This window comes from Corynebacterium callunae DSM 20147 (assembly GCF_000344785.1).
GTDB classification, from domain to species: Bacteria; Actinomycetota; Actinomycetes; order Mycobacteriales; family Mycobacteriaceae; genus Corynebacterium; species Corynebacterium callunae.
Genome location: NC_020506.1, coordinates 1,901,812 through 1,959,482 on the forward strand (window position 1 = coordinate 1,901,812; position 57,671 = coordinate 1,959,482).

General features: G+C 52.6%; 52 protein-coding genes (2 of these 52 only partly in view). 17 read left to right on the forward strand and 35 right to left on the reverse strand.

Annotated elements, in window-relative coordinates; all coding sequences use genetic code 11:
• On the reverse strand, positions 1–217 hold the 5' portion of the coding sequence (locus H924_RS08965; protein ID WP_015651641.1) for a hypothetical protein. It extends 455 nt beyond the left edge of the window; the window shows 217 of its 672 coding nt (coding positions 1–217); its start codon is at positions 215–217; its stop codon lies off the left edge, out of view.
• A 113-nt stretch (positions 218–330) separates the two neighbouring features.
• Here H924_RS08965 and H924_RS08970 point away from each other — a divergent pair, with 113 nt between their 5' ends.
• Together H924_RS08970 and glgX are read left to right on the forward strand one after the other, a co-directional pair.
• The gene (locus H924_RS08970) at positions 331–888 is read left to right on the forward strand and encodes a TetR family transcriptional regulator (protein WP_015651642.1); all 558 of its coding nucleotides are present in this window, start codon (positions 331–333) and stop codon (positions 886–888) included.
• A gap of 6 nt (positions 889–894) precedes the next feature.
• Complete coding sequence (glgX, locus tag H924_RS08975) at positions 895–3,474, forward strand: glycogen debranching protein GlgX (RefSeq protein ID WP_029703272.1); 2,580 nt, start codon at positions 895–897, stop codon at positions 3,472–3,474.
• A 132-nt stretch (positions 3,475–3,606) separates the two neighbouring features.
• Here the strand turns inward: glgX and H924_RS08980 are convergent, their stop codons facing one another.
• Positions 3,607–4,068, reverse strand: coding sequence for a winged helix-turn-helix transcriptional regulator (locus H924_RS08980; RefSeq protein ID WP_015651644.1), 462 nt, complete (start codon positions 4,066–4,068; stop codon positions 3,607–3,609).
• Between the two features lie 246 nt (positions 4,069–4,314).
• On the opposite strand from H924_RS08980, the gene H924_RS08985 reads away from it, so the two are divergent.
• Positions 4,315–5,706 carry an exonuclease domain-containing protein gene (locus H924_RS08985; RefSeq protein ID WP_015651645.1) on the forward strand — a complete coding sequence of 464 codons (1,392 nt, stop codon included), beginning with the start codon at positions 4,315–4,317 and terminating at the stop codon, positions 5,704–5,706.
• 45 nt (positions 5,707–5,751) lie between these two features.
• On the opposite strand, the gene H924_RS08990 is transcribed toward H924_RS08985, so the two are convergent.
• Positions 5,752–7,089: an oxygenase MpaB family protein gene (locus H924_RS08990; protein ID WP_015651646.1), complete on the reverse strand. Its 1,338-nt coding sequence runs from the start codon at positions 7,087–7,089 to the stop codon at positions 5,752–5,754.
• Positions 7,090–7,396: 307 nt separating this feature from the next.
• Here H924_RS08990 and H924_RS08995 point away from each other — a divergent pair, with 307 nt between their 5' ends.
• From H924_RS08995 to H924_RS09010, 5 genes are all read left to right on the forward strand, one after another.
• Positions 7,397–8,014 carry a hypothetical protein gene (locus H924_RS08995; protein WP_042392651.1) on the forward strand — a complete coding sequence of 206 codons (618 nt, stop codon included), beginning with the start codon at positions 7,397–7,399 and terminating at the stop codon, positions 8,012–8,014.
• An 81-nt stretch (positions 8,015–8,095) separates the two neighbouring features.
• Positions 8,096–10,537 (forward strand): malto-oligosyltrehalose synthase, encoded by a 2,442-nt coding sequence (treY, locus tag H924_RS09000; protein ID WP_015651648.1) that lies wholly within the window; start codon positions 8,096–8,098, stop codon positions 10,535–10,537.
• Between the two features lie 43 nt (positions 10,538–10,580).
• Positions 10,581–11,627, forward strand: coding sequence for a GTP pyrophosphokinase (locus tag H924_RS09005; RefSeq protein ID WP_015651649.1), 1,047 nt, complete (start codon positions 10,581–10,583; stop codon positions 11,625–11,627).
• A 68-nt stretch (positions 11,628–11,695) separates the two neighbouring features.
• Positions 11,696–11,827 (forward strand): hypothetical protein, encoded by a 132-nt coding sequence (locus H924_RS14685; RefSeq protein WP_015651650.1) that lies wholly within the window; start codon positions 11,696–11,698, stop codon positions 11,825–11,827.
• A gap of 205 nt (positions 11,828–12,032) precedes the next feature.
• Positions 12,033–13,082, forward strand: coding sequence for an LLM class flavin-dependent oxidoreductase (locus tag H924_RS09010; protein ID WP_081602501.1), 1,050 nt, complete (start codon positions 12,033–12,035; stop codon positions 13,080–13,082).
• 54 nt (positions 13,083–13,136) lie between these two features.
• Here the strand turns inward: H924_RS09010 and H924_RS09015 are convergent, their stop codons facing one another.
• Genes H924_RS09015 through H924_RS09025 form a run of 3 tightly spaced genes read right to left on the reverse strand, consistent with a single transcriptional unit; the run spans position 13,137 to position 14,474 of the window.
• On the reverse strand, positions 13,137–13,517 hold the full coding sequence (locus H924_RS09015; protein ID WP_015651652.1) for an RNA-binding S4 domain-containing protein: 381 nt from the start codon (positions 13,515–13,517) through the stop codon (positions 13,137–13,139).
• Between the two features lie 21 nt (positions 13,518–13,538).
• On the reverse strand, positions 13,539–13,772 hold the full coding sequence (locus H924_RS09020; RefSeq protein ID WP_015651653.1) for a hypothetical protein: 234 nt from the start codon (positions 13,770–13,772) through the stop codon (positions 13,539–13,541).
• Positions 13,773–13,796: 24 nt separating this feature from the next.
• Positions 13,797–14,474, reverse strand: a complete 678-nt coding sequence (locus H924_RS09025; protein WP_015651654.1) for a YigZ family protein — start codon at positions 14,472–14,474, stop codon at positions 13,797–13,799.
• Between the two features lie 53 nt (positions 14,475–14,527).
• On the opposite strand from H924_RS09025, the gene treZ reads away from it, so the two are divergent.
• A complete protein-coding gene (gene treZ, locus H924_RS09030) occupies positions 14,528–16,249 on the forward strand; it encodes a malto-oligosyltrehalose trehalohydrolase (RefSeq protein ID WP_015651655.1) in 1,722 nt (573 codons plus the stop codon).
• On the opposite strand, the gene H924_RS09035 is transcribed toward treZ, so the two are convergent.
• Positions 16,246–16,857, reverse strand: coding sequence for a TetR/AcrR family transcriptional regulator (locus H924_RS09035; RefSeq protein ID WP_245533861.1), 612 nt, complete (start codon positions 16,855–16,857; stop codon positions 16,246–16,248). The genes treZ and H924_RS09035 overlap by 4 nt on opposite strands.
• Positions 16,858–16,916: 59 nt before the next feature.
• Here H924_RS09035 and H924_RS09040 point away from each other — a divergent pair, with 59 nt between their 5' ends.
• Positions 16,917–17,303 carry a DUF1304 domain-containing protein gene (locus H924_RS09040; protein WP_015651657.1) on the forward strand — a complete coding sequence of 129 codons (387 nt, stop codon included), beginning with the start codon at positions 16,917–16,919 and terminating at the stop codon, positions 17,301–17,303.
• Positions 17,304–17,325: 22 nt separating this feature from the next.
• Positions 17,326–18,336 (forward strand): NADP-dependent oxidoreductase, encoded by a 1,011-nt coding sequence (locus H924_RS09045; RefSeq protein ID WP_015651658.1) that lies wholly within the window; start codon positions 17,326–17,328, stop codon positions 18,334–18,336.
• An 83-nt stretch (positions 18,337–18,419) separates the two neighbouring features.
• Here the strand turns inward: H924_RS09045 and ilvA are convergent, their stop codons facing one another.
• Positions 18,420–19,730: a threonine ammonia-lyase IlvA gene (gene ilvA / locus H924_RS09050; RefSeq protein ID WP_029703277.1), complete on the reverse strand. Its 1,311-nt coding sequence runs from the start codon at positions 19,728–19,730 to the stop codon at positions 18,420–18,422.
• Between the two features lie 191 nt (positions 19,731–19,921).
• Between ilvA and H924_RS09055 the strand changes: the two genes are divergently transcribed.
• Positions 19,922–20,425 carry a hypothetical protein gene (locus tag H924_RS09055; RefSeq protein WP_015651660.1) on the forward strand — a complete coding sequence of 168 codons (504 nt, stop codon included), beginning with the start codon at positions 19,922–19,924 and terminating at the stop codon, positions 20,423–20,425.
• 107 nt (positions 20,426–20,532) lie between these two features.
• On the opposite strand, the gene H924_RS09060 is transcribed toward H924_RS09055, so the two are convergent.
• A complete protein-coding gene (locus H924_RS09060; RefSeq protein WP_015651661.1) occupies positions 20,533–21,738 on the reverse strand; it encodes a cobalamin-independent methionine synthase II family protein in 1,206 nt (401 codons plus the stop codon).
• Between the two features lie 110 nt (positions 21,739–21,848).
• Complete coding sequence (gene dnaE, locus H924_RS09065) at positions 21,849–25,415, reverse strand: DNA polymerase III subunit alpha (protein WP_015651662.1); 3,567 nt, start codon at positions 25,413–25,415, stop codon at positions 21,849–21,851.
• Positions 25,416–25,522: 107 nt separating this feature from the next.
• Between dnaE and rarD the strand changes: the two genes are divergently transcribed.
• The gene (gene rarD / locus H924_RS09070; protein ID WP_015651663.1) at positions 25,523–26,383 is read left to right on the forward strand and encodes an EamA family transporter RarD; all 861 of its coding nucleotides are present in this window, start codon (positions 25,523–25,525) and stop codon (positions 26,381–26,383) included.
• Here the strand turns inward: rarD and H924_RS09075 are convergent.
• Genes H924_RS09075 through lspA form a run of 3 tightly spaced genes read right to left on the reverse strand, consistent with a single transcriptional unit; the run spans position 26,380 to position 28,493 of the window.
• Positions 26,380–26,970: a hypothetical protein gene (locus H924_RS09075; protein WP_015651664.1), complete on the reverse strand. Its 591-nt coding sequence runs from the start codon at positions 26,968–26,970 to the stop codon at positions 26,380–26,382. The two genes, rarD and H924_RS09075, sit on opposite strands and share 4 nt — an antisense overlap.
• Positions 26,971–27,900, reverse strand: a complete 930-nt coding sequence (locus H924_RS09080) for an RluA family pseudouridine synthase (RefSeq protein WP_015651665.1) — start codon at positions 27,898–27,900, stop codon at positions 26,971–26,973.
• On the reverse strand, positions 27,900–28,493 hold the full coding sequence (gene lspA / locus H924_RS09085; protein ID WP_042392657.1) for a signal peptidase II: 594 nt from the start codon (positions 28,491–28,493) through the stop codon (positions 27,900–27,902). Before lspA ends, H924_RS09080 begins: the two co-directional genes overlap by 1 nt.
• A gap of 211 nt (positions 28,494–28,704) precedes the next feature.
• Here lspA and H924_RS09090 point away from each other — a divergent pair, with 211 nt between their 5' ends.
• Positions 28,705–29,796, forward strand: coding sequence for a hypothetical protein (locus H924_RS09090; protein ID WP_015651667.1), 1,092 nt, complete (start codon positions 28,705–28,707; stop codon positions 29,794–29,796).
• Between the two features lie 161 nt (positions 29,797–29,957).
• Positions 29,958–31,610, forward strand: a complete 1,653-nt coding sequence (locus tag H924_RS09095) for an ABC-F family ATP-binding cassette domain-containing protein (RefSeq protein ID WP_015651668.1) — start codon at positions 29,958–29,960, stop codon at positions 31,608–31,610.
• Here the strand turns inward: H924_RS09095 and H924_RS09100 are convergent, their stop codons facing one another.
• On the reverse strand, positions 31,611–32,168 hold the full coding sequence (locus H924_RS09100; RefSeq protein ID WP_015651669.1) for a hypothetical protein: 558 nt from the start codon (positions 32,166–32,168) through the stop codon (positions 31,611–31,613).
• A gap of 257 nt (positions 32,169–32,425) precedes the next feature.
• On the opposite strand from H924_RS09100, the gene H924_RS09105 reads away from it, so the two are divergent.
• A complete protein-coding gene (locus H924_RS09105; RefSeq protein WP_029703279.1) occupies positions 32,426–33,403 on the forward strand; it encodes an asparaginase in 978 nt (325 codons plus the stop codon).
• Here the strand turns inward: H924_RS09105 and H924_RS09110 are convergent.
• The 8 genes from H924_RS09110 to H924_RS09140 all read right to left on the reverse strand — a co-directional run bounded on the left by H924_RS09110 (position 33,400) and on the right by H924_RS09140 (position 43,140).
• Positions 33,400–34,815 (reverse strand): DNA polymerase IV, encoded by a 1,416-nt coding sequence (locus H924_RS09110; RefSeq protein WP_029703281.1) that lies wholly within the window; start codon positions 34,813–34,815, stop codon positions 33,400–33,402. The two genes, H924_RS09105 and H924_RS09110, sit on opposite strands and share 4 nt — an antisense overlap.
• 92 nt (positions 34,816–34,907) lie before the next feature.
• Positions 34,908–35,738: an EamA family transporter gene (locus H924_RS09115; RefSeq protein WP_015651672.1), complete on the reverse strand. Its 831-nt coding sequence runs from the start codon at positions 35,736–35,738 to the stop codon at positions 34,908–34,910.
• A 70-nt stretch (positions 35,739–35,808) separates the two neighbouring features.
• Complete coding sequence (locus H924_RS09120; RefSeq protein ID WP_015651673.1) at positions 35,809–36,819, reverse strand: MerR family transcriptional regulator; 1,011 nt, start codon at positions 36,817–36,819, stop codon at positions 35,809–35,811.
• Entirely contained in the window at positions 36,813–37,418 is a 606-nt protein-coding gene (locus tag H924_RS09125) for a HEAT repeat domain-containing protein (protein ID WP_015651674.1), read from the reverse strand. The genes H924_RS09120 and H924_RS09125 overlap by 7 nt, the downstream gene beginning before the upstream one ends.
• A gap of 96 nt (positions 37,419–37,514) precedes the next feature.
• On the reverse strand, positions 37,515–40,679 hold the full coding sequence (gene ileS / locus H924_RS09130; RefSeq protein WP_015651675.1) for an isoleucine--tRNA ligase: 3,165 nt from the start codon (positions 40,677–40,679) through the stop codon (positions 37,515–37,517).
• Between the two features lie 320 nt (positions 40,680–40,999).
• Positions 41,000–41,161, reverse strand: a complete 162-nt coding sequence (locus H924_RS14380; RefSeq protein ID WP_015651676.1) for a hypothetical protein — start codon at positions 41,159–41,161, stop codon at positions 41,000–41,002.
• Positions 41,162–41,288: 127 nt separating this feature from the next.
• A complete protein-coding gene (locus H924_RS09135) occupies positions 41,289–42,380 on the reverse strand; it encodes a DivIVA domain-containing protein (RefSeq protein ID WP_015651677.1) in 1,092 nt (363 codons plus the stop codon).
• Positions 42,381–42,852: 472 nt separating this feature from the next.
• Positions 42,853–43,140, reverse strand: coding sequence for a YggT family protein (locus tag H924_RS09140; protein WP_029703283.1), 288 nt, complete (start codon positions 43,138–43,140; stop codon positions 42,853–42,855).
• A gap of 21 nt (positions 43,141–43,161) precedes the next feature.
• Here H924_RS09140 and H924_RS14185 point away from each other — a divergent pair, with 21 nt between their 5' ends.
• Positions 43,162–43,311: a hypothetical protein gene (locus tag H924_RS14185; protein WP_155861948.1), complete on the forward strand. Its 150-nt coding sequence runs from the start codon at positions 43,162–43,164 to the stop codon at positions 43,309–43,311.
• Positions 43,312–43,368: 57 nt separating this feature from the next.
• Here H924_RS14185 and H924_RS09145 read toward each other — a convergent pair whose 3' ends face one another.
• The 13 genes from H924_RS09145 to H924_RS09205 all read right to left on the reverse strand — a co-directional run.
• On the reverse strand, positions 43,369–43,821 hold the full coding sequence (locus tag H924_RS09145; protein WP_015651679.1) for a cell division protein SepF: 453 nt from the start codon (positions 43,819–43,821) through the stop codon (positions 43,369–43,371).
• A 77-nt stretch (positions 43,822–43,898) separates the two neighbouring features.
• Positions 43,899–44,603 (reverse strand): YggS family pyridoxal phosphate-dependent enzyme, encoded by a 705-nt coding sequence (locus H924_RS09150; RefSeq protein ID WP_015651680.1) that lies wholly within the window; start codon positions 44,601–44,603, stop codon positions 43,899–43,901.
• A complete protein-coding gene (gene pgeF, locus H924_RS09155) occupies positions 44,603–45,343 on the reverse strand; it encodes a peptidoglycan editing factor PgeF (protein ID WP_015651681.1) in 741 nt (246 codons plus the stop codon). Before pgeF ends, H924_RS09150 begins: the two co-directional genes overlap by 1 nt.
• Before the next feature lie 26 nt (positions 45,344–45,369).
• Positions 45,370–46,719: a cell division protein FtsZ gene (gene ftsZ, locus H924_RS09160; RefSeq protein WP_015651682.1), complete on the reverse strand. Its 1,350-nt coding sequence runs from the start codon at positions 46,717–46,719 to the stop codon at positions 45,370–45,372.
• 279 nt (positions 46,720–46,998) lie between these two features.
• Complete coding sequence (locus H924_RS09165) at positions 46,999–47,667, reverse strand: cell division protein FtsQ/DivIB (protein ID WP_015651683.1); 669 nt, start codon at positions 47,665–47,667, stop codon at positions 46,999–47,001.
• Between the two features lie 27 nt (positions 47,668–47,694).
• Positions 47,695–49,152, reverse strand: coding sequence for a UDP-N-acetylmuramate--L-alanine ligase (murC, locus tag H924_RS09170; protein WP_015651684.1), 1,458 nt, complete (start codon positions 49,150–49,152; stop codon positions 47,695–47,697).
• Between the two features lie 30 nt (positions 49,153–49,182).
• Positions 49,183–50,265 carry an undecaprenyldiphospho-muramoylpentapeptide beta-N-acetylglucosaminyltransferase gene (gene murG / locus H924_RS09175; RefSeq protein ID WP_015651685.1) on the reverse strand — a complete coding sequence of 361 codons (1,083 nt, stop codon included), beginning with the start codon at positions 50,263–50,265 and terminating at the stop codon, positions 49,183–49,185.
• Between the two features lie 29 nt (positions 50,266–50,294).
• On the reverse strand, positions 50,295–51,917 hold the full coding sequence (locus tag H924_RS09180) for a peptidoglycan glycosyltransferase FtsW (protein WP_042392663.1): 1,623 nt from the start codon (positions 51,915–51,917) through the stop codon (positions 50,295–50,297).
• A 2-nt stretch (positions 51,918–51,919) separates the two neighbouring features.
• Positions 51,920–53,338, reverse strand: coding sequence for a UDP-N-acetylmuramoyl-L-alanine--D-glutamate ligase (gene murD / locus H924_RS09185; protein WP_015651687.1), 1,419 nt, complete (start codon positions 53,336–53,338; stop codon positions 51,920–51,922).
• Positions 53,339–53,341: 3 nt separating this feature from the next.
• Complete coding sequence (gene mraY, locus H924_RS09190; RefSeq protein ID WP_015651688.1) at positions 53,342–54,442, reverse strand: phospho-N-acetylmuramoyl-pentapeptide-transferase; 1,101 nt, start codon at positions 54,440–54,442, stop codon at positions 53,342–53,344.
• Between the two features lie 5 nt (positions 54,443–54,447).
• Positions 54,448–55,989: a UDP-N-acetylmuramoyl-tripeptide--D-alanyl-D-alanine ligase gene (locus H924_RS09195; RefSeq protein ID WP_015651689.1), complete on the reverse strand. Its 1,542-nt coding sequence runs from the start codon at positions 55,987–55,989 to the stop codon at positions 54,448–54,450.
• Between the two features lie 9 nt (positions 55,990–55,998).
• A complete protein-coding gene (locus tag H924_RS09200; protein WP_015651690.1) occupies positions 55,999–57,555 on the reverse strand; it encodes a UDP-N-acetylmuramoyl-L-alanyl-D-glutamate--2,6-diaminopimelate ligase in 1,557 nt (518 codons plus the stop codon).
• A 107-nt stretch (positions 57,556–57,662) separates the two neighbouring features.
• Positions 57,663–57,671, reverse strand: partial view of a peptidoglycan D,D-transpeptidase FtsI family protein gene (locus H924_RS09205; protein ID WP_015651691.1) — the 3' portion only. 2,094 nt of this gene lie beyond the right edge of the window; 9 of the gene's 2,103 nt are visible here — the last part of the coding sequence; its start codon lies off the right edge, out of view; the stop codon is at positions 57,663–57,665.

A 57,671-nucleotide genomic window follows, 5' to 3' on the forward strand; every position in this document is an offset into this window, starting at 1 on the left:
CGGTGCTGGCTGGGGTGCTGGCTGCTGCGGAAGAGCTTGCAGAAGCACTTGCTGATGCTGATGCGGATGCGGATGCTGAAGCAGTGGTCGACTTGGTGGTGGCCGATGAGGATGCTGCCTCGGTGCTTGCATCGTCACTGCCGCAGGCCGCTAGGAATAGCGGTGCAGCCATGAAAGCAGCGAATGCGACCTTCTTGGAGGAAGTACGAATGGACAAATTTCTTCTCCTGATTTTCATCGACGGACCCAAAACCTTGAGGATTCCGGGGCTTTCACGCAAATTACCCTAGCAAATCCATCTGCTTAAGTACTGAAGACAGGGCTGTCATTATGCTGGGAATCGTGCAGTTAAATAAAGAATCCATCATTGACGCCGCAGTGTTACTTCTCAACTCATATGGCCTGTCAGATATGACCATGCGCCGAGTGGCGAAACAGCTCGAAGTTGCCCCCGGTGCGCTCTATTGGCATTTTAAAAACAAACAGGAGCTTATCGACGCCACCGCGCGCCGGGTACTCGCCCCCCTCCTGGAGCCCGACGTGCAGGGGCGCGTCGAAAAGCAAAGTGCGCAGGATACCTGCGCACAGTTAAGAGCCTTGATGGTTAGTTATCGGGACGGCGCGGAGGTGGTTAGTGCTGCGTTAAGTAGCCCGACATTGCGCAGTGATTTAGAGAGCATTATTGCGCGCTCTTTGGACACCCCCGACGAAGTGGGAGCCTTTACCCTTTTACACTTTGTGGTGGGTGCAGTTTTGGCCGAACAAACCCAGCTTCAGCTGCAAGAACTTACCGGCGAAGAAGGCACTCCGGTGGATTTTGAACAACGCTTTTCCACTGGGGTACAAATCATCATTGTGGGTCTCGAGTCCATTCGCCATATAAGATAGCGTTCCATGACAACAACGAGCGATCACAAGTATTCCGTGTGGCCTGGCGACGCCTATCCTTTGGGCTCTACCTATGACGGCGCCGGTACAAATTTTGCGATCTTCTCCGATATCGCTGACCGTGTTGAGCTGTGTCTTCTTGATGAAAACAATAATGAAATTCGCATCAATCTAGAAGAACGCGACGCCCATATTTGGCACTGCTATTTGCCTGGTGTGCAACCAGGCCAGCGCTATGGCTACCGAGTCCATGGACCCTGGAATCCAGATCAGGGCCAGCGCTGCGATCCTAATAAGCTGCTGGTGGATCCCTACGCTCGCGCTTTTGATGGCGCATTTGATGGACACCCATCACTGTTTTCCTATGACATCACCAATCCTGAAGACCCCAATGGTCGCAATACTGAGGACAGTATTGACCACACCATGAAGTCTGTGGTGGTTAATCCTTTCTTCGACTGGGGCAATGACCGCTCCCCTCGCAAGCCTTATCATGAGACCGTCATTTATGAGGCTCATGTCAAGGGCATGACCATGACACACCCCGATGTTCCGGAAGAACTCCGCGGTACCTACGCAGGCCTTTCCCACCCTGCCATCATTGATTATTTAGTGGATTTGGGTGTCACTGCCATTGAACTCATGCCAGTGCACCAGTTCCTCCAGGATGATCGCCTGCGTGAACTTGGGTTGCGCAACTACTGGGGTTATAACTCCTTTGGATTTTTTGCACCTTATAACGATTACGCCGCCAATAAAGCTCCCGGTGGCGCAGTAGCAGAGTTCAAGGGCTTAGTGCGATCCTTCCACGAAGCGGGCATCGAAGTTATTTTGGACGTGGTTTATAACCACACCGCTGAAGGCAACCATATGGGCCCCACCATCGCATTTCGCGGTATTGACAATGAGGCCTACTACCGCCTGGTTGAGGGCGATAAGCGCCACTACATGGACTACACCGGCACCGGTAACTCCCTCAATGTGCGCGATCCTCACTCCCTGCAATTGATTATGGATTCCCTGCGTTATTGGGTTACCGAAATGCACGTGGACGGCTTCCGTTTCGACTTGGCATCTACCCTCGCCCGTGAGCTCCATGACGTTGACCGCCTTGCTACCTTCTTCGACCTCGTCCAGCAGGACCCAGTAGTTTCCCAGGTCAAGCTCATTGCCGAGCCATGGGATGTGGGTGAAGGCGGCTACCAGGTTGGCAACTTCCCACCACTGTGGACCGAATGGAATGGTAAATACCGCGATACAGTGCGTGATTTCTGGCGCGGTGAGCCCGCTACCTTGGGCGAATTTGCTTCCAGATTGACCGGTTCTTCTGACCTTTATGCCAATAATGGTCGCCGTCCAACTGCCTCTATTAACTTTGTCACGGCCCATGATGGTTTTACCCTCAATGACCTGGTCAGTTATAACGAGAAGCACAATGATGCCAATGGTGAAGATGGTCGCGATGGCGAATCCCACAACCGTTCTTGGAACTGTGGTGTGGAGGGCCCAACCGACGATCCTGAGATCAGGCAGCTGCGCGCCCAACAGCGTCGCAACTTCCTCACCACTCTCCTGCTTTCCCAGGGCACGCCAATGTTGGCGCATGGTGACGAGATGGCACGTACCCAGCAAGGCAACAACAACGTCTACTGCCAGGACAATGAACTGGCGTGGATGAACTGGGAACAGGTGGAAGAAAACGCTGACCTTATCAGCTTCACTCGCCGTTTGCTGCGCATCCGCTCCAACCACCCTGTATTCCGCCGTCGTCGCTTCTTGGCTGGTGGCCCTTTGGGTAGCGATGTACGCGATCGTGACATTGCATGGTTGGTCCCCAACGGCACTTTGATGACCCAAGATGACTGGGACTTTGCTTTTGGTAAGTCCCTACAGGTCTTCTTCAATGGCGATGCCATTGAAGAGCCCGATGAGCGTGGCCAGAAGATTCGTGATGAATCCTTCATCCTCATGTTCAATGCGCACTTTGAACCCATCGAGTTCACCCTGCCTCCTGAGCACTTTGGTATGAAGTGGAAGCTGCTGGTTGATACCACCGAAGCAATTGGCTACCCGCTGGAAGAACTCACCATCGAAGCCGGTGGCACCTTGACCGTGCCAGCACGTTCGACCATGTTGCTGCGTCAGGTTGAAGCTCCTGATTACACCAAGCTTGATGCCAAAATTGCTTTGGAAAAGGAAGAAGCAGCTTTGGCAGCTGAGCGCGAAGCAGCCGATGCTGCTGCAGCTTTGCGTCAAGCCGCACAAGATGCGGAAACTGTGGAAGAGGAAGCGGCTCAGCAGCATTCTCAACCTCCAGCGGAGGAAGACGCTGCTGAAGGTACTGAGGCTCCTGATTCTGAGGATGAGAATGCAGTAGCAGAAATACCTGCGGAGACTGCAGAAGCTCCAGCTGAAGCGACGGAGACAGAGGCAGAGGCAGACGCTGAAACCGAAGTTCCTGCAGAAGAAGAAGCAGCAAGCGCCGAAAAGGAAGCTGCTGAACGCGCCGAGGCGCAAGAATTTAAGCGCCTGCGCAATGATGCTGCAGTAGCCGATGATTACGATTCTCCGCGTAAAGAGAAGTAAGCATTGGCCAGTTTAGGTATGTTCTAAAACCGCGAAGGGACGCTCAGGAAGAAATCCTGAACGTCCCTTTTGGTTTTCTAAAGCTAGAGTTTTTCGTCGAAAAGCACGCTTTTTCTGCCCCTGCAAAGGGGCTTAAGCCGTGCGGTAAGCCTCAACTTCTGAAACGTTGTTAACCGCCCAGGAATACATCGCACGGCAGGGCTCGATAACTGATTCTCCAAGCTCAGTGAGCTGATAATCCACCCGAGGTGGCACCACTGGATGGGAGGTTCGAGTTACCAAACCGTCTTCCATCAGCACACCAAGGCGCTGGGTGAGCATCTTGGCAGTGATGCCCTCGACCTGCTCTTTGATCTCGCCATTGCGTAGCGGGCCGTCTGCGATGCTCAGCAAAATCAACACGGCCCATTTATCACTAATGGTGTCCAGCAGATCGCGGCTCGGACAGTTTTTCATAAAGGGATTGCCGGAGGTAGCTATGTGATTTTTCCTTTTGGCGCTCCGAATATCGGTAACAGTTGCGCCCTGGATGTGCTCCTCTTGTACAAAACCGAGGGCGGTCTCGCGAGAATTCTGTCCAGCTTGGGGGTTCATCTAAGCTCACTATCCTTTGATTCATTGGCCACAGGTGTGGCGCGGAATTTTAGGTTCCTGATACTTAAAGCTTCGTTCAAACGGCACCCAGCGTTACATGCAGTTAAATTTCAGGTAACTAAAAGACGCTTTTCGACGCGCCCCTCCCGCACGTCTAGAGCCCTTATTCAAACACGGCGACCGTCACTGTGTCCGGGTCACCTAGTAGGGTGGTTTTCATTAACGCAGACCGAAAGGACCTCACCTGTGATCGTGGCACATGGCGCATCTGTCACTTTGGATGATTCCACTCTTTTACTTTCTTATTCCCCACTTCTGACCGCTTTGTCTTCGAATGGCAACCAAGAAGAAATTATCTCCTTGGATGCCATCACTGGTGTAACCCTGCACAACCCCACTGCTTTGACCTGTGGTTTTCTCACCCTGGAAGGGGCGGACACCTCCATTACCTTTGCACCCAATCAGCAGTCTGAAATGGCAGAGCTGGCTGCCGAGATCAAGCGAGTCCTTGCTGGTGAAGCTCCCTCGCTTGATGGTGAATCCACTACCAAAACTCCCATCCCGGGCCTTGATTTTGTGGGCTTTGATGTGGAAACAGCCAATGATGACTGGGGTTCAATCTGCCAAATTGGTTTAGTGCGTTACAAAGACGGCATCGAAGAAGAAGCTGTGTCTTGGTTGTGCACTCCGCCAGAACCCTTGAACTTCTTTAACCCCATTAACATCAGCATCCACGGCATCACCCCGGCGAAGGTGGAAGATCAGCCTAGCTTTGACGAGCTGCTACCCAAGATGGTGGAGTTTGTCGGAGATCTCAGCTTGGTGGCGCACAATGCACAATTTGATTTCACAGCGCTTTCTCGTGCCTGTGCTGCTGCCGGCATCCCTGCACCGAGCATGATTTATGGTTGCTCACTAACTTTGGCCCGTAATGAGAAGCTGCAGGTGGAAAACCATAAGCTGCCAACTGTTGCCAGTTACTTGGGCTTTGAGCTCCAGCACCATCATGATGCCACCGAAGATGCCCGTGCTTGTGCAGAAATCACCACTGCTTTGGCCAGGCGCCATGACTTTGAGGGTTCATTTATCGACTTCATCCACAGTCGTGGTTTTACGCTGGGATCTATCGATAATGAGAAGGTCTTTCCGGTGCTTCGCGATCGCTCCGGCGCCAATGTAGCAGTTCAAAGGCGACGCTTCGGTCTACAAGCCTCGAAGGAAGCAGCCGTTGCAGCTGTAGTTCCAGCGGCTCCAGTGGCCGAAGAACCCAAGGCTGCAGCACCCAAGAAATCTCGTGGCAAAGCACCCTGGGATAAGGTTGCCACTCCTGAAGTTATTCCTGATCCCAATCCAGATGCAGATCCCAATTCCCTGCTTTATGGACATAACATCACCCTCACCGGTGATTTTGAACCTTATGAAAAGGGAGCACTCTGGCAGCGCATTGCTGATCAAGGTGCACAAATTGGCAAGAATGTCACCAAGAAAACCACCATCTTGGTAGCTGGCCAGTGGGCAACAATTACCTCCAAGCAAAAACGCGCGGAGGAGCTCAAAGAAAAAGGCCAAGATATTCAGATCTGGGACGAAGAACAGCTCTTTAGCGCCCTTGGCCTAGATGAGCAGCCACCCTTCTAAGAAATAAAGCTCGTGCACCTTCCCAGGTGCACGAGCTTTATCCTTTTAGTTGTGAGCTACCACTGAATCATCGTGTAGCTGATAATTCTTCGGGATGTCGATGCCATTGTCTTTAGCCCACTGAATCTTCGAGCGCAGGGCTCCCATCCACGGTGGGTTTCCTTCCTTCGCACGTTGTGCCAGACGCTGCGGAGCATCAGGTGATTCATCAAGCTTCTTTAGCTCTGCAGCCTCTGCTCTACCTTGGGCTTCCATTTCCTTAGCCACTTCGCTCCAATCCCAGGACTCCCACTTGGTGTCCTTGACCATAAAGCGGGTGTCTTCATCACCAACAATGAGTGAGACCCCAGCTAGCGCCTCCAAAGCTGCGCGCTCGCCCATCATCTCGTAGATGTTCATCAAAGAGGTGGCTACCTGAACGCGGTATTTGCTGGATTGTCCGCCATTGGCAAAAAGGAAACTAGTCATCTTGCGCATCTCATCGCCGGTTTTGGGGATGATGCGTTCTTCACCACCCATGACATAGAGAACATATGCCCAGTACATGGCCACGTCATCCCATTCTTTACCGGAATGCTGACGTCCAAAGAATTCATCAATAGCGAGTGGAACTAGGGCAAACCAACCTTCGCCTGAGATCATGTGGCTGGAGTTAATCGGCCAAGAATACTCGTTATAACGTTCTGGTCCCCACAATTTGTCTAGGCCGCGATTGGCTTGGGCGTGAATGAGACGCACTCGCGCAGCGGACTTAAAGCCCTCGCTAAAACGATCAAAAACGCCATGCAGGCCCAAATTTACAAAGAAGTTTGCAGTTTCAATGCCACGCTGGAGAGGATTGATTTCAAACATTTGGGTTTCGCCAGTGGCAGAAGAGGTGCGATCTTCCAAGGTGGTGGCCCAATATCCAAAGGCGAAGGTGATTTTCTCCGCCATGCGGGTGACATTGTAATAAGCCACGCGGCCACGCTCAGCGGCTTCCAAATCAATCCACTCTGGAATATTGTCCAACTGTTCAAAGAGAGCCACGAGCTCTGGCTCGGGGTTTTCTACCTTGTCTATGCCTTCATTAAGTGCAAGTTCAAAATCAGCGCGCGCCTTTTTGGCTCCTACTCGGCGAAACATCTCTGCAACCTGGTTGCCATATTCATCGGTTTGCCACATGTGATCATCAAGAAGACGAGTTTGTGGGGTGTCATAGGACCAGTCATCACGCACGCGATGCCACTTATCAAAAAGCGTGTGGCGTGCCGTTGACCAAGAAGGCTTTTCAGTGCGACGCTTGGGGGCTGGTCGCAGTGGCATGCCATCGCAGTAGAAATAGCGGAAGTCTTTATAAGGATTGTCTGAAGGTGGCAAGGTTTCAAGATGGGGTGTTGTCACTGTTGACTCCTGGCTGGGTGGCTGGTTCTTTCCCCAGAATTCTAATGTGATCTAGAACATAGGTCAGCTATTTTTGTGTGACAACTTATATACATGGCAAAGATTCACCCCCATCAAAAGAGCAGCTAGAAGCCTATTTTTATATTATTTTCCTTTTATATAGCCTTAATATGGCGTAGTTATACCCTCTTCTAATAAGCGTCTGTCCACCACCAGCGGGGGTATATAAAACCACGGTCGCAGGGAACCTCCATGACTTTTTCCAAGTCCAATCTTTATAGAAACACTTTTAAAGGGGAGGAAATTAATGGACGTATCTACTCGCAAAAAATTCTTAAGGGACTTACAACCCCGGCTTTATAACGAGCGCTGGACTACCCGCTGCAGGCTTAGTGATGATGGTTTCTGCGATAGTCCTGCACACCTAAACCTCTCTACAGAGCTTTATATGGGTTTAAGCTCACGCAGCAAAACTTTAAGTTTTAGAGCAGTTGGCGAATTGGGATTAAGCATTCGCCAAGCATGGGATGTAGCCGCCGATAACCTGGTGGCTTTAGCCCAAGACGGTCAAGGTGTTCGCTTTGACTTAAGAAATGCCAGCTTGAGCACTGATATCGATACCTATGCTTTAGAAGTTAAGGTGCCTGGTTCCCCCATCACCGCGTGGTTGGCGCATCCCCGCACCTTCAGTATTTTGCACCACCACCTGGAATCACGATTAGGTAAAAACCTGCATTATTTGGCCCCTGCCTCAGCCACACTTATCGCAATTCCTGCTGGTGCAGCAGAAATTCCTCAACTTCTGTCCTGGGCTCGCTCCCAGTCAGATGTGAATGCGCAACAAGGACTCGTCGACAAGCTTATTAACTATCACCTGGGGTTCCCTGCCCCGTACCGACCAAATATCTGGGCGCGGGCGGCTTAGGCGCCGACGCTGGCGCGGTGTTCTCACTAGGATCAAAAGGCGTACTGCTTATTGCTCGGAAGATCGCTGGAGGAAAACAATATGGCACGTCCGATTACCGCAACCTATAGGCTGCAAATGCGAGGCCCCCAAGCCGATGAAGCCGGTCGCGCTTTTGGATTTGCCGAGGCAAAGGCGCAACTGCCCTACCTTAAAAAGCTAGGCATTAGCCACCTCTACCTCTCCCCTATTTTGAGCTCCATGCCTGATTCCAATCACGGCTATGACGTTATTGATCCCACCACCATCAACCCAGAACTTGGGGGAATGGAGGGTTTTCGGGAACTAGCTGCTGCCACCCATGAACACGGTATGGGCATCATTATCGATATTGTTCCGAACCACTTAGGCGTTGCCGTTCCGCACCTTAATAAATGGTGGTGGGATGTGCTGAAAAATGGCCAAAACTCTGACTTTGAGTTCTATTTTGATATTGATTGGCACAACGACAATGGCTCCGGCGGAAAACTCGGTATGCCAATTTTGGGCGCCGAAGGTGATGAAGACAAACTAGAATTTGATGAACTCAATGGTGAAAAAGTGCTGCGTTATTATGAGCACGTTTTCCCCATTGCCCCTGGCACCGATGAAGGCAGCCCCCAAGACGCTTATGAGCGCCAGTCCTATCGCCTGCAATTTTGGCGTGATGGCGTAATCAACTACCGCCGTTTCTTCTCGGTAAATACCCTCGCCGGCATCCGCCAAGAAGACGCCCTAGTTTTTGAACACACACACCGCGTGCTGCGCGAATTAGTAGCCGAGGATCTTATCGACGGCGTCCGCGTGGATCACCCAGACGGACTTTCTGATCCTTTTGGCTATTTGCACCGCCTACGCGAACTTATTGGACCTGATCGCTGGCTGATTATTGAGAAAATTCTCGGTGTAGAGGAGCCTTTGGATCCTCGTCTTTCCGTGGATGGCACCACCGGTTATGACGCATTGCGTGAACTTGATGGAGTTTTTGTATCCCGCGAAGCCGAGGATCATTTCTCCATGGTGGCACTTAATCAAACTGGCTCCACCTGGGATGAACGTGCCCTGCAGTCCACCGAGGAAAACCTCAAGCGATCGGTTGCGCAAAGTGAATTAGCTGCAGAGATCCGCAGGCTGGCTCGTGCCATGCGCCGCGATAACTTCTCTACTGCAGGCCACAATGTCAGTGAAGAAAACCTCAGTGAAACCATTGTTGAGCTGGTTGCAGCCATGCCGGTTTATCGCGCGGACTATATCTCCCTGTCCCGCACCACTGCTTCAGTAATCGCGGATATGTCCAAGCGTTTCCCTTCTCGCCGCGATGCTCTTGACCTTATTTCTGCAGCACTTTTGGGCAATGGTGAAGCCAAAATCCGCTTCGCCCAAGTTTGTGGTGCGGTCATGGCAAAAGGCGTGGAAGATACCACCTTCTACCGCGCAGCACGCTTGGTTTCCCTCCAAGAAGTTGGCGGCGCGCCGGGGCGATTTGGCGTTTCCGCAGCCGAGTTCCACCTGCTACAAGAAGAACGCAGCGTGTTGTGGCCTCGCACCATGACCACTCTTTCAACCCACGACACCAAGCGCGGCGAAGACACTCGCGCGCGCATCATTGAGCTCACCGAAGTGCCCAATAATTTCTCCGAATTAGTCAACCGGGTGATGGCTATTTTGCCTGCGCCTGATGGCGCGACCGGGCACTTCCTCTTCCAAAACCTGCTGGGTATTTGGCCTGCCGACGGCGTGATCACCGACGCCATCCGCAGCCGTTTCCAGGACTACGCCGAAAAAGCCATCCGCGAAGCGTCTGTCAAAACCACGTGGGTGGACCCCAACGAGTCCTTTGAGGTTGCGGTTTCCGACTGGATTAAAGCGCTTTTCGACGGACCCGCCACCAGCATGATCACCGAATTTATTAATCGTCTAGACCTGGGTGCCATCCAAATCTCCTTAGGCCGCAAAATGCTCCAGCTAATTGGCGCTGGCATTCCGGATACCTACCAGGGCACTGAATTTATGGAAGATTCCCTGGTAGACCCAGATAATCGTCGCTTTGTGGATTACACCGCCCGTTCCCAGGTGCTAGAACAATTAGCCACCTGGAAGTGGGAAGATGTAACCACTACCGATCAAACCCACCTCCAAGAACATGCCAATGTAGCCAAAATGCATGTGGTTAAAGAGGCATTGGCGGTGCGTGCCGAATTCCCCGGTTGCTTTATCGGTGGTGATCACCAGGCCGTATTTGCTGAGGGCCGCGCAGAATCCCACGTCATTGGTATGGCCCGTGGCACTGACCGCAATCATTTGAGCATTATTGCCCTTGCTACCCGTCGCCCACTTATTCTTAAGCACCGCGGTGGCTGGCATGACACCACCATCACCCTGCCAGCTGGTACCTGGGTGGATCGCTTGAGTGGCTGTCGTTATAGCGGTGTGGTGCCTGCTGGTGATCTTTTCCAGAATTTGCCTACTGCCCTTTTAGTTTTGTTACCTGAAACGGAGTTTTAGTTTGTTGTTTATAGCTGCGTGCCCGCTACCATAAATAACCGTTATGTCTGACAACACACTTGCCCAATTTGGCAACTACTACCACGAATTTCGCCGTGCTCACCCCACGGCGGATGTGGATTTTCAAGTGGCTATTGAGGAACTCCTCACCGATGGTGGTGTCACTTTTGACCGGGTAAGCACAAGGGTGAAGGAATGGTCGAGCCTCAAAGCCAAGGCTCGTAAAAAGCGCGCCGATGGCACGTTGATTTACCCAGTTCCCCGGCGCGATATTCACGATATGATCGGCGTGCGCATCACCACCTATCACTCCACGGAGATTCCAGTTGCACTAAAAGTGCTGCAGGATTCTTTTACCATCCGAAAATCAGTGGATAAAGCTGCCGAAACTCGTATTTCCGGCGGCTTTGGCTATGGCTCCCATCACCTTATTTTGGAAGTTGATGATTCCAGCGAAGATCTGCAGGAATACCGTGGTTTGGTCTTTGAGGTTCAGGTACGCACTGTGTTGCAACATGCGTGGGCTGAGTTTGAACATGACCTTCGTTATAAACGTTCCGATGCTAGCAAAGCCGGTGGCATCGACCCCGAGGTAGACCGTATGTTTACCCTGGCTGCCGGCCTGATTGAGCTAGCAGATCAGCAATTTGACCAGATCGCAGCACTGAAGGACACCGATCGAGTTACCGATGAATCGGTGGAACTAACTGCAGAAACCTTGCCTGGAGTCTTGGCGATGCTTATTGGCAACCGGTTCCCAAGGCCACGTTCCACCAATTATCGCTTCTTGGAAGATATTTTGACGGCCAATTCCATCACTTCAGTGGAACAACTGCGCAACTTGCTTAACCCCACTGATATTGAAGTGCTGCTCAAGGTGATGAATTACCGATTCCATCCCGGCCAGATTCGTATTATTGATGACCTTTTGCTGAAGAAGTTCGGCCAGGCCCATATCGATTCCACGGTGTCTACAGATTCCAAACCGAATGATGCTAAGCGCCGCCGCCAGCTCAAACACAAACTAGAGCTAATGGCACAAGCCCATATTGCCGAAGCTCCGGGGGATTCTTCCGGCACGCCCAACTAAACAATCTTCTTTAGCAACTGTTAGTCTGGCACAGAACAATAATTACGTCTATCAAGGAGCCAATTATTATGGGGCTAGCCATCACCGACTTCCCAATGCTCGCAGACTTCCTCCACGTGTGGGGCCTGGCCGTCGCTGATTTCTTCCGCCCAATGGGAATTGATTTCCCACCGGCGAACTGGAGCCTCGGTTCAATCTAAACTTAAGCACTCTTTGTTAAGAGCGCGTTCTTAAAGGACGCAGTGTCTTTAGGGGAGTTCTGCTACCACTCGGTAGCAGAACTCCCCTTTTTGTGTCCTGTTTCATGTGGGCTGGCCTTTCGGGAATATCCTAAAGCTGATATTGTTGACATGTCTACAAGATACTTTTAAACCCTAAGAAACTGAGGACACCATGACTAACCCAATTTCTTCGCTCTCCTTTGGACTAGACACCTTCGGCGATGTCACCGTTGATACTGACGGCAATGCCGTCTCCCAGGCACAAACCATTCGCGACGTCATCGAAGAAGCAAAGATGGCCGAAAAAGTTGGCATTGATATCTTCGGTATCGGCGAGCACCACCGCACGGAATACGCTATCTCTGCTCCGGATATCGTGATGACCGCCATCTTGGCTGCTACCGAAAAGCTCAAGGTCACCTCCTCAGTAACTGTGCTTTCCTCCGATGATCCGGTACGTATCTTCGAGCGCTATTCCACCATGAATGCACTCTCCAATGGTCGTGCAGAAATCACCCTCGGCCGCGGTTCCTTCATTGAGTCTTTCCCACTATTTGGCTTTGATCTCCAAGACTACGAAAAACTTTTTAATGAGCGCCTTGATCTCTTCCGCACCATCCTCGACGCCGACGCAAAACAGGAGGGCGTGACGTGGAAGGGTGAGACTCGTTCCGCGCTAGAAAACCAAATGCTTTACCCACCAACTGAAAATGGAATTAAAACTTGGGTGGCCGTTGGTGGCAGCCCGGAGTCTGTGGTGCGTGCCGCTAAGTACCACTTCCCACTGATGTTGGCCATTATTGGTGGAGCACCAGAGCGTTTCCGTCCTTATGTAGAGCTCTACAAGCGTGCCAATGAGCAATTCGGCCAGCCTCAGCTTCCAATTGGTATTCACTCCCCTGGCCTGGTTGCTGCAACTGATAAGGAAGCTCGTGAGCTTTCCCTGGATAACTGGCTGCTACTGCAAAGGGCAATTGGTGCGGAGCGCGGTTGGGCTCCGGCTGATGCACGCCAATTTGAGCGCGAAATTGACCATGGTTCTCTCTACATTGGCTCCCCTGAAACCGTTGCCAAGAAGATTGCGGACACCATTGAAAAACTTTCTTTGAACCGCTTCACCATGAAGTACGCCAGTGGCCCTACCCCACATGAGTACCATATGCGTTCCATCGAGCTTTATGGCACCGAGGTTATTCCAATGGTGCGTGAAATCTTGGCTAAGCGTGCAGCTTAAGCTCGCCTAAAGAAAATGCCTATACGCACTCAAGGAGGTGCGTATAGGCATTTTTTAACGTCGTCCGCGGAAATTTTCCATTTCCCGGCGTTCTTTTTTGGTGGGCCGACCTGCTCCGCGATCGCGCACGGGAATCGCCGCCAGCACTTCCATCGGAGGAGGTGGTGGAGTGTGGTCGATGCAGCAGGTTCTAGCAATTGCCGCACTCACTCGCTTATTGATGGTTTTTGTTACTTCCACATCAAATTCGCGGTGGTTAACCCACACCCTAACGCGGTCACCAGGGACAACTTGTTGGGCTGGTTTCACCGCGTTGTTATTGATTTTGACATGCCCGGCGCGGCAGGCAGCTGCCGCATCGGAGCGCGTTTTATAAAGGCGCACTGCCCACACCCAGGCATCAATTCTGACCTGTGCGTTAATTTGTGCATTCATGAACGTCCCAAATTTTAAGGCCTAATAATGATCTTTCTCATTAATAGTCTTGCGCACCTTGTTATAAAAGAAGAATCCGCCGGCTACTGCGATAATTAGACCCAGCATCATAAGGCCTGCTGAACCAGTAAGCAGCCATAGGAGTGCACCGCCGCCAATTCCGCCGGCCACACTCACAACGGCGTTGCGGGAGTTTTTCCGAACTTCTTGTTTGCGCTTTTCAATGGGGTTACGGGGATATTGCTGCATGCTCATGGTTTTAAAGTGTAGTGCTCTTTGTCAGTGCAAGTCACTCGGGGATTCCACCCACATTCGGCCCGCATGTTCCAGAGCAATTTCCGCGCCCATCATGGATGACAAATAAGACTCCACTGCTTCTTGGCGGCCGGGCAAAATAGCAAGACTAAAACGCACGTCCTCGCCATAAACAGTATCGGTAATAACTACACCCAAGCCCCGCAGGTTAGCCTCAATCCGGCCCGCTTCTGTATGCGACAAGGAAAGCTCAAAGATATCGCGAATGGCCCGGGTAACTTGAGTTACTGCAGGTAGCAGCTCTGTAATCGCATTGGTATAGGCATTAACTAAACCGCCTGTGCCCAGCTTGATGCCGCCAAAATAGCGCACCACCACCGCTGCGATATCTTTCATGCCAGATCCCCGCAGTGCCTCAAGCATGGGTTTTCCCGCGGTGCCCGAGGGTTCACCATCATCGGATGATCGCTCAATATCATTGGATTCATCAACCTGAATAATAAAAGCGCTGCAATGGTGGCGGGCGTCGGGATATAACTCTTTGATGGAGTTAATAAATTCTCGAGCTTGTGCTTCATCTTGTACCCGCGAGATATAGGTGAGAAAACGCGATCGTTTAATCTCCATCTCGGATTCAAAAATCTGCGCGGCGGCCGGTAGCTGATATTCCAATAACCTGGGTGGAAGCATGCGTTCTGACATATTGCCTTCATCTTAGCCCGCCAAAACTGGGAGTTTTCACTAGCCTGGTGGCTATGCCGAACTCATCACACTATGCCGTTTGGGCGCCGCTGCCTGAAGATGTACGCCTCCGCCTTAACGGCGAAGTCCATGCCATGACCAAAGATGAAGATAATTGGTGGACCGCCGCGGTTAAGCCACAGGCTGGCGACCGTTACGGTTTTAAGCTTTTCGACGGATCCTCGTGGTCCAAAACGCTGCCCGATCCACGCTCACAGCATCAGCCAGATGGCGTTCATGAATTAAGCCAATGGGAGGATCCTTCCTTCACCTGGAGTGATGAGGACTGGACCGGTCGCATTTTGCCCGCTTCTGTTCTTTATGAATTACATGTCGGAACTTTTTCCCCGGACGGAACCTTCGAGGGAGTCGTCGAAAAGCTCTCTTATCTGCGCACTCTCGGTGTCACCGCCCTGGAGCTCATGCCCGTGCAACCTTTTGGCGGCAACCGCAACTGGGGCTATGACGGGGTGCTCTGGCACGCAGTCCACGCCGGTTATGGTGGCCCGCAAGGCCTAAAAAAGCTTGTCGACGCCGCCCACCGGGCGGGAATCGCAGTGTACTTAGATGTGGTTTATAACCACTTTGGGCCCGATGGAAATTACAATGGCCAATTTGGCCCCTATACCTCAGGTGGCAGCACCGGCTGGGGTGATGTGGTCAATATTAATGGCCATGATTCCGATGAGGTTCGGACCTATATTTTGGACGCTGCTCGTCAATGGTTTAGCGAATTCCACATTGATGGCCTGCGCCTTGACGCCGTGCACTCACTTGATGACCGCGGTGCTTATTCCATTTTGGAACAGCTTTCCATGGTCGCCAGCGAGATAACTGCAACGACCGGCGTTCCCCGCTCTCTTATTGCCGAATCTGACCTCAATGATCCGCGCCTTGTGTCCTCGCGGGAAGCAGGCGGTTTTGGACTTAATGCCCAGTGGGTTGACGATATTCACCATGCCCTCCATGCCTTGGTTTCTGGTGAAACCCACGGCTATTTTAGCGACTTCGGCTCTGTAACTACTTTGGCAAAAACCTTGGAGGAAGTTTTTGAACATAGCGGTGGGCTGTCTACCTTCCGCGGGCGCAGTCATGGCCGCCCAGTGCGTCGCGATGTCATCCCTGCCTCGCGTTTTGTCACCTACACCACCACTCATGATCAAACCGGCAACCGTGCCATGGGTGATCGCCCATCCATGAATCTCACCCCGGAGCAGCAAGTTCTCAAGGCCGCAATTATCTACTGTTCGCCTTATACTCCAATGCTGTTTATGGGCGAAGAATTTGGCGCAACTACCCCTTTTGCCTTCTTCTGCTCCCATACTGATCCGGAACTAAATAGGCTCACCTCCGAGGGACGCAAGCGAGAATTCGCCCGCATGGGATGGGATCCAGCTGAGATTCCTTCTCCTGAACTAGAATCCACTTTTTTGGCATCCAAGCTTAATTGGGAGTTTTCTGCTGAACAGCAACGTATTTTTGAGGCCTATACGCAGTTGCTGCGCCTGCGTAAAGAACTCGGATTTTCCCAGTCCGACCTGCTAAATCTAGAGGTTGATCACGGTGATTCCTGGCTTTCCATGGCTAATGGTGAGGGCCGCCTAGTGGCAAATTTCTCCACTGAACCTGTTGAGGTTCCTTTTGGAGGTCGTCTGATTTATAGCTTTACAGCACCTCAGGTGACTGCCACCACCACTACCCTGCCAGCCTGGAGCTTTGCGATCCTCGAACGTTAAGCATTATCCACCAAGTCAATGGCGGTGGAGATCATGTCCACCGCCTCCTGCTGTGCAACCCGTACGATGGCGTAGGCCGAAATAACCAAAGCAGTTAATGCTCTGCTCAGGGTGTTAAGTTCTTGCTCGCTAAGGTGTGGGGCGTGTGCTTTCAACCCTCTGGTAAAAGCCTCTGCAAGTTCTTTTCGATAATCACTAATAACCCGCGCTACCTCTGCATCTTTAGCTAAGGGTGCAGTTGCAGTATTAATAAGCAGACAGCCGCGGGCAACGGGGGAAGGCAATGGCCGGGCAAAAGCTCCTTGCAGCATTGTGAGGTAATTGTGCAGCGCTTGAGGATCAATTTCAGAATCTTGCAACGCTGCGAGACGAGGACGCACCACCTCATTGAGATAACTTTGCACCGCGGCATCAAATAGACCACGTTTATGGCCAAAAACGTTATAGAGACTTGAGCGGCTTAGCCCAGTGGCCTTTTCTAAATTTGGGATGGAGGCTGCCTCAAAGCCCAACTCCCAAAAAACCTCTCGTGCTGCTACCACTACTTCTTCGGTGTCAAAAGCTGCTTTTCGCGCCATTTTCATCGACCCACTTTCTGAAACGTTCATTACAGTATATACTGAAACGATCGTTACAGAATCATTGCCTAGGATATTGGAGATTCACTGTGGTCATTGCAGGCCTACTTTTTTCAGGATTTGCAGCTGCTTTGCATGTCTACATCTTCTATTTGGAATCCTTCTTGTGGACTAAACCTACTGCCGCCAAAGTCTTTGGTATCAGCCCAGAAGAGGCCAAATCCACCCAAGAGATGGCATTTAACCAGGGTTTTTATAACCTCTTTTTGGCTATTGTCACCGCTCTAGGCATTGTGTTCTACCTGCTCGGCTGGGACACCATCGGTGCCACCCTCATCTTTGCCGGCACAGGATCGATGCTGGCTGCAGCGCTTGTCTTGCTAATTTCCAGCCCAGATAAGTCAGCTGCCGCAATCAAACAAGGAACCCTGCCCCTCATCGCCCTCATCACCTTGGCTTTGGGCTTGGCGTTCTAAATTTTCTAAAGGAGTTTTAACTATGAGCGAGTTCACCACCACTGAAATTCACCTCACGTCCCGCCCTACAGGTTGGCCCACCCACGACAACTTCGAGCAGGTAACCGTCACTGCCCAAGAGCTCGAGGAAAACCAAGTTCGAGTACGCAACGCCTTTATTTCTGTCGATCCTTATATGCGCGGTCGCATGAACGATACTCGCAGCTATGTGGCTCCCTACCAGCTTGGTGCAACTATCGCCGGCGGCGCAATTGGCGAGGTTGTAGAATCCCGCTCCGCCGAACTCCCAGTAGGCACCATTGTCCTGCACCAACACGGCTGGAGCGATGGCGTCCAGGCCAATGCCAGTACTTTCCGCGCAGTTCCCAATATTCCTGGAGTACCACTCTCCCTCCGCCTCCATATCTTGGGCATGACTGGACTCACTGCATATGTAGGTTTAACTGAAATCGCACACCTCAAAGAAGGCGACGTGGTATTCGTATCCGGTGCTGCAGGAGCTGTTGGTTCCGCAGTTGGCCAGATTGCTAAATTACTCGGTGCCAAGAAGGTTATTGGTTCTGCAGGTTCAGCTGAAAAAGTTGCCCTGCTAAAGGAAAAATACGGTTATGACGAAGCCTTCAACTACAAAGATGGCGATGTCCGCGAATTGCTTCGCCAAGCTGCCCCAGAAGGCATTGACCTGTACTTTGACAACGTCGGAGGCGACCACCTCGAAGCCGCACTTGATTCCTTTAATGACGGCGGACGTGCTGCTTTGTGTGGTGCAATTTCTAGCTACAACACCACCGAGCGCACCCCTGGCCCTGACAACATGGCCAATATCATCACCCGCGCACTCAACCTCCGCGGTTTTACCCTCGCTGCTCACCTCAACCTTGCTCCTGAATTCCAGGAGAAGATGGGGGCTTGGTTTGCAGCTGGAAAGATTTCCTATGATGAAACTATCGTCCACGGTATTGAGAACACCGTAGATGCCTTTATCACTATGATGCAGGGCGCAAATACCGGCAAAATGCTGGTTCAGATCTAAGACTTTGTAATCTTAGACAAGAAGAAGGCTGGTGTCCGGAAATTTTTCCGGACACCAGCCTTTAGTTTTGCTTTGGTTCTGATTTAGGTTAGGTACTCATATTCTGGAGTACCTGGCTCCAAGCGACGGCAATCAATCGCCGAGGCTTCCATGCGCTCCAGCAAAGAATCAAGTCCGGCAGCCTCGCCCAATTGCAAACCAACCAGGGCGGTGCCAGTTTCTCGATTATTGCGCTTCAAATACTCAAAGAGCGTGATGTCATCTTCTGGGCCGAGGATATCCTCGAGGAAGTGACGCAGCTGACCTGGCTTTTGTGGGAAGTTCACCAAGAAGTAATGCTTCAAACCACGGTGAACTAGGGAACGCTCCGCGATTTCTGCATAACGCAAAACATCGTTATTACCACCAGAAATGATGCAGACCACCACTGATCCCGGCGCGAAAGACATTTCCTTCAAACCAGCAACAGATAGGGCGCCAGCAGGTTCTGCAATGATGCCCTCATTTTGATAAAGGTCCAGCATTTCAGTACAAACCGAACCTTCGGTTGCACTCATCATATGAACGCGACCCTGGTTCTTTTCCACGATGGTGTAGTTAAGATCGCCGACCCGCTTTACCGCTGCGCCGTCGACAAAAGGATCAACAGCATCAAGGGTGACGGGGCCACCTGCACGTAGCGCTGCTTGCATAGAGGCAGCTCCTGAAGGCTCTACTCCCACAATGGCAGTACGAGGTGCCATATCGGACAGGTAGCTGATCACACCAGAGAGCAATCCACCGCCACCAACTGGGACCATGACATAGTCTGCATGCTTGCCCAGGGAAGTTAGCTGGGACAGGATTTCCGCAGCTACTGTGCCTTGGCCAATCACGGTGTTGCGGGCGTTAAAAGGCTCGATGAGGGTCGCACCGGTGCGCTCTGCATCCTCATGCGCTGCTGCTGAAGCTTCATCAAAGTTATTGCCGGTGACAACTAGGGTTACAAACTCGCCACCGTGCACCAAGATGCGATCGCGCTTTTGCTTAGGAGTTTGTACAGGAACGTAGATCCGACCCTGTACTCCCAAAGATTTACAGACATAGGCAACACCTTGGGCGTGATTTCCAGCCGAAGCTGCCACAATGCCGGCGTCTCGTTGTTCCTGGGTGAGCTGCACTCCAGAGTTGAGTGCACCGCGGATCTTATAGGAACGAACATCTTGGAGGTCTTCGCGCTTGAGATAAACCTCAGCGCCAACTTCTTGGGACAACCGGGGGCAATATTGCAAAGGTGTTGGGGCAATTACCGAGGAAATTCGTGCCTGAGCCGTTTGAATGTCAGCGGCACGAATAGGCTCCGCTCCGCTTGTCATCACTCCTGGACTTTTCTCAGACACTGTAGTTTCACTCATGGTTGATAAGTGTAATCCTCTTAGTTCTTGGCGACGACTTTGGTACAGAGTTTCATACAAATTCCAGAATGTGAGAAAGGTTTTCTGGTCAATACTGGAGTTGGGATACTAGACTCTTCACCTGTTAAGGATCGTATTTAAATAGTCCTTAGGTTTATCTGATATCACCAACATTTGCCAGGAGAATTGTCTTGTCTTTGCGTCGTACCTCTTTGACCCTCGTAACGGTTTCTGCCGTGGCGCTATCCGCTTTCTCCCCTGTTTCTCACGCACAGTCTTCCGATGTACTTAACTCTGTTGCCGAAAACATCACCTCTTCAACCATCGTTGATGAAGAGGGCAATCCTGTTGATGGTGCTGAACAATGGCCTGGCAGTGTTGAAGGTAGCTCCATGCTCAGCAGCGGCGAAATCCCAGAAGCCCCAAGCATTGGATCCTCTGGAAAGACCAAGGAAGATGATGGTCTAACTGAAGAAGAACAGGCAACACTTGATGAGTGGTCTCAGATCCCTGTCATCGGTTCTGTCCTGGTTCCACCATCATGGGTAGAAATCCCCTTCGCAGTTATCCAGGCTGTTGGTGCACTGATCGGATTTGGTGCCACTGCAGGTGCGATGGCTCTGCGTTTGAATCCTGATCTCAAGCCAGTTTTCCAGGATTACCTGACCAAGCTGGGCATTAACGTTAATGCTTAAGTAGTTTGAGTGTCCTCCCAATGGGCACAATAAAGCGGCTGGCGATGAATTATTTTTCATCGCCAGCCGCTTTATTTGTTGCTGTTGTGCAACCCTCGCCCTACAGCTTAGAACAGTTCCTTAGTAGCGATACGAGCGCCCTCTACTAGGGACTCCAACTTAGCCCAAGCGATCTGGGAGTGGAGGCGTCCACCAAGACCACAGTCGGTGGATGCCACAACGTTTTCTGGGCCAACCAACTTGGCAAACTGCACAATACGGTCAGCTACAAGACGTGGGTGCTCCACTGCATTGATGGAGTGGGAAACCACGCCTGGGTAGATCACGGAACCTTCAGGAAGCTTGTGATCCTCCCAAACACGCCACTCATGAGCATGGCGAGGAGATGCACCCTCGAAGGAGAAGCCACCGACCTCAGCACGCAGGATTTCTTCAATAATGTCACCGAAAGGAATGTCGGTGGTGTGTGGACCGTGCCAAGAACCCCAGCAGATGTGCAGACGGGTCTGCTCCTTTGGAAGGCCCTTTACAGCGCTATTGATAGCGTCGATACGGGTACCAATCCACTGGCGGTAATCAGCCAAAGATGGTTCTGGGTTGATCTGATCCCACGCTTCTGCCAGGTCTGGAGCATCCAGCTGCACGGTCAGGCCAGCATCGGTAATGATCTTGTATTCCTGTGACAATGCGTCTGCACAGGCAGCCACAACCTCTTCATCGGTTGCATAGAACTTGTTCTTCAAACGAGCTGCAGATCCAGGGGACAGTGCTGCAACGAAGCCACTTTGAGCTCCTGCCTTTTCCATGCCCTTTTTCAGAAGATCAACGTCAGTTTGGGTTTCTTCCTGGCCAATATAGGTAATTGGGCCGGTGAACTCTGGGTTACCAACGCTTGCGCGGCCGGCAAAGATTCCGGAAGCTGGATCCTCATATGCTTCGCGGAAGAGCTCGCGGTCACGGCGATCAGAGAAGCTGGTCAGCTTGATGTTGCCCGGGGTGGAGCGGATTGCTTCCTGATTTGCCCAACGATCCTCGTCAGTCATGGTCAGGCCACCGAGGCGGGTAAAGGAGTAGTTCCACCAAGCGCCGAAATCGACGGCACCGGAGGTGACGTGTCCGTATTCACCCTCGTTAAGAATGTCAATGCCCAGGTCAGCCTGGCGCTTTACGACGTCATCTACCGAGGTCTGCAGGATCTGGAAGAATTCTTCTTCGCTGATCTCACCGTTAGAACGCTTAATGTTTGCGTCAAGCAGTTCTGGGGTACGTGGCAAGGAACCCACGTGGCTAGTCCGGATATGATCGATGCTCATAAAACTCCATTCACCAAAATAAAGAAAATACCTACTGCAATCTGACTCTAACCCCATAGCCACCGCCCCACTCCACTGCGCGCGGAGATTTATTCATGGCGGTGTATGAATTAGCCCAAAATCCCAGGTCCCATTGTGGCTTTCAAATCTCCCATAAGGCTGGCAGATCGACTAACCCGTAGGTGCTCACCCAAGATCATCACAGTGGAGCTTTCACCGTCGACAAGGTTGAGATAAACATCGGAGTCGCCCTTGTTATCCACCAATACTTGTTTCAATTTGGCGATATTAGACATGGTGCATTGATCGGTACGCATGGAAAGACGCAGTGGCAGGCCTTGGCCATTTCCCGGTCCTAACTCTGGAACCCGCAGGTCATCACAGAACAAGCTCATGCGGTCATCACGAATGGAAATATGAGCCTTTGCCAGGATGATATTGTCTTCCACAATCAGCGAACCAACAATGGAATAGACCTTGTTAAACACTAGGAGTTCCACCGATGCACCGTTGTGGTCTTCCATGGTCACAATTGCCCATGGTGAGCCGTCCTTTTTGGAGAAGCGACGATCCACACCGGAAATAATGCCACCCACGGTTACCTCTGCACCATGTTTGAGTTCGCCAGCCACAATGGTGGTCAGCGGAGTATCAATTTGGGCAGCAATGGCATCTTCATAACCGTCTAGCGGGTGGCCGGAGACATAAAGGCCCAGCATCTCTCGTTCCAAGGCAAGCTCATGTTTACGCTCCCACTTTTCATCAGGAACCGTAATTTGAAAGAAGCTTCCTACCTCGTCTTCAGCTTCAGAACCAAAGGCAGCAAAGAGATCAAATTGTCCCTTATCAGCAGCTTTCTTGGTGGCGATCACTGAGTCCACGGCATCTTCAAAGACCAACATTAGGCCCTTGCGAGGATGGCCAAGGGAGTCGAAGGCACCAGCCTTGATCAAGGATTCTGTAATGCGCTTATTACAAGGCAAGGTATCAATCTTGTCTAGGTAATCCGAGAAGTCCTTGAACATTCCCTTTTCCTTGCGGGTGGCGATGATGGAATCCACCACTTCCGAACCAACGTTTCGAATAGCTCCCAAGCCATAACGAATATCGGTTCCAACCGGAAGGAAGTTCAGCGCTGACTCATTAATATCTGGGGACAGCACATGAATGCCAAGGTGGCGGCAATCGGCCAGGTAGATGGCAGATTTATCCTTGTTATCACCCACCGAGGTCAACAGCGCGGCCATATATTCCGGCGCATAGTGAGCTTTAAGGTAGGCCGTCCAGAAGGACACCAATCCATAACCTGCGGCGTGGGACTTGTTAAACGCATAGCCGGCGAAAGGCAGAATGGTATCCCACAGGGTCTTAATGGCTTCCTTGGAATAGCCATTGGCCTGCATACCGGCTTCGAAGTTAGCAAACTCCTTGGCAAGCACTTCAGGCTTCTTCTTACCCATTGCTTTACGGAAACCATCAGCTTGGCCAGCGGTGTAATTTGCCACCTTTTGAGAGATCTTCATGATCTGCTCCTGGTACACAATCAGACCATAAGTTTCACCGAGGATTTCTTCGAGTGCTTCCTCCAGTTCTGGGTGAATTGGAGTAATAGGCTTGCGGCCATTTTTACGATCGGCATAGTCCCAGTGCGCGTTCACACCCATGGGGCCTGGTCGGTACAGTGCCAATGCAGCCACGATGTCATTAAAGCCAGTTGGCTGCATGCGCTTTAGCAGCTCCTGCATGCCGCCACCATCAAGCTGGAACACACCCAGAGTTTCACCGCGGCTGAGCAGCTTATAAGTTTCTTCGTCTTCAATGGCAAGGTTTTCTAGGTCAAGTACTTCCCCATCACGGTTTGCCTTGATGTTTTCAATGGCGTCACCAATAACCGTGAGGTTTCGTAGACCCAGGAAGTCCATTTTCAGCAGGCCAATAGCCTCACAAGCAGGGTAATCCCAACCGGTAATAAGCGCGCCGTCCGCAGGACGCTTCCACATGGGGATGCAGTCAAGCAAAGGAACCGAGGACATAATCACGGCACAGGCGTGCACACCTGATTGACGCACCACTCCCTCAAGTCCACGGGCGGTGTCATAAATTCGCTTAACATCTGGATCAGTTTCAATGAGCTGACGTGCAGCACCGGCTTCGTTATAACGAGGGTGAGAGGGGTCGGTGATGCCAGAGAGCGGAATGTCCTTGGCCATGATGGCTGGTGGCAATTCCTTGATTACGCGGTCTGCAATTTGATAACCCGGCTGACCCATTTGCACGCGGGCAGAGTCTTTCAGGGCCTGCTTGGTTTTCACGGTACCGAAGGTAATAACCTGGGCAATCTTGTCCTCACCCCAGCGTTCGGCGGCATAGCGAATCATCTCACCGCGACGACGATCGTCGAAGTCGATATCGATATCGGGAGCGGAGGGACGCTCTGGGTTCAAGAATCGCTCAAAGAGCAAACCGTGTTCAATGGGGTCAATATTGGTGATGGTCAAGGCATACGCAACCAAAGCACCCGCTGCAGAACCACGGCCTGGACCAACACGAATACCAATGGAACGGGCATGCTTAATAAGCTCAGCCACGATAAGGAAGTAGGAAGGGTAACCCTTCATATCGATAACGGAGATTTCATACTCCGCGCGCTCGATATAATCCTCGGGAACCTGTTGGCCTGGGAAACGGTCTTCCAGACCGGCCATTACTTCGTGGTGCAGCCAAGACGTTGGGGTATAGCCCTCTGGGACGTCTGCAACGGGCATGCGGTCGTGCGGGTGTTCTTCCCAAATCTCGCCATAATCCTGGACGCGCTCGGCAATCCAGAGGGTGTTGTCGCAGCCTTCGGGGACCATATCGTCCCAGAGTGCACGCATTTCCTCGGCGGATTTTACGTAATATCCCGTGCCGCCGAATTTGAAGCGGTCTTCGTCGTGAAGCGTCTTTCCGGTTTGTACGCAGAGCATTGCCTCGTGAGCTTGAGCCTGGGACTCCAGCACATAGTGGCAATCATTGGTCACTAAGGGTGGCAGGTTGAGCTTGCGGCCGATTTCTAGCAGCTCGCTGCGCACGCGGGTTTCAATATCAAGGCCGTGATCCATTAGTTCCAGGAAGTAATTATCGCGGCCATAGATGTCTTGCCACATGGCAGCAGCTTCTAAGGCTTCATCAAACTGGCCCAGGCGCAAACGGGTTTGCACATCGCCAGAGGGGCAGCCGGTGGTGGCAATAATGCCTTCGGCACGCTCGGCGATAATTTCGGCGTCCATACGAGGCCATTTACCCAGCTGGCCTTCATAGGAGGCCATGGAAGATAAGTAAAAGAGGTTACGCAGACCGGTGGCATTTTCAGCCAACATGGTCTGGTGCAAATAAGCACCGGAGGCAGAGACGTCATCTGACTTCTGGTGTGGTTCACCCCAACGCACACGCTCTTTATTAAAGCGGGATTCTGGTGCTAGGTAGGCCTCAATGCCAATGATGGGCTTGACGCCTGCTTCTGTCATCTTGCGATAAAAAGGATTGGAGCCATACATATTGCCGTGGTCAGTGATACCAACAGCAGGCATTTGCTGGCGCTGGACTTCATCTGCCAGCATGTCGATCTTGGCCATTCCGTCCAGCATCGAAAACTCGGTGTGATTATGAAGATGTACAAATGAGGAGTTCTTGGCCATGGTGGATAGTCTAGCCATCGTGTCAAAGCTAAGAAACTCGCTGTGGTCCACCCCTCCAATTGGGTATTAAAGGTGACATAACACCGCTGGGTATAAGGTGTGCACTTATGATCTACGGCGTATTCGCATATTTAATTTGGGGGCTTTTCCCAGCATTTTTCCCCTTGCTGCTCCCCGCTGCACCGCTTGAAATTTTAGCTCACCGCATCTTGTGGACCGCGGTATTAATGCTCATTGTTATTACAGTTGCCAAGGGCTGGGGCGAGTTTAAAAAGACCGACCGCTCCACGTGGATCCGCATTATTTTTGCATCCATTTTTATTGCGGCCAACTGGTTGATTTACGTTATTGCAGTCAACGCCGGACACGTCACGGAAGCTGCCCTTGGCTACTTTATTAATCCGCTGGTCAGCGTGGTCTTTGGCATTTTCTTCTTTAAGGAACAACTGCGCAAATTGCAATTAAGCGCCGTTCTTATTGCCACTGCCGGTGTGCTATTTCTGACCTTCTTAGCAGGTCAGCCCCCATATTTGGCCTTGACCTTGGCACTGACCTTCGGTTTGTATGGAGCCATTAAAAAGCAGGTAAAAATGTCTGCCATTGGTTCACTCACCGCGGAAACCCTGGTGTTATTGCCAATTGCCATCGTGTATTTGGGCTGGCTGGAGTTGTCTGGCCAGGGCACCTTCTTTAATAATGGCCCCGCACACTCGGCGCTGCTGATTAGCTCTGGGTTGGTCACCGCGGTGCCACTTTTGCTCTTTTCACTGGCAGCAAAGGCTATTCCGCTATCCACCGTGGGCATGTTGCAATATATGACGCCGACTATGCAGATGCTATGGGCGCTGCTGGTGGTTAATGAACAATTAGAGCCAGTGCGTTGGATCGGCTTTATTATTATCTGGGTTGCGGTGGCGCTTTATATCTTTGATATTTATCTCCAAAAACGCCACCACTCCGCAGCCTAAGCACCGTCTAGCGGGGTGCCATCAACGTTGACTGGGCGAACTCCAAAAGCGCCCCAGGCAGCATCCGGTGGCAGCACCTCAACGCTAAAAACTTCCTGGTTGGCTGCCAATTGCTGCAGTACTTCCGGGGTATCCCGCACCACTACCCCGTTGAGCTCCTGCGGGGCACGAACGTTGCCGATACCGGCAAGCTGAGCGTCGACAAGCGTTATTTGACGTTGAAAAACATCGGCGCGGGTCTCGCCCGCAATCGGCTCCGGGAGGGGCATGGCTGGCGCAGATAGCATCACCATCGCGTTAACGCGCCCGACATCGGCAACCACCTCGGCCGCGCTACCCGCGTCGAGCGGCCTCTTAAAACTAACCAGCGCGTAGGCATCTCGGCCCGCCGGCGCCGCAGTAAGCGAGGTGGCAGCGCGTGCAGCGTAGGCGTCAATGCTTTCCGACGTTTCCTGGCCGAGCATATCGCCATTAATGGCCATCGGCTTTGCCGTGCGATCACTTAAACTCAATAGCGCAACCACAACGACTAAGCCGAGAAGTGCTAATACGGCAGCGATCCGCCGACCTCGATCAAATCCATCCATCTAAGATTCCCGCAACACATCCAAAGCGTGCTGGAGATCGTCAGGATATGGAGACTCAATCTCCATCCAGCGACCATCAGCAGGGTGATTAAAGCCCAGCGACACAGCATGCAGCCACTGCCTGGTTAGGCCTAGACGCTGCGACAATACTGGATCGGAACCATACATTGGATCGCCACAACAAGGATGATGTAAGGCCGAAAAATGCACACGAATCTGGTGGGTGCGTCCTGTTTCCAGGTGCACTTTCACCAAGGTTGCCTCCTGGAAAGCTTCCAGAGTTTCATAGTGGGTAACGGCATGTTTGCCTTCAGTGGTGATGGCAAAACGCCAGCCTGCGGAAGGATGACGCCCAATCGGGGCCTCAATGGTGCCAGACATTGGATCAGGATGCCCTTGTACCAACGCATGGTAGGTCTTATCCACGGTACGGTCCCTAAAAGCCCGCTTGAGCACGGTATATCCGCGCTCTGAGGCAGCAACCACCATGACACCTGAGGTACCTACATCAAGACGCTGGACAATACCTTTGCGCTCGGGTGGGCCGGAGGTAGAAATCCTAAATCCAGCAGCTGCCAAACCACCAACTACAGTTGGGCCTTCCCAACCAACGGTTGGGTGTGCTGCCACGCCTACTGGCTTATTAACCGCAATGACATCATTATCGGCATAAAGGATATCGAGGCCAGGGACAATTTCTTCTTTGGGAATTAAGGGGCGTGCCGGCTCTGGCAATAAAACATCCAGCATGGAATCGGCCACGAGGCGATCACTCTTGCCCACTACTACCCCATCAACGCTGACGTCTCCGGCAGTTGCCAATTCAGCTGCGGTGGTACGAGAAATTCCCAACAGCTTTGAGAGTGCGGCGTCTACCCGCATGCCAGCGAGGCCTTCGGGGACGGGAAGTGTTCTACTTTGTCTGCTCATTATGCTTCTGCTCCATGTGCTGCCGGGGTGTTGTTGAGTTCTTTGTCTTGGGCTTTATTCCGAGTGATGTCGCGTTCTTCTAAGAACATCCCAATTAAGAACACAATGACACCACAGGTGATGGAGGCATCGGCGATATTAAAAACTGCAAATCCGCCCACGGAAATGTAGTCGACCACATGGCCGAGGAAAAATGATGGCGCCCTAAAAAGGCGATCCAGGAGATTGCCCATGGCACCACCTGCCACCAGCGCCAAACCAACTGCAATCCAGCGGTGCTGAATGCGGGGCGCATAAATGGCAATACCAATAACAAAAGCTAATTGGATACAGGTGAAGATCCAGGTGTTGTTACCACCCATGGAAAATGCTGCGCCGGGGTTAAAAAGTAAATAGAAACGGAACCAATCGCCGATAACTGACACGGGGACGCCCGGTTCAAGCCAATTCAGCATGAGCGTCTTCACCAGCTGATCGACGGCTGCAATCACCACTACGATGGCTGCCATTAAGGGAACCACCTGTTTGACGGTTGTCCTCTTTTCTTTCTTTGTCCTGGGGGCTGCATTGGCCCCTGCATCGTTTGAGGTCACCTAGACTATCTTTCCCCATGTGGGGCAAAAACTTCCACCCGGACCCACCCATGGTCACAATTACAGGGCACCCCAACCCCGATTTCGCCAGGAAAACAACCCTGTTAGTGCAGTGGCACACCATTATTATGGTGAAATTCAAAGCTTAAAGGCAGTTGCTTTTCAGGGTTCACTTGGCTAGCTGACCTTCACAAGCGATAGGTTTAAAGGCGTGCCACATACATTTTCTTCACGTTCTCTAGGTTTCCGTGTTCTCGCCGGCTCCCTCGTATTATCAACAACCTTGGGCCTTGCTGCTTGTAGTGAACAATCCCAAGACGATAGTCCCGCTGTAGAACAGGCCGTGGGTTTGGCCGTTGATGCACCCCGCGTGGTGGTCTTGGAAACAGGAACCGCCCCACTGAGGACATTTAGTTATAAGGATGTGCCTGCAGAAGGCGCCGAAGAAAAGACTCAAGATCTCACCTTGGACATTGCCCAAGGTTTTGCCCAAGCGGTTGGAACTGCCGCAGATGCTAATCCGGTAGCGCCTGCTGGTGGCGATGTGACCACCTTAACCTTGCCTATTAGCGCAAGTACCAAAGCAGCCGAAGCATCTGAAGAGGAAGCAATTGCGGCTTCTCGTGACATCACTTTGAAGGTTGGAAACCCCGACTTCAGTGATCTCACCCAATCCCCCGATACTAACTCCGCTGCTGGTTTCACCCTCGGAATGCGCGCTACTGATAGTGGCCAAGCGACAACTTTAAGCTTTGCAGCTCCAGTTGATGCCACGGACAATGGACGAGCCTTGATGGAGCAATATTTGCTTACTTTTACTTCCCTGCCCATTGTCTTTCCCACCGAAGAGCTGGGTGTGGGAGCAAAATGGACAGTAGATAGTCGCGTAACTGGTGAATCCACGCTGTTACAGACCCTGGCCTACACGATTACTGGCTTTGAGGGCGATAAGGTTGACCTGGATGTAGCGGTCTCCCAGCGCCCCAGTATCTCTGCCATTGACATCACCACCACAGAGACAGCTACCGCCACCCCAGAATCAGCTACCGCGGCTGCGACCCCCACCGAGACTCCCGAGCAGCTTGCAGTGATGAGTTCCAATACCACTTCGGTAGGAACATTGAGCGTGGATCTTACTCAGCCATTGCCAACTGCTGGCCAAGTCTCATGGACTACCCGCGTAATTTATGGTGGTGCCACCAATGACACCCGCATTGTGCAGGACACAACTTCTTCAGTGAAGTTTGGCGAAGCTGAGGCTGCCTCCGAATCCACCTCCGAAACAGCCACTGAAAGCAAGTAGCCAGCCTCAAATGCTTGGCTCTTGCCAATTGTTGAAGCTGGGTGCATAATTCAAACATGATCCTTCGATAGTCACACTCTCGGTATTTTTCCGTTTGCTTAGGCTCCACCGCCCTCTTTGGTGCAGAGCCAAAGTTTTGTTTGACTTCGAAGGACTTTTTTATGCGATCCCACGCCACCTATATTGCTGTTGACGGACTGAGCTTTTCTTATCCAGACCGTCGTGTGCTCACCGACATTTCCCTTAGCGTCAACAATGGTGAAATTGTTGGCCTTATTGGAGAAAACGGTGCTGGTAAATCCACTCTGCTCGCCCTCATCGCTGGCGAATTAGAACCCGATCAGGGTGAGATTTACCTACCTCAAGAGACTGGCTTTATTGCCCAGGAAACTCAATTACCTTTTAATTCCCCAGCTCAAGCGCTAATCGACGCCGCCGTAGCACCGATCAAAGCTATTGAAGATACCATCTCACAGCTTTCCGCCCAGATGGGTGATAACACCACAAATGAAGCTGTCGCTGAGGAACTAGCCAGCACTTTTGATGCTGCCCTCCACGACGCCGAAGAATATGGATTATGGGAGCTAGATTCCCGCATTGAGGGTGTACTGGCAGGTTTGGGTTTGGGCGCTATTGATAAAAACACGCCCATTAGGGAGCTTTCCGGTGGGCAGCGTCGTCGCTTTGCGCTGGCTGCTCTTTTGTTGCAGCCTGCTAAAGCGATGATTTTGGATGAGCCAACCAACCACCTGGATGACGCCACAGTGGACTATCTCATCGCAGAGCTTAAGGCTTTTAAAGGTCCGATTCTCATCGCCAGCCATGATCGCTATTTCCTTGACCAAGTAAGCGATAAATTGGTAGACCTTGATCCAGCGCTGGGGCCAGAAGGCGGATCTGGTGAAGAAGTAAGGCAGGCAGTCACCTTTGGTGGCGGTTTTAGTGAATACCTGCTTGATCGCGAACAGCGCCGTCTGCGGTGGGCGCAGCTTTATGTAGCCCAAGAAGCTGAGCGTGAAAAGCTGGAAAAGGCCACCGGTTTAACCGAGGGAGATATTTTCCACTCCTCGGTTTCTAAATCAGAGGCCAAGATTACGGCTAAGTTTTATGCCGATCGTGCTGCTAAAACCCAGGGAAATCGCGTCTGCTCCGCCCGCAATCGCCTTGAAGAACTAGAAAGATTTGCGCTTCCTGCTCCACCAAAGGTGCTGGAATTTCAAGGCATTCCAGAGGTCACTCACCAGGGAGTGGGCGAAGGTATTGAGTTGCGCAATATTGCAGTGGCCAACCGTGTACAGCCGGTGTCTTTTTATATTGAACCCGGAGCGCATATTTTGCTTGAAGGCCCCAATGGAGTGGGAAAATCTACTCTTCTATCAGTGCTTTCGGGCGATGTGACAGCCACCGAAGGCGAGCTGATTATTCCCGAAGGCCTGCGGATCACTCGCCTTAAGCAGGATGACCAGTGGACTCCCGAGCAATTGGCCACCCCAACAGCTGAGGTTTTTGCACAACTTTCCCACCGCTCGGATGGGCCGGATCTTAGCGATATGGGTCTGTTGAGTCCGGCGTCGCAAAGCGCCCCGTTGGGCGCATTGTCACTCGGGCAACGTCGCCGCGTCTCACTGGGGCTGATTCTGGCGAGCCCGCCAGATCTTTTGCTTCTCGACGAACCGACCAACCATCTCTCGCTGGCTTTAAGTGAAGAATTAGAATCTGCAATAGAAAAATTCCCCGGCCGGGTGCTTCTAGCCAGCCATGATCGGTGGATTAGAAGGCGTTGGACGGGGAAGAAGATTAGCTTAAGCCGCTAATTACTGAGCTGGTGCCTCTTCAACAACAGGGGCATCAGTTGCGGTGCCAACGCACATTGCAGGAACCTGCTCAGGTGCAACGGTGTTGGTGATCAAGATACAAGCCCAGTCCTGGGAGAGCTGCCAGCTGCCGTTGGTGTTCACAAACTCAACGCCTTCTGCTTCCTGCTCAGGGCGGTCTGGCAATTGGAACATCACGGTGGTCAAGACCTCGGAGGTTGGGTCATAACCGGGCAAAACAGAACCAACAACCTGGAACTGAGCGCCAGATTCAACCTTTGCCTGGGTCATGGTCTCAAAAAGCTCAGGTGCATTCTCAGAACCCTGAACGGTCTTTACTTTCTCCTCGATGGGAGCATTTGGGTCAGTTGCCACTGCCAAGATGGCATTAAGCTCATCTGCGGTTGGATAGGCTGCGGCAGTGCTGCTGGATGATTCTGCGGAGCTGGAGGCAGCTGAAGTAGCTTCAGTGCCGGTGTCCTCGCTGCTGGAACAAGCGCCGAGGGTCAGTGCTGCTACAACACTCAAGGTTGCTGCGGTTGCCTTAAAAAGCTTCACGTTAAAGAATCCTTTGCTTCTGTCTCATCGTTGCCACACACAAAATCTGATCATGTATTTTAATCCACAATTGGGGGTGAGATGAGTGCATGACTCATCCACACACCAACGGTGCGACAATTTTTTAACGACTTTCCCACAAAGGGTACACGTCAAACCGTGCTGACCCACATTCTCGCCAAGCAGACATGCGAAGAATCACAGTGTATTTCTCCGCACTTTTCCGCCAGCTGGCACACATTGCTACTCTTAAACCCATGTCTGAGCAGCCATCAAAGCAATCCCAGGATCCCACCGCCCACCTTAATACTCCCGGCAAAGTGGCAGTGATCACCACCGGTGGCACCATCGCATGCACCTCCGATGCCAATGGTCATTTGATTCCCACCGTCAGCGGTGCCGAATTAGTCTCTGCAATTTCCTCCCGCTTTGATGGTTCTGCAATTTCTTTTGAGGTCCACGAACTAAATCGTTTGGATTCCTCTTCACTTACCTTCGCAGATATTGATGAAATCAATACCGCAGTACACAAGGTGCTGGCAGATCCAGAGGTTGTTGGCGTTGTAATCACCCATGGCACCGATTCCATGGAAGAATCCGCCATTGCTATTGATACCTTCCTTAATGATCCGCGACCCGTCGTTTTTACCGGTGCGCAGAAGCCTTTTGACCACCCAGAAACTGATGGTCCAGCCAACCTTTTTGAAGCCTGCCTAATTGCCTCAGATCCTTCTGCCCGTGGCATTGGCGCGCTGATTGTCTTTGGGCATGCAGTGCTCCCGGCGCGCGGTGCAACCAAATGGCATACCTCCGATGAATTGGCTTTTGGCAGCAATGCTCCCGAAGAACCAGAACGCCCTACTCCCCTGCCACTAACCGCTTTGGCGAAGGTGCAGGTAGAGATCATTCCGGCTTATCCAGGTGCCTCGGGCTCCATGGTGCAGGCAGCTCTTGATGCTGGTGCCCAAGGCTTGGTTGTTGAGGCAATGGGATCGGGCAATGTGGGCTCTAAATTTGGTGATGCGTTAGGTGCTGCACTTGATGCCGGCATCCCTGTCATCATGAGCACCCGCGTGCCTCGCGGTGAAGTTTCGGGAGTCTATGGCGGTGCCGGTGGCGGAGCTACCTTGGCTGCTAAGGGTGCGGTGGGATCACGTTATTTCCGCGCTGGTCAAGCCCGAATTCTGCTTGCTATCGCAATTGCAACCGGCCGCCACCCCGCTACTTTGATTTAATTTTCTTCCTCTGCAGTGCCATTTTCTTGCAACCACTGGGCCCAGTCGAGGCTATTAAGGGGATCCGCCTCTGTTAGGAGCGGATCATCAATGGCAAAACTTCTGGTTTTCCCCTTGATGGTGCTGCGAGTTTCAAAGCGTACGGAAACCACGCCATGTCCAGCTCCTTGTACCCATCCATGACCAAAATCTGGATGATAAACATCTTGGGTGGCATGCCACATCTTCGCGCTATTGTCAGCAGAGGTATTGGATTGGATCTCAGTAACAATCTGGGCTGTGGCTGAGCTGGATTGCACCCCTGATTCATAATCTGAATCAGGAGTTGCCGGAATAATCAGTTGCTGGTCCAGCTCTGGGAAAAGCAAGTCTTGACGAGCTTCTTCCAACCCTGAAAAACTCACGCCAACTAACCTAATTGGACCAACTTCCCCGGGATAACGAGCCAACCGGAATGCAGTTGCTTCCAAGGTGGCGTAATCATCAGTGGCATAGGAGAGCGTAAAAGAACGTGACTCCACCCGAAAATCCGCCATACGCAATTTCACGCTAACAGTGCGCGCTCCGCGGCCATCTTTGAGCAGGCGCTGATGCGCCCCCTGTGCAGCGCGCACAATGGCAGCATCCACTTGGGTACGGCTAATGAGGTCTTTTTCAAAGGTATGTTCCTGAGAAATCTGTTTGGCTTCCGCCCGCGGGATCACCGGGCGATCATCATGCCCTCGAGCCAGATTCCACAGCCCAAGTCCAATTGTGGCGCCGAGGGAAATCTCTACCTCTTTTGCAGAGAGCGCAGCTAGATCCCCGATCGTTTCCACTCCCATTTTGGCAAGTTTTGCGCCGGTAACTGGGCCAACACCCCAAAGTGCACCAACCGGCAGTGGATCAAGCAGGTCATGTTGTTGTTCCACTGGGACGATAAAGACGCCATCTGGTTTGGCTTCACCCGAACCAATTTTGGCAATTTGTTTTCCTGATCCAGCTCCTACTGATGATGGCAGGCCAGTGATCTCTCTGATTTCTGCGCGCAGGTCTTCGGCCCACTGTTTTACCTCAGCTGGACTAGCACCAATCAAGGCCTCTGGTTCCATAAAACCTTCATCAATGCTGAGGCGTTCTACGATGCCTGCGCGTTTTTCAACAATCTGAAAAACTCTTTGGGAAGCCGCAGAATATACCTTGTGACGTGGAGAAACCACCACTGCCCCGAATCCCACCATGGCTTTTGCCTGGTGCATGGGCATGGCTGAACGAGCCCCAAATTTACGAGCCTCATAAGAAGCGCCAGCGACAACTCCACGTCCAGATACTCCGCCCACCAATACGGGCCGGCCACGTAAGGTTGGTCGGGTCAGCTGTTCGCAGGATGCGAAAAAGGCATCCATATCAATGTGCAGAACCCAACGTTGCATAGCCTCTATGCTAGGCATCGCCATCCACTTTGCCTACATTGGGGCACCTTTAAACGCTATTTTGTTCGATAACTCAGCACACTCTGGAAATCTTAAGAGGAAGGCTTGCGCAGCGCTACTGCCAGCACTACCAACACAATGCCAATAATCTCCGCCAGAGTGAGCATCTGGCCTAGCACCAGTGCACCCATCAGTGCTGCACTAATCGGCAAAATTGCTAGCAAGAGCGCAAAATAAGAGCGCCCTGCCATTCGTAGAACTACCTGGTCTAGGCCATAAGGGATGACCGCGGATAAAACACCTAAGCCAACCGCTAGCCCCAGCAATTCCCACCAGCTCAACGAGCTAGCGGAAAGGCCTGGCCACCACCACAATGCCAGTGGCAGAGAAAGCAGCGCAGCCCAGCCGAATCCCACCGCCATTCCACTACGGCTGGAAGCAGCATCACCAGCAATGCGATTTCCCGTCACAATATAAAGCGCCCACAGTGCCGCTGCTGCCAGTGCAAAAAGCACGCCCGCACTATTTGCTGACCATTGCGCACCACTAATAACTACTACTCCTACACCAGCTAAAAGCAGCGCCAACCAGTCGCGGAGCGTAGAACTTCCCACTGCTGCTACTGCAATCGGCCCCAAAAACTCAATCGCCACCGCGGTCCCCATGGGGATACGCGCAATGGCTTCATAAAAGGTGATGTTCATGCTCAAGGTAGCCACACCATAAATAGCAGCACTAAGCCCCACACTGCCAAAGAAGTTGCGCCACTGTGGGCGATAAAGGAGCAACAAAATCACCGCGGCTGCTGCTACTCGCATCCAAGCCACCAACGCCGGGGAGAAACTCTGGAACAGACCTACTGCAATTGCAGCGCCAGCATATAAAGAAGCACCATTTAGCACCATTAATAAAGGTGCCAACATTGACTTGAGCGAGCCTTGTCCAGTTTTCCCATGCACAGAAGCTAATCTTAGCCCAGCCTGCGCACGGCTGTTAGGTAGCTAAAATAGCGCGAGCAGTAAAAGCTACTTTAGGGTTTTTGTCCCTGCTTAAAGTCTCTAAAAGTTCACTCACTACAGCAGTAGAACGCGGGAATTCCGCAAGCGCCTGAGTGATACGACTACGAGCCTCATCAGCATGCTCGCGCACCCGCAGTTCATGTGCAAAGCGGGATAACACAGACTCCACGTCCTCCCCTTTTGCCAAAGCCTCCGCAGCTTCCACATCACGCACACCAGTCAACACCATGGAAATTAGCACTTCTTGTACTGCCGCGGCCTCAGCCACATCCCCCACACCGCGCTCAGCACTTAAAGCCAAAGCTGCGTGCGCCCTGATCTCAGGAACACTATCGCGCAATGCCTCCAACAGTTTAGAAGTGCGCAGCTCCCCTGCCTCAGCCGCCACAATAATGCGCAGCGCGCGCAATCTTACCGAAACATCGGCAGACTTAAGTCCACGTGCCACAGCTGCAACAGCGTCCCCCTCTGAATGCAACACAGCCCAGGCCAGTGCGCCTTCAACATTGAGGTTGTCCTCGCGCAGCGCGGAGGCCGCAAGGGTTGATGCCATAGCTCCATCTTTTTTGGCGCCTACATTAAAGGCCGTCAATTGTCGCTGCGCTGGCACGGGCGATCGCAAAGCTCGCATTAAGTCAACAATTTCTAAAGCTGCATGCCAATCCCCCACCCCAGATTCTTTAACGGCCCGCAAACGCTGCAATAATTCTTGTTCCGCCCGTAAGCGATCCCGTGAATCCCTAATCAATTCAGCAATCACAGAGTCCGGACTAAAAGTGGGATCATGCAGTGCTTCCGCGACCTCCTGCAGGCTTAAACCCAAGCTGCGCAGGCCCTCAATGTGCAAAATTCTTTGCACATCTGTCTCGGAATAATCGCGAAATCCCGAGGCATTTAACTCTGGAGCCAACAAGCCCAAAGATTCATAATGCCGCAGCATGCGAGCACTAACCCCGCTGAGTGCTGCGACCTCGCCAATTAGCATGCACCCATATTATCCACCCGGCGCGCCAACTGGAGATCCGCCAGAAAATCCGTCTCCGGATCTGCCCACAGTTTGGCGGTGGCGCGGGCATGTGGGCCCTTAAAGGCCGCTAAAAAGGCGCTTATCGACGCACCCCTGTTGCCCACTTCCACCATGGCACGGCTGAGACTTCGTTGAGTTTCCGCACTACCTTTATCAAATTCTTGCGCTAATTCACCTAAAAGCCAGTCCAAATCACCAGCCGGAACCAGACCTGCAAAACTCCGCCAGGCGGTCACCGAAGTATCTTCACGATGCAGCAGCTCGGGGCGTTTTTTCAGCTCAGCCCACACACGAGGATCTTGCAGTTTGGAGAAAGTATGCAGAGCTTGGCTAGCAGCAAAGGGCGTTAAAGAATCCAGCTCAGGAATAAGGGCTGGAATTACTTCGGCATGCGGCATGCGGGTTAATGCCCAGGTGAGCATATCGCGGACATAAAAATCCTCCTCCACCCCGCAGCGTTGCACCAGCAAAGGAATCGCAGTTGGGTCAGGATTGGTTCCTATAGCTAATGCGGCTTGGAGGCGGATGGAAGAATTTGCGGCGTTTAACTTATTCATGCACTCAAGTTGACACCTTGACACCGTGTTAGGGGCAAGCGAAACCCCCGCTGCCTGGGGTGACCCAGGGCGGCGGGGGCGGCGTCGACAAGCGTTTTAGTTCTTGGTGACCTGAGCGTTAACGCCGGTGATAACCTCATGGGTTTCGCCGGTGAGTGGCTCGGTGGTGACCTCGAAGGAGGTAGCCAAAACCTCTGCTGCAATGTGCTCGGCGTGGGTGTTAATCCACTCCTGCTTTTCTGCTGGCACACTGATCAGCACGGAAATGCGGTCTGAAACTTCAAAGCCGGAGTTCTTACGAGCATCCTGCAGACCACGGATCACGTCGGCAGCCCAGCCTTCAGCTTCCAGCTCATCGGTCAGGGTCATATCGAGTACAACCAGGCCGTCCACGCCGTCGATCTGTGCGGTGGAATCTGGGTTGGCAGCAACTAGACGCTCGGTGTACTCGCCTTCCTGCAGCTCAACACCATCGGCCACGACAACATCGCCCTCGCGGGTGTAGTTTCCGGACTTTACAGCCTTGATCACACGCTGGACATCCTTGCCCAAACGAGGGCCGGCGACCTTCGCGTTAACAACGACCTCGAAGGTACCCACGGAATCAACGTCGGAAGTCAAGATGACTTCCTTGACGTTAACCTCATCGCGAATGATTGCTGCGAAGTCAGCCAAGCGCTCGGAATCTGGCAAAGCCACAGTCAAAGCAGGCAAAGGCAGACGGTTACGCAGCTTGTGAGACTTACGCACGGAGGAAGCAGCAGAGCACACTCCACGGATATCATCCATTGCGCGAACCAGATCATCATCAGCTGGGAATGCAGCTGCATCAGGGTAATCGGTTAGGTGCACGGAGCGCTCACCGGTAAGTCCACGCCAAATAACCTCGGTGGTCATTGGCAGCAGTGGAGCTGCCACGCGGGTCAAGGTCTCCAGCACGGTATACAGGGTGTTGAAGGCCTCTGGGTGCTGATCATCGCCCGCCCAGAAACGATCGCGGGAGCGGCGCACGTACCAGTTGGTCAGTGCATCGCAGAAGTTACGGACCAGGTCACAGGCCTTTGCAATGTCAGTTGCATCCATTGCAGCCTGGGTATCTGCAACCAGGTTATGCAGCTTGGCCAGAATGTAGCGATCCAAGACATCGGTGGAATCAACAGACCAGGTTGCCTTCTTAGAGGTATAAAGCTGCAGGAAGGAGTATGCGTTCCACATTGGCAGCTGAGCCTGGCGGACACCTTCACGGATGCCCTTTTCGGTGACAATCAGGTTGCCACCGCGCAGGATTGGAGAGCTCATGAGGAACCAACGCATAGCGTCGGAGCCATCACGGTCGAAGACCTCGTTGACATTCGGGTAATTGCCCTTGGACTTGGACATCTTCAGTCCGTCATCGCCGAGCACGATACCGTGCGCCACAACCTTCTTGAAAGCAGGACGATCAAAAAGTGCGGTGGAAAGCACGTGCAGCAGGTAGAACCAGCCACGGGTCTGGCCGATGTACTCCACAATGAAGTCAGCTGGTGCGTGGGTATCGAACCAGTCCTTGTTCTCAAATGGGTAGTGGACCTGCGCAAATGGCATGGAACCGGAGTCGAACCAGACGTCAAGAACGTCGGTGACGCGGCGCATGGTGGACTGTCCGGTTGGATCGTCTGGGTTTGGACGAGTCAGCTCATCAATATATGGGCGGTGCAGGGACTGTGGGCGTACGCCGAAGTCTGCCTCAAGCTCATCGAGGGAGCCATAAACATCCACGCGTGGGTATTCATCATTATCAGAGACCCACACTGGAATTGGAGAACCCCAGTAACGGGAACGGGAAATGTTCCAGTCACGTGCGCCCTCCAGCCACTTACCAAATTGGCCATCGCGGATATGCGCTGGCATCCACTCAATATCCTGGTTGACCTCAACCATGCGGTCACGGATTTCGGTGACATTAACAAACCATGATGGCAATGCCATGTAGATCAGTGGCTCGCCGGAACGCCAAGAGTGTGGGTAGGAGTGCTCAATGGTCTGGTGGCGCACAACGCGGCCAGCAGCCTTGAGGTCCTTGATGATGTCCTTATTAGCATCAAAAACGAGCTGACCTTGGTATTCAGGAACCAGGGAGGTGAACTTGCCATCCATATCCACTGGAATTACTGGCTCAATTCCCGCAGCATTACAGGTATTCATATCGTCTTCACCAAAGGCCGGAGCCTGGTGGACAATGCCGGTACCGTCTTCGGTGGTGACATAATCTGCACCCAAAATCTGGAAAGCCTTAGGGTGCTCACGGAAGTAGCCAAAAATTGGCTCATAGGTCAAGCCCACCAGCTCAGCGCCGGCATGCTCAGAAATGACCTGTGCCTCTGCACCCAGTTCCTTGGCATATGCGCTGACCAGGTCCTTTGCCAACAAGACACGCTTTCCGACGAATCCTTGCTCACCGTCTTCAGCAACCTCAACCAGTGCGTAAGTCACTGCTGGGTTAACTGCCAAAGCCAGGTTGGAAGGCAAGGTCCAAGGGGTGGTGGTCCAGGCCAGCGCCTCAGCGCCGACCAGGTCAGCGTTAGCGCTAGAGCCTTCGAGCACACCGGTAATTGGGAAAGTAACGGTCAGGGTTGGGTCCTGGCGCAACTTATAGGAATCATCCAGGCGGGTTTCCTGGTTGGACAGCGGAGTGTGCTCAGCCCAGGAATAAGGCAAAACGCGGAAGCCCTGGTAGATCAGGCCCTTCTTATAAAGCTCTTTGAAGGCCCAGATAACAGATTCCATGAAGGTAAGATCCATGGTCTTGTAGCCATTTTCAAAGTCCACCCAACGAGCCTGGCGAGTAACGTACTCTTCCCACTCCTTGGTGTACTGCAGCACGGAAGTAGCGCAGTATTCATTGAACTTAGCAAGGCCCATGGCCTCGATCTCACCCTTGTCCTTGATGCCGAGCTGCTTTTCAGCCTCTAGCTCCGCAGGAAGACCGTGAGTGTCCCAGCCGAAAACGCGGGGCACGCGGTGGCCGCGCATGGTCTGGTAGCGCGGAACAATGTCTTTGACATAGCCGGTCAGCAGGTGACCATAGTGTGGAAGACCATTTGCGAAGGGAGGACCGTCATAAAAGACGTAATCCTTTGCGCCTTCGCGCTGATCAATACTGGCTTGGAAAGTATCGTCCTTTTTCCAGTACTTAAGAACGTTTTCTTCCATTTCAGGGAATCGAGATGATCCACCAGTCATATCGACCTGGGGGTAGACTCCGCCAACGGCTTCAGTCATGAGTTCCGGCCACATCCTTCACGCAAGTTTGCATTAACAATTCCTTGCCGGGACGCCCCTAATGGACGCGGTACCACCCTGCTTGAGTCAGACCTTGTAGATAAAGCCTGCTCCCCTTGATTTTTCTAAGGTCTGTCACGGTCCCACCCGTCCGGTTCTACTAGGCCACACAGTGACTGTTCTTCCGAAAAGACTCCCCGGTGATGGCCGGATCAACGTCTTCGCTACGCTGCCTTGAAAACTTCTTACTCAAGAGCAGATAAGCGACTGCAGCCAAGTATAGCGCACGGCGTCAAAACCTAAAGCCGAGCACGGTTTTGCTAGCGATTTTTCTTTTTACGCCATTCATCAATGCCAAAGCAGATTAGGCCAGCGATAACCACGATGATTAGGAGCACTGTCCACACATCGGATTCTGCAGTCACGGTGAGCACCAAAAGGATGAAACCAATGATGGATAAAATAATCGCAGCAATAAACATCAGGATCACCTTTCAATGTCACGTGGTCAAGCTATTTTGGGTACCGACACACAAAGGCTCTCCCCTGCCCGGTGTTGAAAATCCGGACCCGGGGAGAGCCGAGTGTGTTAAAAATCTAGCTTAAAAATTACTCACCAGACTTGTTAGCGGAGTTATTGCTTGGTGCGGAAGATCCGCGAGCATTAAGCTCCTCCAACTGACCCTCGAGGAGGGTCTTCAAACGAGTGCGGTATTCGCGCTCGAAGGTCTGCAGTTCCGCGATGCGGGTCTCCAGAGCATTTTGCTGCTCCTTGACTGCTGCCATGGTCTCGGTGTGCTTGCGCTCAGCGTCAGCCTGCAGGGCGTTAGCCTTGTCCTCAGCCTGACGGATCTGAGCTTCAGCGCGGGAGGTCGAAGCTGCGATGGTTGCTGCGGACTTCTTTTCAGCTTCTGCAACAAGGTTTTTAGCCTTGGTATCAGCCTCAGAAACCAAGGTGTTAGCCCGAGCTTCTGCCTCTGCAACCTGCTTTTCAGCAGCTGCGCGAGCCTCTTCAAGAGTCCTATTGGAGGTGCTGTTAGCTTCTTCGATCTGCTTCTCGGCAGCCTCGCGAGCCTCGTCTAACATGGACTTGGCTTCTGCACGAGCTTCAGAGGTCAGACGGTCAGCCATTTCCTGAGCAAGTCCGAGCACCTTAGCGGCCTGCATATGGGTATCCACATTGGCAGCACCGGTTGCTACGGCACCTGCGCCAGCACCGACAACTGCGGAGCTAACTGCTGCTGCCTTGGTGTTGTTGGAGCTGGACTTGGCATCTGCCTTAGCCTTCTCAGCTTCTTCACGTGCGGCCTTAGCCTCAGACTGTGCGCTCTTGAGCTGCTCTTGTGCAGCCTTAGCGTCATTCTGTGCCTTCTGAGTGGCCTTAGTCGCATCTTCAAGCTTGGTTGAGTATTCAGCGCGCAGCTTCGCTTCGATTTCCTTGCGAAGTGCTGCCTCATCAACAGACTTGGTGGCCACGCCAGCGCCGGCAGCTGCCGGGGTGCTGGTTGCAGCGCGGTCGTTGAGCTGTGCTTCTAGCTCTTCGACCTGCTGCTTGAGATCATCATTTTCCTCTTGGAACTGTGCGAGGGTGTCCTCAACGAGATCCAAGAACTGATCAACCTCGTCCTCGTTGTAACCACGTTTGCCGATAGGCGGCTTACTGAAAGCGACGTTATGCACATCAGCTGGAGTCAACGGCATTAGCGGATTCCCTTCGATTTAACGGTGGCCCCAGGCAGGGCCGGGACTCAATCACAAGAATTTCCTGCGACTGGAATTTCCATTTATCATACTGTTCTTCACACGTTATTGTAGCCAGCAGTAAATTTTTCTCTGGCAACCGCGCCGAAATTCCTTCAGGATTTTCAGCTTTGTTGCACAACCGTAGTTGTTGTGAACCTTCATGGAGCACACATCAGTGACAAACATGTGAATGGGGCTTACCCTACCCCTCGCAATTACAAATATGTCATTTGAATTGCGCTTTTAAGGACTTTTTCGACCTTAAGATGTATTTATTTACCTCGTCATAACCAGTTATAAGCAGCTGTGTTGAACTGATCACATTTGCTAATCACTTTAGGCTTGTCGCCAATGAACGGGTGTGCATTTAGGGGGTAAAAAATTCTAGCCGCGCTCCATGCGACACGCGACCAAGATTCTCAAAAGCACTTTAAGCAAACATCAAAATCACTCTTTGAAGCACGGAAAGCGCAAAGAAAAGCACAAGCACCGAGATATCAAGCCGAACATTACCCAAGGGCAATGGCGGAATGACCTTACGAAGCAGCTTCACAGGCGGATCGGTAATTAGGAAGATTGGTTCTGCAATAAAGAAGAACCACTTCGGCGGTGCGAAAGATCGGGAAAAGGACTGGATCATTTCAATCACGATGCGTGCCACAAGCACCCAGGTGTAGAGACTAATGATCCAAGCAATTAAATATGCAATGGTACCCACGAGGAAACAGCCTAACTGATAATGAAGGTTGATGACATTTTTAAAGACCTGATAAAAAGAAAACCCGCCACTCACCTACCTGAAAAAGTTCCAGGCTGTTGTGGTGAGACGGCGGGCAAACAAGGATTTCCGGTCACGCTGCACATGAAGCGGCTGTGGAGAGCCTTCTAAAAAAAGCTATCAATCCAACAACCCTTTGCGATCCGGTAAACCAGCATTCGCTAGTTTTTAGCGAATACGAGCTGCGCGTTCCAGCTCAGAGGTAGTAACAGTGGACATCTCTGGGATAACCGCAAAGGTGAGGCTGTCGATCTTCTTCATCTGACCGCGGAGTGCGAAGCACAGGCCAGCGGCGAAGTCGACGATACGACGGGACTCGTCACGGGAGAGCAGGCTCATATCAAAAACCACAGCATCGCCATCGCGGAAAGCGGCGCCGATGATCTGTGCATCTTCAAAAGAGTTGAGCTCTACCGGCACGATAGTGGACTGGTAGGTGCGAGGTGCAGGAGCAGCTGGTGCTACTGGTTCTGGAGTGTATCCATATTCACGCTCACGGTATTCGGGCGCGTATGCAGGTGCAGCCTCATAACGTGGCTCGTCTGCGTAGTATGCGTCGTCGTGGTCGGTCTCATAAGGAGCGAGTCCGAAGAATTCTTTGGTCTTCTTGAGCATTGACATGGCAGTTTCCCTTCACCTGGAATGTCTATTTATTTCATGTGCAGCTGGGGTGTTCATCACACCCTTAACTTGATTTTCTACGCTAGCGGTCGCGTTCCCAGAATTTCTGTTCCGACACGCACGATTGTTGAGCCATGCATAATTGCTTCCGCGAGATCTCCAGACATACCTGCAGAAAATTCCAAAGACCTGTCAAAGTGTTGTTCTAAACCTGAAAGAATCTCTCGTGCCTGGGAAAACGCTCGCTCAGGTTCCCAATCTAGCGGGGGTACACACATTACACCCGCAAAATCGAGGTGTGTCGCCTCTTCTATTGCCTCAGCTAGCGGTGTGACCTCGCCCAAGGGCGTTCCGCCACGAGCTGGATCGCCATCCAAACTTAGCTGAATAAAACTTTGCAGGCTTGAGATAGTGCGGTCGCCGCGTTCGAGGGCTAATTCCATTCCCCGGTTCAAACCTTGAGCAATTTTTAGACTGTCGATGGAATGCACCGCGGCAGCCCAGCGCGCCACGGAATTAGCTTTTTTGGACTGGATTTGGCCAATCATATGGAAATCCATTTCCGGTAATTGCACTGCCTTATCGCGAGCTTCTTGTTCGCGATTCTCCCCCACTGCCTTCACGCCTAGGTCCTGCAAGATCTTAACGTCTTCCAGCGGGTGAAATTTAGTTACGGGCAGCAACACGGCACTTCCTGGTGCCCGACCTGCGACCTGGAGGGCGGCGTCGATACGCGCTTGTACTTTGTTGAGGTTGTCCTGGAGCTGTTGAATTCTCTCCATTAGGCCACCTCAGGCAGCCAAATTACGCCAGCCTGGCGGCCGGTGGTGCCTTCACGACGGTAAGAAAAGAAATCCTTATCTTCGATGGTGCAACGGGGGTCGGAATCAATGGAATGAACACCCAGGCTCAAGAGCTGACGCAGGAGACCAGCGCGGATGTCTAGACCAGTGGTGCCCTTGGTGGTGCGAGTAAGAGAGCCTGGCAACTTGGCTTCTACATCGCGGGCCATTTCAGCGGGCACTTCATAGTTCTTACCGGAGGCAGCAGCTCCCATCAGAGCGTGGATACTAGCTGGAGTTGCGCCAAGTTCCACCATCTTTTCCACGGTCTTTTTCATGATCCCGTTTCGCGCACCCATGCGTCCGGCATGCACAGCAGCGATAACGCCAGCTTCAGTATCAGAGAGCAAGACGGGAACGCAGTCTGCCACAAGCACTACTAAGGCCAAGCCGCGTTGGGTGGTTACCAAAGCGTCGGTCATTTCTACGGGCGTTCCTATGGCTGGAGCTTGGTCCACCACTGTGACGTTATTGGAGTGGATTTGTTCCATGTACACCATGCGTTCTGGTGCCAGCCCAATGCTTTGGGCCAAGCGGGCGCGATTTGCGGCAACTGCTGCAGGGTCATCGCCAACGTGATCGCCCAGGTTGAAGGACTCGTATGGAGATTGCGAAACCCCGCCGGCACGGGTGCTAAACACCTTGCGGACGGGGCGGGAGTGAAGATCAAGACTATCCATAGTGGACTAGTCTATTCACCTTTTAACTAACGCAGGAAGCTAGGGACATCCAGATCGTCGCCACGATCGTCACGACGGTCATCACGGCGGTCGTCGCGTCGCTCATCACGACGGTCGTAGTCACGATCATCGCGACGTTCGTCACGGCGATCATCGCGACGTTCGTCACGGCGGTCATCGCGACGGTAGTCACGCTCACCGTTGGTGAAGAGTCCACCGCTGGAGCGGGTCTCCTCAATACGATGACGAGCACCTGCGGAACGAGACTGATAAGGATCATTCTCTTCGCGGGATCCACCGAAGATGCTCTCATCCTTTGGTGGCACGGTGGCGTTGGACTGTGGTGCCTGGCGCTCACGAGCAGCCTGATCAGCAGCAGCGGCGTTGTTTGCAACGTTTCCGGCGCGACGGTTCTCAGAAGCGGTCGCGCGAGCAGCGTCAAAGCCGGTGGCGATAACGGTAACGCGGACTTCATCGCCCAGGTTGTCGTCGATGATGGTACCGAAGATAAGGTTAACGTCCTCGTCAGAGCGCTCGCGCACCATGGAGGCTGCAGCGTTAACTTCCATCAAGCCAAGGTCAGATCCACCAGCGAAGGAAAGCAGAACGCCGGTTGCGCCGTCCATGGTTGCCTCGAGCAGTGGGGAGTTTATTGCCTGCTCGGTTGCGGAAACCACGCGGTTATCGCCCCGTGCAGAGCCAACACCCATCAATGCAGAGCCAGCTTCAGACATAACGGAGCGAACGTCCGCGAAGTCCACGTTGATCACACCAGGGATGGTGATCAGATTGGTAATACCCTGCACACCATTGTGGAGAACCTCATCGGCTGCGCGGAAGGCTTCCATCATGGAGAGGTTGGCATCGCCAAGTTCAAGCAGGCGATCATTTGGAATGACGATGAGGGTATCGCAGACCTCTTTAAGAGCTGCAATGCCTTCTTCTGCCTGGCGGGTACGGCGACGGCCCTCAAATTCGAAAGGCTTGGTAACAACACCGATGGTCAGAGCACCCATCTTCTTGGCGATTCCAGCAACCACTGGGGCAGCGCCGGTACCGGTGCCACCACCTTCACCTGCGGTGACAAAGACCATATCGGCACCCTTGATGGTCTCTTCGATTTCATTCTTATGGTCTTCTGCGGAGGTACGTCCTACCTCTGGGTTGGCGCCAGCGCCGAGGCCACGGGTGGCCTCCCTTCCGATGTCGAGCTTTACGTCTGCATCGGAGAACATGAGAGCCTGCGAGTCAGTGTTCACCGCAATGAACTCCACGCCCTTGAGGCCTTCTTCAATCATGCGGTTGACGGCGTTGACTCCGCCGCCGCCCACGCCGACGACCTTAATCTTGGCGAGGTAGTTGTTCGGTGAGGTCATGGTCGATGTCTCGCCTTTCGAAGAGTTGATACTAAAAAGTGCTTTTATTTAAAAATTTTTGAATAAGACTATCAGGCATGTCTCAGCCCACTAGTCATTATCCGGCTGTTATACATCTTGTGCGAAAAGCAGCCCAATGTGTCGGACATTTCGGGCGGCGTGTCGCCACCCTCAACCTTTACTTTAAGGTTGTTGAGGTGGAAAAACGCACAAAACCACAGTGCCAAAAACAGCCACATTATGGCACTGAATACCTGAAATCTGATTCAGCTAGCCACTTTAGCGGACACTTACCATTGACGGTGAGCTGATATTCCAATGCTGCCCTTCACGCTTTAAAACAGTAGACATAGCTACCGCTTTATCGTGATTATTTTCTGCTGAACCCCAGTAGATTTCCCGACCATCTTTGAGTTTAAGCAAAATATCAAATTGGTCAGGGGCTTCTACCGTTGCAACGTTGTTTAACATGGCAGCGTCTTGTTCCCTGATGGAGTTTATCACTGAGATCACTGCTGGCAGGATCTCCGGATTATCAGCATCGGTGGCTTTGACCTCCACAGTTCCAGGTGGTGGGGTGCCAATAATAATGGCCTTGCCCTCGGTGTCATAAATAACATCACCATCGGCGCTGCTTTGGAATACTGCAGCAACTCGCTCCTGTACCTCAACACTGATAGTGCCAGGTAATTTGCGGTTGATGGTCACAGATTTCACCCAAGGCAATTCCACAATATTGTGGGCTGCGGAGTTGACATTTACCCGCAACAAATTCTCCCCCTCCACAATGCCTGAGGTCTCGATTACTGCTGCTGGATCAGTGGCAGCGGTGCCATTTACCTCAATGGAACTAACTTTGAGGATCGGCACAAACCAAGCCACTGCTCCCAAAATTGCAGCGATGGCCACCAGGGCGGCCACCACAATAGCGATAGTCTTCTTTTTCACAGGCACTAACCTTCGCTCTTGATAGAGCTAGTCTTGGAGTTCAGCAAGGATCTCCGGAGCCAACATGGTCACAGAGCCTGCACCCATGGTCAGCACAATGTCATGTGCCCCGGCAACCTCGGCGATGCGCTCCGGAACCGCCGAGAAATTGGGCTCATAGACCACGGGGATGGTCATTTTATCAGTGATGATACGCGAGCTTACGCCCTCCACAGGTTGCTCACGAGCACCGTAGATTTCCAGCAATACTGCCGCATCCGCCAGTGACAATGCCGCTGCAAACTCGGTTGCGAACTCAATGGTGCGGGAATAAAGGTGAGGCTGGAAAGCCACAATTACGCGACCCTTGCCAGCAGCCTGCACTCGCTCGCGCGCTGCAGTAAGTACTGCCTGCACCTCGGTTGGATGGTGTGCATAATCATCAAATACTGCAGCACCGGCAAAATTACCGGCCTCAACAGTGCCGTGGTACTCAAAGCGGCGGCGTACACCGGAGAAGTCACTTAGGCCTTCAACAAGCTTGTCGACGTCGCCTCCCACCAGGGAACCGGCCACCAGGGCGGCCGCACCGTTGAGCACCATATGATCGCCTGGGATTTGCAGGATCACAGAAAGCTGTTTGCCCTCAAGTTCAATAGTGGCGCGGGTGCCTTCTGCAACAACTTCAGTGTCCAAGATGGTGGCCATGGCTGGAACCTCTGGGTGTGCTTCTACTGCATCCACGGTGCCATAACCCACCGTCTTAATGCCCATGCGAACAGCACGTTCTCCTAGATCGGCAGCATGGGGGTCATTAAGGCAAACCACCAAGGTTCCACCAGGAGCAATACGGCTGGCAAAATCATCAAAAACCTGGAAATAAGCTTCTGGAGTTTTAAAGAAGTCCAGGTGATCTGGTTCAACATTGGTCACCACGGCAATGGTTGGCTTATAACGCAATAGTGAAGCATCAGATTCATCTGCTTCAGCAACAAAAACTTCACCAGTGCCATGATGCGCATTGGTGCCCGCCTTGTTGAGCTGACCACCGATAGCAAAGCTTGGATCCATCGCAGCTGCCTGCATCGCAACAACAGTCATTGAGGTGGTTGAGGTCTTGCCGTGAGTGCCGGCGATGAGCACCTGCTTTTGCCCTTCCATCAACTCACCAAGCAAATCGGAACGGCGAATAACGGGGATATTTTCCTCGCGAGCACGCACCAATTCAGGATTATCTTGTGGGATGGCGGCAAAAGAGGTCACCACTACCGTTGGTAGTTCGCCGGCGAGTTCTAGGTTTTCCCGGGCATGGCCGACTGCAATTTTGGCTCCTACTGCGCGCAGTGGCAATAGGGTGCGGGAATCCTTGGCATCAGAACCCGTCACGGTCTTGCCGCGGGCCAGCAAAATGCGAGCCACACCAGACATTCCAGCGCCACCAATACCAATGAGGTGAACGCGAGAAAGGTCAATATTTTCTGGGGTCACTGCAGCTTGATTTGTCATCGAAAGCGTCCTTAAGTTGTTTAAAGCGATTTATCGTTTAATGGTATCGGCAATGAGATCTGCGATGACCTCGGCTGCGTTACCAACTCCAGATTCCCGGGCAGCAGTAGACATCTGCTGAAAAATGGTTGGGTTGTTGAGGATCTGCAGGATCTCGTCGACAAGCTTTTGAGCGTTAAGGTCTGAATCCTTTAACTCAACCGCGGCGCCGGCCTCAATAACTGCGGAGGCATTAAGTGCCTGCTCCCCGTTGCCGTGTGGCAGCGGGATATAGATGGCGGGCAGGCCCGCTGCGGTGACCTCAGCAACGGTCATGGCACCGGAACGGCACACAATAAGATCAGCCACGGTATACGCAGCTTGCATATCCTCAATAAAAGGCACTGGCACATAACCTGGTTGGGCAGGTGGCAGCTCATTTTTCTTGCCCACTGCATGCAACACCTGGAAGCCAGCCTCCAATAATTGCTCCAATGCACCAGCTAGAGCTTTGTTAATGCTGGCTGCACCCTGAGAACCACCGGTAACCAAAATGGTGCTGCGGTCTTTATCCAAACCCCACTGCGCACGAGCACGGTCTGCGGCCGAGGCATCCCGGTCACCGCCTAGGCCTTTACGAATAGGAATGCCCACTACCTGGCCTTCCATACCGGAGCCAGACACTGCATTTAAGCCCACGCCACCGAGCTTAACGCCGAGCTTATTAGCCATACCCGCACGAGCATTTGCCTCATGGACAAAAAATGGCAAGCCCAGTGAACGAGCTGCCAAATATGCAGGTGCAGACACATATCCACCAAAACCAATCACCGCTTGAGCATTGGTATTTTTCAGAACTGCGCGGGTTTGACGCAGGGACTTCAGCACTCGGAAAGGCAGCTTAAAAAGCGCGCTATTAACCTTGCGTGGAACCGGGACAGGCTCGATGAGTTCAAGTTTAAATCCACGGTCTGGCACCAAAGAGGTTTCCAATCCGCGGGAAGTGCCAAGCGCTACAACGTCTGCATGGTATTTATCTCGCAGGGCTTCTGCCACAGCCAGGGCTGGTTCAATATGGCCTGCGGTGCCACCACCTGCGACGACCACATTAAATGGATGCTGAGGTTGACTCATCTCTACCTAAATCTCCTGACTTCCCACAACTAGCGACGATAACGGTCATTCCATGGACCACGGTCCGCGGAGCCACCACGATTTTTGGAGTTGGGCCGTGGTGGATTCTGCTCGCTTCGATTTCTGACGCTACCAGCAGCACCTCGACCGGTGGCACTAGAAGTCCCACTTCGAGGAGTTCCACCGCGTTTGGGATCAGTCCGAGTAGCCGGGTTACGGGTTTTGGCGCGGGCGGTAACAGGCTGTCCAAAACGATCTTGGGTCGCCTTAGATTCTTTAGCTGCCTTGGAGGTTTTTGCACCGGCTGGAGCCTTCTTAGAACGTACCGGAACATTACTTCTGGTCAGTTCACTTGAAGGTTCTTTAAGACCAAGCAAGCGGTCAATTGCTGGACGCCCATAAGAGGCCATCGCGGAAACTGCTTCTGGTTCATGGCGGGCACAGCTAATCAACAAGCCCATTGAAGCCAAGGTGATAACAGCTGAGGTACCACCCGCAGAAATCATCGGGAGCTGAATACCAGTAACAGGCAGCAAACCAATGACATAGCCAATATTAATAAAGGCCTGAGAAGCTACCGCCGCTGTCAAGGTTGCAGCCATGAGACTTAAGAAAGGATCATGGCTGCGCTTGGCGGTACGCAAACCAAAGTAGAGCAAACCAGCAAAGAGAGCGATTACTAAGGCGCCACCCCACAGCCCAAGCTCTTCACCGATGATGGCAAAGATGAAGTCATTTTTAGCCTCGGGTAAGTAGAACCACTTGGCGCGAGATTGTCCCAATCCCACACCCATTCCGGAGCCATCCGCCAAAGAAAGGAAACCCTGATAGGACTGGAAGGCGATGCCGCGCACATCCTGGAAATTTCCAAAGAGGGCATCAAAATACACTTCAAAACGATTGGAGCGGAAACCGCCACCGACCGCCAAAGTGACCAATGCAGCAGCCATGAGCAAACCGGCGACCACAATCCAGCCCAGGGCAATGCCTGCAAAAAACAGCATAAAGAGCACAACCAGCACAAAGGACACGGCCATACCGGCGTCGCCTTCAAGGAAGATGAGCACCGTCATAAAGCCACCCACAGCGGCAAACTTCATATGGTGATTCCAGAACCAGTGCCCAACCGGGCCTTTATTGGAGAGGTAATGAGCACCCCATACCGCAATGGCGACCTTGGCAATTTCCGAAGGCTGGAATTGGATGGGTCCCAATACAATCCAGGATTGGGAACCCACCTCTTCCCTACCGGTACCGATGCCTGGAATCTGCACGGCCAGCAGCAAGATTATTGAGACCACCAAAAAGGCCGGGGCAAGGGACCTAATTGTTTGAGGCCGCATCATCATTGCCAACCACATGGCAAAAAAGCCCAGCACAATCATGATGCCCTGGCGTAAAGCCGTGCCCCATACCGAGCCACCTTCACGCAGCGACCAGGTCATAGAAGAGGAATACACCATGACCACGCCAAGGCAGGACAAAATGACCACAATGCACAAGAGCATTATGTAGTCAGTCAGGGGGCGAGAGAGCAGATCATTCCAGGCATTAGAAATGCGCTCACGGATTCCCAACCCGGTCCTCGTAGAGGATGCTCCTTTGGGAGCTGCCGGGCGTGCAGGTTTCCGATATGAGCTGCCGGAGGTCATGATTAGCCTTTCTCTTCCACTTGTTGCTCGATTGTCTCAACAACAGTGCGTGCAAAAAGATCGCCACGCTGGCCCATGCCTTTAAACATGTCCAATGAAGCAGCAGCTGGTGCCAAAAGCACAGTATCGCCCGGAGCTTTGAGACGGAAAGCCTCGGCAACTATCTCCTTGGTGGCAGCAACTGGATCACTGAGATCGGTGACAAAAACACTTGCAGCTGGGGCGTGTGTTTTAAGGGCTGCCACAATCTCGGCACGATCTACGCCCAACACCAATGCTGCCTTAATGCGGTGCGCATGCTTAATGACCAACTCTGAAATATCGGTGCCTTTAAGCTGTCCACCCACAATCCAAATCACGGAATCATGACCGGCCAACGCAGAATCAGCAGCATGCGGATTGGTTGCCTTGGAGTTATCAATAAAGTCAACACCGTTGTCCGTTGCCACGACCTGGCCACGGTGTCCCGCGACTTCAAAAGCAGCCAAAGCGTTGGCAATTGCCGCTGCAGACACACCTTGGGAGCGGGCAATCGCAGCGGCCGCTAACGCGTCCAGCACCCCGGCTGGTCCGGCGGGATTAATGCCGTCAGCCGGGGCCAGGGTGTGCTGCTGGGAAAACGCATTATCGACGAGTTCCCCTGCCTTAACACCTAATTGATCTTCCTTTGGCTCGCCCAAAGTAAAACTCTTGAGTCCAGCAATATTTAGTTCTTGAACAAGTTCAGTGAGATAAACATCATCAGCACCAATTACGGCAACTGGGCCATGAAGAACCTTGGCTTTGGCCAATGCGTATTCGCGCATGGAGCCATGCCAGTCAATATGATCCTCAGCGAGGTTGAGCAAGACACCCGCATCTGGAGTGAAGGTGGGAGCCCAATGCAATTGGAAGCTGGAGAGCTCCGCTACCAAGACGTCAACGCGCTCTTTGGCGTTAAGCGCTTCAGAAACTGGCAATCCAATATTTCCAACGGCCTTGGCTGCAAAGCCGCCCTCATTCATCATCCCCGCCAGCATGGCGGTGGTGGTGGTTTTTCCATTGGTTCCGGTGACTGCAAGCCACGTGCGAGGCTTGCCGAAAACACCTGCCTGGTCCAGGCGCCAAGCAACCTCAACGTCCCCTACGACCTCAAGGCCGTGGCGGTGGGCGTCGACAAGCAAAGGGCTGTCTGGATGCCAGCCTGGTGAGGTGACGACCAAGGAGAAGGTATCAAGTTCGGCGCGGGCGCGGTCGGTGCTCATGTCCTGGGCGTCGACCAATTCAATGAGCATATGGCGCGCAGTTTCATTGTCATCGGCGACAACCACAGTGCACTTGAGGTCAGTGAGCATGCGGGCGATGGAAATGCCCGACACACCGGCACCGGCTACGAGGATACGTCCCTGCAATTCAGCTGGGAGTGTTGAAATATCAGTCATCTTTTATACCTCTGCCAAACTCAGCCAGTCACTATAAAACACTGCCATGCCACCAAGCACACCCATAACGACAATAAGCCAGAAACGAATGACCACGGTGGTTTCCGCCCAGCCTACTGCCTCAAAGTGGTGGTGGATGGGAGCCATCTTAAAGACGCGCTTGCCACGAGTTTTGAAAACAAAGATCTGGATGGCAACGGAAGCAACCTCAATAACAAAGAGGGAGCCGATAATAACCATCAGCAACTCGGTGCGAGTAACTACCGAAAGGCCAGCGACCAGGCCGCCCAATGCGAGAGAACCGGTATCACCCATGAAGATCTTGGCCGGTGCGGCATTCCACCACAAGAAGCCCAAGGTCGCACCCAATCCGGCAGCACACAAGATGGAAATATCCAGTGGATCGCGGACGGTGTAGCAGCCTGCTTCTACGGCAGTATCGCAAGAGTTACGGAATTGCCAGAAGGTGATCAAGGTATAAGCACCCATCACAAAAGCAGTCGTACCAGCAGCTAAGCCGTCTAGACCGTCAGTGATATTAACTGCATTTGACCAGGCACTAACCACCACATAAATGAAAATGAGGAAGATAATGATGCCAATAATGCTGCCACCAAAGGCTAGGTCAATGGTGTCAATATCGCGGATGAAGGAAAGATGAGTGGACGCTGGGCGCACTCCACTTTCATCGGGGAATTGCAGCACCAAAAGGCCAAAGACCAAGGCGATAGCCAACTGAGAAACCAGCTTGGCAGTCTTGTTCAGACCCAGGTTGCGGTTCATGTACAGCTTGATGAAGTCATCGGCAAAACCAGTAGCACCCAGGCCGAGGGTTAGACCCAGCACCAGCAAACCAGAGACAGTAAAGCCACCAACTCCCTGGGCCATGGCTAACAGGTTAGTAAATACGTAGGCCACCACAATACCAGCGATAATTGCGATACCACCCATGGTTGGGGTGCCACGCTTACGCAAATGTGATTGCAAACCTTCTTCGCGGATTTCCTGGCCTAATTGGCGATTGGTGAAATACCGAATCAACAAAGGAGTGAGGAAGATGGAGACCAGGAACGCAACGGCCCCGCTGATAATGATCTGTTGCATGTGTTTTAATGTCCTCCCACATTCCGGCTGGAATTGCCGTCAACTGCGGCGTGCAGCGCTTCTGCCACTCGCCATAAACGATCCGCATTTGATGCCTTAACTAGCACGACGTCATCGCGCTTAAGTTCGCGCTGCAAAAGCTCAGTAGCTGCATGGACATCGGCTACCTGATCAGTAGTAATTCCTCTGTTTAGTGCAGCCTGTACGAGTGCCTCGCTATTAGGGTTCTCCCCCACTGCGATAAGGCGATCTACGTGATACTTGGCAAGTTCGGCTCCGAGTTCAGCATGTGCTTCCTTGGCATCATCGCCAAGTTCACCCATCTGTCCTAACACTGCCCAGCTACTTGCTTCGGAACGGCCGCTTGCGGTGTAGGCAAGAGCTGCAATTCCGGCGCGCATAGAATCTGGATTTGCGTTATAGGAGTCATTGATAATGGTGACGCCATCTTTGCGGGTGCGGACATCCATGCGGTGTGCTGATGCTGCAGCATGCGCTTGCAAACCTGCAACCACTATTTCTGGAGCTACTCCGGCTTCAATGGCAATTGCTGCTGCTGCCAGGGCATTAGCTACCTGGTGTTCGCCAAAAACTTGCAAGCTTACCGGCCACGATCCATCTTTGGTGTGCAACTGGAAGCTTGCACGGGCAACATCGTCAAGCACGACATCGCTAGCCCAATAATCCACGGCGTGCTGTGTCTTCTTGGTTCGGCCATGGCGTGGTGCCTCGCCAGACGCAGAGAAGTACACCACCTTAGCGGTGGTGCGTGGTGCCATCGCAGAAACTAGATCATCATCTGCATTGAGTACTGCTACTCCACCTTGGGTAGCAGCGGGCAATGCCTCAATGATCTCGCCTTTAGCCTGGGCAATATTTTCCCGAGAGCCAAATTCACCCAGATGTGCGCTACCCACGTTAAGCACTGCGGCAATTTGTGGCGGTGCGATTTCAGTGAGGTGGCGTATATGCCCGATACCACGCGCTGACATCTCCGCTACCAAATATTGGGTGGTCTCGGTGCAGCGCAAAGCGGTATGGGGCAAACCAAGTTCATTATTAAAAGAGCCTGGAGGCGCCACGGTTTCCCCAACCTGGGATAACACAGTGGCAATAAAGTCCTTGGTGGAGGTTTTACCAGCAGAGCCGGTAATGGCCACCACGTTGAGTGAATGATCAGCTACGCATAGGTCAACAACCCGGCGCGCCAATTTGGAGAGTGCAGCAACAACGGCAGCGCCATGACCGTCTGGATCATGGGCATAGATATCGGCATTTGAGTTGGTGGCAGCAACCTTTGGCACGATGATGGCTGGAGCTGGGACTTCGCGGGCAGCCAATACTGCGGCTGCTCCCTTTTCCACTGCTGCTGCAGCATATTCGTGTCCATCTACCCGTGCGCCTGGAAGAGCTAAGAAGAGGCCTCCAGGAACGATTGCCCGAGAATCAAATTCGACGCTTCCCAGAACTGGTGTGTGCGCCTCGGCGCCACCGCTGAGTGTGCCGCCAACAATCTCGGCGATCTCCCCAAGTGTCAGCTGAATCATGAGTGTGGCCTATTTTCCTTCCGTACTGCCCGGGAGCTGTTGCTCCGCCAAAGGGTTAAGTTTTGCTTGCAGTGCCTCACGCACTTGTTCGCGATCATCGAAGTGGTGACTTACGCCGGCTATCAACTGGCCGACCTCATGTCCTTTGCCAGCTACAACAATGCCATCTCCAGGCTGAGCCCACTCGATCAAAGCGCGAATTGCTGCGGCACGATCACCGATTTCACGAACTTCCACCTCATGGGTTGCTTGTGCAGCGCCTTCTTGGGCACCTGCCAGTACCGCAGCGCGGATAGTGGCAGGAACTTCAGAGCGTGGATTGTCATCGGTGACAATAACCAGGTTGGCCCTTTGTGCTGAGAGCAATCCCATCGGTCCACGCTTGGTGGCATCACGGTCACCACCTGCGCCAATGACGACGCCGAGGCGGCCTTCAATTTGGGTCTTGAGGGTATCAAGCACTGCAGCAACTGCACCTGGTTTGTGGGCATAATCTACGACTGCAAGGAAGTCCTGGCCTTCGTCAATTCTTTCCATACGTCCTGGTACAGCTACTTCAGAAAGGCCAGCCACAAAAGCATCAAGATCGATGTTTGCTTGGCTTGCAGCTGCGATAGCCAAGGTTGCATTGGCAACGTTAAACGCACCAGGTAGCGCTAATTGCACGTTGAGGTCTACTCCGGCAGGGGCCTGCACCTTAAATCTTTGAGCTCCGGTTTCACTTACTTCGATGTCATGTGCGCGGAAATCAGCAGGGTCGCCGTGCGTAGAAACGCTCTGTGCGTTACCTGCAACTCCGGCCATTCGCACACCCCATTCATCATCGATGCACACCACCTGCTTTGCTGCGGCCAGCGCAGATTCGGGGCGGAAGAACAGAGCCTTCGCCTCAAAATAGTCTTCCATGGTGGGGTGGAAATCAAGATGATCTTGGGAAAGGTTGGTAAAGGCAGAAACATCAAAGTGGGAACCTGCCACACGTCCGAGGGACAGTGCATGGCTAGAAACTTCCATGACCACGTGAGTTACCCCTTGCTCGTGCATGCGTGCAAAAAGTGCCTGCAAGGTGGGAGCTTCTGGAGTGGTGAGCTTGGTAGGCACAACCTCGCCGTTAATACGGGTACCGGTAGTACCTATCAAGCCAACCTTGTGTCCGGCCGCCATCAGCCCTTTTTCCAGCAAATAGCTGGTAGTGGTCTTGCCTGAAGTACCAGTAACACCGATGAGGACAAAGTCTGCGGAAGGATCGCCATAAATGCTTGACGACGCGACCCCCAACACCTCCCGCACGTTGTTAACTACGATTACGGGGCGCTGTTCCCCAGCTTCTTGCAGAAGCTGGCCACCTTCGGTGTCCGTCAGGATGGCAACAGCTGAGGCTGCTTGGTCTTGTTGTGCAAAAGTTGCCCCATGTACCCGAGTACCAGGAACTGCGGCGAAAATGGCACCGTCGGCGGGCAAGTTGGAGGAATCGAGACCAATTCCGGTGATCTCAAGGTCGGAGTTCGGGGAATTGTTGAGGTTGCCTGCGACAAGTTTGGCGAGGGCCTGCAATGAAGTAGCCATTGGTTTCTCCTCCACTTTTGGGGGCTTTAGGTTGGGCGATCAGTGGACCATTGGGGCATTTGATGGTGCTCGCAATGGTGAATCTTATTGAGCTTAATAGAGAGCAACTACTGCGC

Coding starts and splice junctions, on each gene's coding strand:
- H924_RS08970 (WP_015651642.1), top strand. CDS start 331: ATGCTGGGAATCGTGCAGTTAAATAAAGAATCCATCATTGACGCCGCA.
- glgX (WP_029703272.1), top strand. CDS start 895: ATGACAACAACGAGCGATCACAAGTATTCCGTGTGGCCTGGCGACGCC.
- H924_RS08980 (WP_015651644.1), bottom strand. CDS start 4,068: ATGAACCCCCAAGCTGGACAGAATTCTCGCGAGACCGCCCTCGGTTTT.
- H924_RS08995 (WP_042392651.1), top strand. CDS start 7,397: ATGGACGTATCTACTCGCAAAAAATTCTTAAGGGACTTACAACCCCGG.
- treY (WP_015651648.1), top strand. CDS start 8,096: ATGGCACGTCCGATTACCGCAACCTATAGGCTGCAAATGCGAGGCCCC.
- H924_RS09005 (WP_015651649.1), top strand. CDS start 10,581: ATGTCTGACAACACACTTGCCCAATTTGGCAACTACTACCACGAATTT.
- H924_RS14685 (WP_015651650.1), top strand. CDS start 11,696: ATGGGGCTAGCCATCACCGACTTCCCAATGCTCGCAGACTTCCTCCAC.
- H924_RS09015 (WP_015651652.1), bottom strand. CDS start 13,517: ATGAATGCACAAATTAACGCACAGGTCAGAATTGATGCCTGGGTGTGG.
- H924_RS09020 (WP_015651653.1), bottom strand. CDS start 13,772: ATGAGCATGCAGCAATATCCCCGTAACCCCATTGAAAAGCGCAAACAA.
- H924_RS09025 (WP_015651654.1), bottom strand. CDS start 14,474: ATGTCAGAACGCATGCTTCCACCCAGGTTATTGGAATATCAGCTACCG.
- treZ (WP_015651655.1), top strand. CDS start 14,528: ATGCCGAACTCATCACACTATGCCGTTTGGGCGCCGCTGCCTGAAGAT.
- H924_RS09035 (WP_245533861.1), bottom strand. CDS start 16,857: ATGAACGTTTCAGAAAGTGGGTCGATGAAAATGGCGCGAAAAGCAGCT.
- H924_RS09045 (WP_015651658.1), top strand. CDS start 17,326: ATGAGCGAGTTCACCACCACTGAAATTCACCTCACGTCCCGCCCTACA.
- ilvA (WP_029703277.1), bottom strand. CDS start 19,730: ATGAGTGAAACTACAGTGTCTGAGAAAAGTCCAGGAGTGATGACAAGC.
- H924_RS09060 (WP_015651661.1), bottom strand. CDS start 21,738: ATGAGCATCGATCATATCCGGACTAGCCACGTGGGTTCCTTGCCACGT.
- dnaE (WP_015651662.1), bottom strand. CDS start 25,415: ATGGCCAAGAACTCCTCATTTGTACATCTTCATAATCACACCGAGTTT.
- rarD (WP_015651663.1), top strand. CDS start 25,523: ATGATCTACGGCGTATTCGCATATTTAATTTGGGGGCTTTTCCCAGCA.
- H924_RS09075 (WP_015651664.1), bottom strand. CDS start 26,970: ATGGATGGATTTGATCGAGGTCGGCGGATCGCTGCCGTATTAGCACTT.
- H924_RS09080 (WP_015651665.1), bottom strand. CDS start 27,900: ATGAGCAGACAAAGTAGAACACTTCCCGTCCCCGAAGGCCTCGCTGGC.
- H924_RS09095 (WP_015651668.1), top strand. CDS start 29,958: ATGCGATCCCACGCCACCTATATTGCTGTTGACGGACTGAGCTTTTCT.
- H924_RS09105 (WP_029703279.1), top strand. CDS start 32,426: ATGTCTGAGCAGCCATCAAAGCAATCCCAGGATCCCACCGCCCACCTT.
- H924_RS09110 (WP_029703281.1), bottom strand. CDS start 34,815: ATGCAACGTTGGGTTCTGCACATTGATATGGATGCCTTTTTCGCATCC.
- H924_RS09115 (WP_015651672.1), bottom strand. CDS start 35,738: ATGTTGGCACCTTTATTAATGGTGCTAAATGGTGCTTCTTTATATGCT.
- H924_RS09120 (WP_015651673.1), bottom strand. CDS start 36,819: ATGCTAATTGGCGAGGTCGCAGCACTCAGCGGGGTTAGTGCTCGCATG.
- H924_RS09125 (WP_015651674.1), bottom strand. CDS start 37,418: ATGAATAAGTTAAACGCCGCAAATTCTTCCATCCGCCTCCAAGCCGCA.
- ileS (WP_015651675.1), bottom strand. CDS start 40,679: ATGACTGAAGCCGTTGGCGGAGTCTACCCCCAGGTCGATATGACTGGT.
- H924_RS14380 (WP_015651676.1), bottom strand. CDS start 41,161: ATGTTTATTGCTGCGATTATTTTATCCATCATTGGTTTCATCCTTTTG.
- H924_RS09135 (WP_015651677.1), bottom strand. CDS start 42,380: ATGCCGTTGACTCCAGCTGATGTGCATAACGTCGCTTTCAGTAAGCCG.
- H924_RS14185 (WP_155861948.1), top strand. CDS start 43,162: ATGAAGGTTGATGACATTTTTAAAGACCTGATAAAAAGAAAACCCGCC.
- H924_RS09145 (WP_015651679.1), bottom strand. CDS start 43,821: ATGTCAATGCTCAAGAAGACCAAAGAATTCTTCGGACTCGCTCCTTAT.
- H924_RS09150 (WP_015651680.1), bottom strand. CDS start 44,603: ATGGAGAGAATTCAACAGCTCCAGGACAACCTCAACAAAGTACAAGCG.
- pgeF (WP_015651681.1), bottom strand. CDS start 45,343: ATGGATAGTCTTGATCTTCACTCCCGCCCCGTCCGCAAGGTGTTTAGC.
- ftsZ (WP_015651682.1), bottom strand. CDS start 46,719: ATGACCTCACCGAACAACTACCTCGCCAAGATTAAGGTCGTCGGCGTG.
- murC (WP_015651684.1), bottom strand. CDS start 49,152: ATGACAAATCAAGCTGCAGTGACCCCAGAAAATATTGACCTTTCTCGC.
- murG (WP_015651685.1), bottom strand. CDS start 50,265: ATGAGTCAACCTCAGCATCCATTTAATGTGGTCGTCGCAGGTGGTGGC.
- H924_RS09180 (WP_042392663.1), bottom strand. CDS start 51,917: ATGACCTCCGGCAGCTCATATCGGAAACCTGCACGCCCGGCAGCTCCC.
- murD (WP_015651687.1), bottom strand. CDS start 53,338: ATGACTGATATTTCAACACTCCCAGCTGAATTGCAGGGACGTATCCTC.
- mraY (WP_015651688.1), bottom strand. CDS start 54,442: ATGCAACAGATCATTATCAGCGGGGCCGTTGCGTTCCTGGTCTCCATC.
- H924_RS09195 (WP_015651689.1), bottom strand. CDS start 55,989: ATGATTCAGCTGACACTTGGGGAGATCGCCGAGATTGTTGGCGGCACA.
- H924_RS09200 (WP_015651690.1), bottom strand. CDS start 57,555: ATGGCTACTTCATTGCAGGCCCTCGCCAAACTTGTCGCAGGCAACCTC.